This is a genomic window from Streptomyces callyspongiae (assembly GCF_047200695.1).
Lineage (GTDB): Bacteria > Actinomycetota > Actinomycetes > Streptomycetales > Streptomycetaceae > Streptomyces.
The window spans coordinates 230687-288357 of sequence record NZ_JBJZOM010000002.1 but is presented as its reverse complement, the minus strand read 5'-3'; the positions used below and the strand labels follow the sequence as shown (position 1 = coordinate 288357).

At 71.5% G+C, this 57671-nt stretch carries 44 protein-coding genes and 1 pseudogene (2 of these 45 running past the window's edge); 32 read left to right on the top strand and 13 right to left on the bottom strand.

Features of this window, described 5'->3' with window-relative positions; translation table 11 throughout:
- On the bottom strand, positions 1-1882 hold the 5' portion of the coding sequence (locus ACL06G_RS02965; protein ID WP_412785084.1) for an ATP-dependent helicase. The gene continues 2828 nt to the left of window position 1, outside the view; only the first 1882 of its 4710 coding nucleotides appear in the window; its start codon is at positions 1880-1882; its stop codon lies beyond the left edge, outside the window.
- 73 nt (positions 1883-1955) lie between these two features.
- On the opposite strand from ACL06G_RS02965, the gene ACL06G_RS02960 reads away from it, so the two are divergent.
- The 3 genes from ACL06G_RS02960 (at position 1956) to recX (ending at position 4106) form a co-directional block, all read left to right on the top strand.
- On the top strand, positions 1956-2150 hold the full coding sequence (locus tag ACL06G_RS02960) for a DUF3046 domain-containing protein (protein ID WP_412785083.1): 195 nt from the start codon (positions 1956-1958) through the stop codon (positions 2148-2150).
- Positions 2151-2351: 201 nt separating this feature from the next.
- On the top strand, positions 2352-3491 hold the full coding sequence (gene recA, locus ACL06G_RS02955; protein ID WP_412785082.1) for a recombinase RecA: 1140 nt from the start codon (positions 2352-2354) through the stop codon (positions 3489-3491).
- A gap of 3 nt (positions 3492-3494) precedes the next feature.
- Positions 3495-4106 carry a recombination regulator RecX gene (gene recX, locus ACL06G_RS02950; protein WP_412785081.1) on the top strand — a complete coding sequence of 204 codons (612 nt, stop codon included), beginning with the start codon at positions 3495-3497 and terminating at the stop codon, positions 4104-4106.
- A gap of 51 nt (positions 4107-4157) precedes the next feature.
- Here recX and ACL06G_RS02945 read toward each other — a convergent pair whose 3' ends face one another.
- Together ACL06G_RS02945 and ACL06G_RS02940 are read right to left on the bottom strand one after the other, a co-directional pair.
- Entirely contained in the window at positions 4158-5549 is a 1392-nt protein-coding gene (locus ACL06G_RS02945) for a sensor histidine kinase (protein ID WP_412785080.1), read from the bottom strand.
- 18 nt (positions 5550-5567) lie between these two features.
- Positions 5568-6287, bottom strand: coding sequence for a response regulator transcription factor (locus ACL06G_RS02940; protein WP_412785079.1), 720 nt, complete (start codon positions 6285-6287; stop codon positions 5568-5570).
- A 312-nt stretch (positions 6288-6599) separates the two neighbouring features.
- Here ACL06G_RS02940 and ACL06G_RS02935 point away from each other — a divergent pair, with 312 nt between their 5' ends.
- The 5 genes from ACL06G_RS02935 to ACL06G_RS02915 all read left to right on the top strand — a co-directional run bounded on the left by ACL06G_RS02935 (position 6600) and on the right by ACL06G_RS02915 (position 11638).
- Complete coding sequence (locus ACL06G_RS02935; RefSeq protein WP_412785078.1) at positions 6600-7391, top strand: amino acid ABC transporter ATP-binding protein; 792 nt, start codon at positions 6600-6602, stop codon at positions 7389-7391.
- Between the two features lie 71 nt (positions 7392-7462).
- A complete protein-coding gene (locus ACL06G_RS02930) occupies positions 7463-8284 on the top strand; it encodes a glutamate ABC transporter substrate-binding protein (protein ID WP_412785077.1) in 822 nt (273 codons plus the stop codon).
- Between the two features lie 76 nt (positions 8285-8360).
- Positions 8361-9029 carry an amino acid ABC transporter permease gene (locus ACL06G_RS02925; protein WP_412785076.1) on the top strand — a complete coding sequence of 223 codons (669 nt, stop codon included), beginning with the start codon at positions 8361-8363 and terminating at the stop codon, positions 9027-9029.
- On the top strand, positions 9026-9922 hold the full coding sequence (locus ACL06G_RS02920) for an amino acid ABC transporter permease (protein WP_412785075.1): 897 nt from the start codon (positions 9026-9028) through the stop codon (positions 9920-9922). The genes ACL06G_RS02925 and ACL06G_RS02920 overlap by 4 nt, the downstream gene beginning before the upstream one ends.
- A 150-nt stretch (positions 9923-10072) precedes the next feature.
- Positions 10073-11638, top strand: a complete 1566-nt coding sequence (locus ACL06G_RS02915; protein WP_412835339.1) for an FAD-dependent monooxygenase — start codon at positions 10073-10075, stop codon at positions 11636-11638.
- Here ACL06G_RS02915 and ACL06G_RS02910 read toward each other — a convergent pair.
- Positions 11635-14697 (bottom strand): alpha-mannosidase, encoded by a 3063-nt coding sequence (locus ACL06G_RS02910; RefSeq protein WP_412835338.1) that lies wholly within the window; start codon positions 14695-14697, stop codon positions 11635-11637. The two genes, ACL06G_RS02915 and ACL06G_RS02910, sit on opposite strands and share 4 nt — an antisense overlap.
- A 105-nt stretch (positions 14698-14802) precedes the next feature.
- Positions 14803-15804 carry a TAXI family TRAP transporter solute-binding subunit gene (locus tag ACL06G_RS02905; RefSeq protein ID WP_412785072.1) on the bottom strand — a complete coding sequence of 334 codons (1002 nt, stop codon included), beginning with the start codon at positions 15802-15804 and terminating at the stop codon, positions 14803-14805.
- Positions 15805-15896: 92 nt separating this feature from the next.
- Here ACL06G_RS02905 and miaB point away from each other — a divergent pair, with 92 nt between their 5' ends.
- Positions 15897-17381, top strand: a complete 1485-nt coding sequence (miaB, locus tag ACL06G_RS02900) for a tRNA (N6-isopentenyl adenosine(37)-C2)-methylthiotransferase MiaB (RefSeq protein WP_412785071.1) — start codon at positions 15897-15899, stop codon at positions 17379-17381.
- 64 nt (positions 17382-17445) lie between these two features.
- Positions 17446-18165, top strand: a complete 720-nt coding sequence (locus tag ACL06G_RS02895) for a class III extradiol dioxygenase subunit B-like domain-containing protein (protein ID WP_412785070.1) — start codon at positions 17446-17448, stop codon at positions 18163-18165.
- A gap of 108 nt (positions 18166-18273) precedes the next feature.
- Here ACL06G_RS02895 and ACL06G_RS02890 read toward each other — a convergent pair whose 3' ends face one another.
- The gene (locus tag ACL06G_RS02890) at positions 18274-18492 is read right to left on the bottom strand and encodes an antitoxin (RefSeq protein ID WP_412835337.1); all 219 of its coding nucleotides are present in this window, start codon (positions 18490-18492) and stop codon (positions 18274-18276) included.
- 193 nt (positions 18493-18685) lie between these two features.
- Here ACL06G_RS02890 and miaA point away from each other — a divergent pair, with 193 nt between their 5' ends.
- From miaA to hflX, 5 genes are all read left to right on the top strand, one after another.
- Positions 18686-19636, top strand: a complete 951-nt coding sequence (gene miaA / locus ACL06G_RS02885) for a tRNA (adenosine(37)-N6)-dimethylallyltransferase MiaA (RefSeq protein ID WP_412835336.1) — start codon at positions 18686-18688, stop codon at positions 19634-19636.
- A 105-nt stretch (positions 19637-19741) separates the two neighbouring features.
- On the top strand, positions 19742-20212 hold the full coding sequence (locus tag ACL06G_RS02880; RefSeq protein WP_412785103.1) for a hypothetical protein: 471 nt from the start codon (positions 19742-19744) through the stop codon (positions 20210-20212).
- Between the two features lie 37 nt (positions 20213-20249).
- On the top strand, positions 20250-21143 hold the full coding sequence (gene dapF, locus ACL06G_RS02875; protein ID WP_412835335.1) for a diaminopimelate epimerase: 894 nt from the start codon (positions 20250-20252) through the stop codon (positions 21141-21143).
- A gap of 156 nt (positions 21144-21299) precedes the next feature.
- On the top strand, positions 21300-23474 hold the full coding sequence (locus tag ACL06G_RS02870; protein ID WP_412785066.1) for a RelA/SpoT family protein: 2175 nt from the start codon (positions 21300-21302) through the stop codon (positions 23472-23474).
- Positions 23475-23623: 149 nt separating this feature from the next.
- Entirely contained in the window at positions 23624-25120 is a 1497-nt protein-coding gene (gene hflX, locus ACL06G_RS02865; protein ID WP_412835334.1) for a GTPase HflX, read from the top strand.
- Positions 25121-25199: 79 nt separating this feature from the next.
- Here hflX and ACL06G_RS02860 read toward each other — a convergent pair whose 3' ends face one another.
- On the bottom strand, positions 25200-26390 hold the full coding sequence (locus ACL06G_RS02860; RefSeq protein ID WP_412835333.1) for a trypsin-like serine peptidase: 1191 nt from the start codon (positions 26388-26390) through the stop codon (positions 25200-25202).
- Positions 26391-26644: 254 nt separating this feature from the next.
- On the opposite strand from ACL06G_RS02860, the gene ACL06G_RS02855 reads away from it, so the two are divergent.
- From ACL06G_RS02855 to ACL06G_RS02840, 4 genes are all read left to right on the top strand, one after another.
- The gene (locus ACL06G_RS02855) at positions 26645-28597 is read left to right on the top strand and encodes an IucA/IucC family protein (RefSeq protein ID WP_412835332.1); all 1953 of its coding nucleotides are present in this window, start codon (positions 26645-26647) and stop codon (positions 28595-28597) included.
- A gap of 22 nt (positions 28598-28619) precedes the next feature.
- Positions 28620-29465 (top strand): GNAT family N-acetyltransferase, encoded by an 846-nt coding sequence (locus tag ACL06G_RS02850; RefSeq protein ID WP_412785062.1) that lies wholly within the window; start codon positions 28620-28622, stop codon positions 29463-29465.
- Between the two features lie 62 nt (positions 29466-29527).
- Positions 29528-31300, top strand: coding sequence for an IucA/IucC family protein (locus ACL06G_RS02845; RefSeq protein ID WP_412835331.1), 1773 nt, complete (start codon positions 29528-29530; stop codon positions 31298-31300).
- A gap of 48 nt (positions 31301-31348) precedes the next feature.
- Positions 31349-33376: an ATP-dependent DNA helicase gene (locus tag ACL06G_RS02840; RefSeq protein ID WP_412835330.1), complete on the top strand. Its 2028-nt coding sequence runs from the start codon at positions 31349-31351 to the stop codon at positions 33374-33376.
- 73 nt (positions 33377-33449) lie between these two features.
- Here ACL06G_RS02840 and lexA read toward each other — a convergent pair.
- Positions 33450-34127: pseudogene (lexA, locus tag ACL06G_RS02835) on the bottom strand (transcriptional repressor LexA); the annotation flags it as partial.
- A 502-nt stretch (positions 34128-34629) separates the two neighbouring features.
- Between lexA and nrdR the strand changes: the two are divergent.
- From nrdR to ACL06G_RS02810, 5 genes are all read left to right on the top strand, one after another.
- Positions 34630-35142: a transcriptional regulator NrdR gene (nrdR, locus tag ACL06G_RS02830; RefSeq protein WP_412785102.1), complete on the top strand. Its 513-nt coding sequence runs from the start codon at positions 34630-34632 to the stop codon at positions 35140-35142.
- Positions 35143-35258: 116 nt separating this feature from the next.
- Complete coding sequence (locus ACL06G_RS02825; protein ID WP_412785058.1) at positions 35259-38078, top strand: vitamin B12-dependent ribonucleotide reductase; 2820 nt, start codon at positions 35259-35261, stop codon at positions 38076-38078.
- Between the two features lie 219 nt (positions 38079-38297).
- A complete protein-coding gene (locus tag ACL06G_RS02820; protein WP_412785057.1) occupies positions 38298-38906 on the top strand; it encodes a YdbC family protein in 609 nt (202 codons plus the stop codon).
- 185 nt (positions 38907-39091) lie between these two features.
- Positions 39092-39769 (top strand): ribonuclease HII, encoded by a 678-nt coding sequence (rnhB, locus tag ACL06G_RS02815; protein ID WP_412785056.1) that lies wholly within the window; start codon positions 39092-39094, stop codon positions 39767-39769.
- Between the two features lie 326 nt (positions 39770-40095).
- Positions 40096-40476 carry a hypothetical protein gene (locus tag ACL06G_RS02810; protein WP_412835328.1) on the top strand — a complete coding sequence of 127 codons (381 nt, stop codon included), beginning with the start codon at positions 40096-40098 and terminating at the stop codon, positions 40474-40476.
- A 3-nt stretch (positions 40477-40479) separates the two neighbouring features.
- Here ACL06G_RS02810 and ACL06G_RS02805 read toward each other — a convergent pair whose 3' ends face one another.
- Together ACL06G_RS02805 and ACL06G_RS02800 are read right to left on the bottom strand one after the other, a co-directional pair.
- Positions 40480-41010 carry a hypothetical protein gene (locus ACL06G_RS02805; RefSeq protein ID WP_412785054.1) on the bottom strand — a complete coding sequence of 177 codons (531 nt, stop codon included), beginning with the start codon at positions 41008-41010 and terminating at the stop codon, positions 40480-40482.
- Between the two features lie 116 nt (positions 41011-41126).
- Positions 41127-43313 carry a RecQ family ATP-dependent DNA helicase gene (locus ACL06G_RS02800; RefSeq protein WP_412835327.1) on the bottom strand — a complete coding sequence of 729 codons (2187 nt, stop codon included), beginning with the start codon at positions 43311-43313 and terminating at the stop codon, positions 41127-41129.
- A gap of 142 nt (positions 43314-43455) precedes the next feature.
- Between ACL06G_RS02800 and ACL06G_RS02795 the strand changes: the two genes are divergently transcribed.
- The 6 genes from ACL06G_RS02795 to ACL06G_RS02770 all read left to right on the top strand — a co-directional run bounded on the left by ACL06G_RS02795 (position 43456) and on the right by ACL06G_RS02770 (position 51437).
- Positions 43456-44709, top strand: a complete 1254-nt coding sequence (locus tag ACL06G_RS02795) for a DUF4192 domain-containing protein (protein WP_412785052.1) — start codon at positions 43456-43458, stop codon at positions 44707-44709.
- 48 nt (positions 44710-44757) lie between these two features.
- The gene (locus tag ACL06G_RS02790; protein WP_412785051.1) at positions 44758-45507 is read left to right on the top strand and encodes an NUDIX hydrolase; all 750 of its coding nucleotides are present in this window, start codon (positions 44758-44760) and stop codon (positions 45505-45507) included.
- 88 nt (positions 45508-45595) lie between these two features.
- Positions 45596-47455, top strand: a complete 1860-nt coding sequence (locus ACL06G_RS02785; RefSeq protein WP_412835326.1) for an ABC transporter ATP-binding protein — start codon at positions 45596-45598, stop codon at positions 47453-47455.
- A 172-nt stretch (positions 47456-47627) separates the two neighbouring features.
- Positions 47628-48584, top strand: coding sequence for a FadR/GntR family transcriptional regulator (locus tag ACL06G_RS02780; protein ID WP_412785049.1), 957 nt, complete (start codon positions 47628-47630; stop codon positions 48582-48584).
- A 287-nt stretch (positions 48585-48871) separates the two neighbouring features.
- The gene (locus ACL06G_RS02775; RefSeq protein WP_412835325.1) at positions 48872-50479 is read left to right on the top strand and encodes an RNA polymerase sigma factor; all 1608 of its coding nucleotides are present in this window, start codon (positions 48872-48874) and stop codon (positions 50477-50479) included.
- 184 nt (positions 50480-50663) lie between these two features.
- Positions 50664-51437 (top strand): S1 family peptidase, encoded by a 774-nt coding sequence (locus tag ACL06G_RS02770; RefSeq protein ID WP_412835349.1) that lies wholly within the window; start codon positions 50664-50666, stop codon positions 51435-51437.
- A gap of 123 nt (positions 51438-51560) precedes the next feature.
- Here ACL06G_RS02770 and ACL06G_RS02765 read toward each other — a convergent pair whose 3' ends face one another.
- The gene (locus tag ACL06G_RS02765) at positions 51561-51791 is read right to left on the bottom strand and encodes a DUF7455 domain-containing protein (protein WP_412785047.1); all 231 of its coding nucleotides are present in this window, start codon (positions 51789-51791) and stop codon (positions 51561-51563) included.
- Between the two features lie 435 nt (positions 51792-52226).
- Here ACL06G_RS02765 and ACL06G_RS02760 point away from each other — a divergent pair, with 435 nt between their 5' ends.
- A complete protein-coding gene (locus ACL06G_RS02760; protein ID WP_412785046.1) occupies positions 52227-54353 on the top strand; it encodes a DNA gyrase/topoisomerase IV subunit B in 2127 nt (708 codons plus the stop codon).
- A gap of 25 nt (positions 54354-54378) precedes the next feature.
- On the opposite strand, the gene ACL06G_RS02755 is transcribed toward ACL06G_RS02760, so the two are convergent.
- The gene (locus ACL06G_RS02755; RefSeq protein WP_412785045.1) at positions 54379-55326 is read right to left on the bottom strand and encodes a ferredoxin family protein; all 948 of its coding nucleotides are present in this window, start codon (positions 55324-55326) and stop codon (positions 54379-54381) included.
- 142 nt (positions 55327-55468) lie between these two features.
- On the opposite strand from ACL06G_RS02755, the gene ACL06G_RS02750 reads away from it, so the two are divergent.
- Positions 55469-56608 (top strand): CobW family GTP-binding protein, encoded by a 1140-nt coding sequence (locus tag ACL06G_RS02750; RefSeq protein ID WP_412835324.1) that lies wholly within the window; start codon positions 55469-55471, stop codon positions 56606-56608.
- Positions 56609-56653: 45 nt separating this feature from the next.
- Here the strand turns inward: ACL06G_RS02750 and ACL06G_RS02745 are convergent, their stop codons facing one another.
- Positions 56654-57671: the 3' end of a DNA gyrase/topoisomerase IV subunit A gene (locus ACL06G_RS02745; protein ID WP_412835323.1), read on the bottom strand. It continues 1436 nt past the right edge of the window; only the last 1018 of its 2454 coding nucleotides appear in the window; its start codon lies off the right edge, out of view; its stop codon occupies positions 56654-56656.

Genomic DNA, 57671 nt, shown 5'->3' with positions numbered 1-57671 from the left:
GGGCGCGCCCCAGTTCGAGAGGGCGCCCCAGCTGGTCGCCCTTCCAGAACGGCAGCCTGCCCGCCAGGCCGGGCGCCGGTGTGACCAGCACCCGGTCCCGTGTGATGTCCTCGATGCGCCACGAGGTGGTGCCCAGGGTGAAGACGTCCCCCACACGGGACTCGTAGACCATCTCCTCGTCCAGCTCACCGACGCGCCCGCCGCCCTTCCGCGGATCGGTCCCGGCGAGGAACACGCCGAACAGGCCCCGGTCCGGAATGGTGCCGCCCGAGGTGACCGCCAGCCGCTGCGCGCCCGGCCGCGCGGCGACCGTGCCGGCGACCCGGTCCCAGACCAGTCGCGGCCGCAGCTCGGCGAAGGCGTCGGAGGGGTACCGTCCCGCGAGCATGTCGAGTACCCCGGAGAAGGCGGACTCCGGCAGCGAGGAGAACGGTGCGGCCCTGCGGACCACCCCGAGCAGTTCGTCGACCTGCCAGGTGTCGACGGCGGTCATGGCCACGATCTGCTGGGCCAGGACGTCCAGCGGATTGGCCGGCACGCGCAGCGCCTCGATCGCTCCCTCGCGCATGCGTTCGGTCACCACCGCGGCCTGTACGAGGTCGCCCCGGTACTTCGGAAGGACGACGCCCGCCGAGACCGCGCCGACCTGGTGTCCGGCGCGGCCCACGCGTTGGAGGCCTGAGGCCACCGACGGCGGCGACTCGACCTGGATCACCAGGTCGACCGCGCCCATGTCGATGCCGAGTTCGAGGCTGGAGGTGGCGACGACCGCCGGCAGACGCCCTGTCTTGAGTTCCTCCTCCACCTCCGCCCGCTGCTCCTTGGACACGGAACCGTGGTGTGCGCGGGCGAGGATGGGCGGGGCGCCTCGGGCCGCACCGGCCTCGGCCATCAGCTCGGCGGGGGAGTGGTGCTCGGGCAGCGGCTCGCCGGTGGCGCGCTCGTAGGCGATCTCGTTCAGCCGGTTGCAGAGGCGTTCGGCGAGGCGACGCGAGTTGGCGAACACGATGGTCGAGTCGTGCGCCTGCACGAGGTCGGTGATCCGCTCCTCCACGGAGGGCCAGATCGACGGCTTCTCACCGCCGGTGCCGGGGGCGGAACCGTCGTGTACGGGTGATCCGCCGAGTTCCCCCATGTCCTCCACCGGCACGACGACCGAGAGGTCGAAGGCCTTCTCGGACGGTGGCTGCACCACGGTGGTGCGGCGCTGCGGGGAGAGGAAACGGGCGACCTCGTCCACGGGGCGCACGGTCGCGGAGAGGCCGATGCGCCGTGCCGGCCGGTCGAGCAGTTCGTCCAGCCGTTCCAGGGTGAGGGCGAGATGGGCGCCGCGCTTCGTCCCGGCCACGGCGTGCACCTCGTCCACGATCACGGTTTCCACACCGGACAGGGCGTCGCGGGCGGCCGAGGTGAGCATGAGGAACAGCGACTCGGGCGTCGTGATCAGGATGTCCGGCGGACGGCGTGCCAGCGCCCGGCGCTCCGCCGCCGGGGTGTCGCCGGACCGGATGGCCACGCGGACGTCGGGTTCGGGGAGGCCGAGCCGGGCCGACTCCTGCCGGATGCCGGTGAGCGGACTGCGCAGATTGCGTTCGACGTCGACCGCGAGGGCCTTGAGCGGGGACACGTACAGCACCCGGCAGCGCCTGAGGCGGTCCGCGGGAGGCGGCGCGGCCGTGAGGCGGTCGAGCGAGGCGAGGAACGCGGCGAGGGTCTTGCCCGAGCCGGTCGGTGCGACGACGAGGGCGTCGGACTCCTCGGCCAGGGCCCGCCACGCGCCCTCCTGCGCTGCCGTGGGCGCCCGGAACGCCCCCGCGAACCAGGCGCGCGTCGCGGGGGAGAACGTGTCCAGGGCGGAGGGGGCCGCTTTTCCCTGAGCCATGTCACCCATCGTGCACCCCGGGTAGGACAACGTCCCCGCCGAGCGCCGCCGAGCGGTGGAGGATACTTCCCGTATGCGGTTGACGGACTTCTGGCAGCGGATGGCGGACCACTTCGGTGATGCGTACGCCGATTCCTTCGCGCGCGACCACGTGATGTCGCCCCTCGGCGGGCGCACGGTGCACGAGGCGCTCGCGGCAGGGTGGAACGCGAAGGACGTGTGGCGGGTGGTGTGCCGCGAGATGGAGGTTCCGCCAGAGAAGAGGTGATCCCGGGCGGGGCGTGCCGCTCCGCCCGGTGCGTCCCCGTTTTCCACAGGCCGCGGGCCTCGCTTGACACAAAAATCGAACAGCCATTCTTATGGAGTGGCCGGTCCGCAGCGGGAGTGAGGTCGGGCCGACTGTCAGTGGCACGCGCTAGCGTCGTTGGACGTGAAGCGATCGACTCAAGCGAACAACCGGATGGCACCCATGGCTGGTACGGACCGCGACAAGGCGCTCGACGCCGCGCTCGCGCAGATTGAACGGCAATTCGGCAAGGGCGCCGTGATGCGCCTGGGCGAACGGCCGAACGAGCCCGTCGAGGTGATCCCGACCGGGTCGACCGCCCTCGATGTCGCCCTCGGCGTGGGCGGCTTGCCGCGCGGCCGGGTGGTGGAGGTGTACGGCCCGGAGTCCTCCGGCAAGACCACGCTCACGCTGCATGCGGTCGCCAACGCGCAGCGTTCCGGGGGCACGGTCGCGTTCGTGGACGCCGAGCACGCGCTCGACCCGGAGTACGCGAAGAAGCTCGGCGTGGACGTCGACTCGCTGATCCTGTCCCAGCCGGACAACGGCGAGCAGGCGCTCGAGATCACCGACATGCTGATCCGCTCCGGCGCCCTCGACCTCATCGTCGTCGACTCCGTCGCCGCGCTGGTGCCGCGCGCCGAGATCGAAGGCGAGATGGGCGACTCGCACGTCGGTCTCCAGGCCCGCCTGATGAGCCAGGCCCTGCGCAAGATCACCGGTGCGCTCAACCAGTCGAAGACCACCGCGATCTTCATCAACCAGCTGCGCGAGAAGGTCGGCGTGATGTTCGGCTCTCCCGAGACCACCACGGGCGGTCGCGCGCTCAAGTTCTACTCCTCGGTCCGGCTCGACATCCGTCGCATCGAGACGCTCAAGGACGGCACCGAACCGGTCGGCAACCGCACCCGGGTCAAGGTCGTCAAGAACAAGGTGGCCCCACCCTTCAAGCAGGCCGAGTTCGACATCCTGTACGGCGTGGGCATCAGCCGTGAGGGCGGTCTGATCGACATGGGCGTCGAACACGGCTTCATCCGCAAGTCCGGAGCCTGGTACACCTACGAGGGCGATCAGCTGGGCCAGGGCAAGGAGAACGCCCGGACCTTCCTGCGCGACAACCCCGACCTCGCCAACGAGATCGAGAAGAAGATCAAGGAAAAGCTCGGCATCGGCGTGCAGCCGCAGAGTGCTGCCGATGCCGCCGGCTCCGAGGGCGGGGCGGACGGCGCTGCCGCGGACGCCAGGACGGCTGCCGATGCCAAGACTCCTCCGGCACCTGCCGGCAAGGCCAAGACCGCCAAAGCCTCCACAGCCAAGAGCTAGGCGGTGACACGGCGCAGCCACTGGCCGGAGTCCGACAACGTCGACGGTCCCGCTCCGCCTCGTCCCGGAACGGGACGGTCGAGCACGGAGGCGGGAATGCCCGTGCGCGAGGACCCTGTCGAGCGCGCGCGAGCCATCTGCCTCCGGCTGCTCACGGGGACCCCACGCACCCGTCAGCAGCTGGCCGAGGCCCTGCGGAAGCGGGAGATCCCCGACGAGGCGGCGGAGCAGGTGCTCAGCAGGTTCGAGGAGGTCGGTCTCGTCGACGACGCCGCCTTCGCGGACGCCTGGGTCGAATCCCGGCACCACGGCAAGGGCCTGGCCCGCAGGGCCCTCGCCCGCGAGCTGCGGACCAAGGGCGTGGACGCCGCCACCGTGCAGGAGGCGGTCGACCGGCTCGACGGCGAGCAGGAGGAGGAGCGGGCCCGCGCGCTGATCGAGCGGCGTCTGCACGCGACCCGTGGCCTGGACCGCACGAGAAGGGTTCGCCGCCTGGCGGGGATGCTGGCGCGCAAGGGTTACCCGGAAGGACTCGCGCTGCGGGTGGTGCGGGAGGCCCTGGAGCGTGAGGGCGAGGACGGGGAAGCGCTGGAGGAGCAGTTCCCCGACATCTGACCGGGGCGGACCGGACGACGGCCCGGTCGGGAGACTGCTCTCCCGGCCGGCTCAGGTGCCCGGCTTGGTCCGGGGCACGGTGACCGTCACGCGCAGTCCGCGGGGCCGGTTCGGCGCGTAGCCGATGCGCGCATCGCCCGCGGCGAGGAGCGCTCGGGTGATGGACAGCCCCAGGCCGGAACCGGCGACGTTCTGGTGCCGGCTGCTGCGCCAGAAACGGTCTCCGATACGGCTGAACTCCTCCTCGGTCAGTCCCGGCCCTTCGTCGCAGACCTCCAGCCGTACGTGCGCGCCCGCCGCCGTCGTGCGCACCGTGACCGTGCCTCCCGGTGGTGAGAACTTCACCGCGTTGTCGACGACGGCGTCCAGCGCACTGGAGAGGGTGACCGGATCCGCCCACCCCGTCAGCGCCGCCGCCCCGTCCGCGCGGAGCGTCACCTCCGCCCGTTCCGCGGCCGGGCTCCAGGCGGCCACCCGTTCCGCGGCCAGTTCCGCCACGTCCGTCAGACGCAGATCGGCAGGGCTGTGTTCGGCAAGCGCCAGATCCAGCAGCCCGTCCAGCACCTGAGCCAGCCGCTTCCCCTCCGCCCTCACGGAGGCGAACTCCTCGTTGCCCTCCGGAAGCTCCAGTCCCAGCAGCTCGATGCGCAGCAACAGCGCGGCGAGCGGATTGCGGAGCTGGTGCGAGGCGTCCGCAACGAAGGCCCGCTGCTGCTCCAGCACGTCCTCCATGTGGTCGGCCATCTCGTTGAACGCCCCCGCCAGCCGCTGCAGCTCGGGGGGCCCACCGGCGGCGGCGACCCGGGACGTGAGCTTGCCGGTCGCGATCTCGTGCGTCGCCCGGTCGAGAACGCCCACCGGACGCAGCACCCACCGGGTGAGGGCCAGTGCCACCGCGACGGCGAGCAGCATCGCTGCGCCTTCTCCCACGGCGATCGGTATCCAGCCCTGCAGAATGCGGGAACGCAGCGGACCGGTGGGGGAGTCGACGTACACCACTGCCGTGACATCACCGTCCCGGACGACCGGTGAAGCCACGGCGATACGGGTGTCCTGCCAGGGCCAGACCTGTTCCGGATCGTGACTGCGCCGACCCGCGAGCGCCTCGCGGAACGCCTCGGCCCCGGGCCCGGACTGCGGCACCCGCCAGCCGCCCGGTGCGGTGGCCATGGCTTGCCCGTCGCGGTAGAAGACACCGGCCTTGATGCCGTAGAGCTCGTGGTAGCGCCGCAATTCCTTGCGCAGGATCGACAGACGTCCTCCCGCCGTCCGGTCCACCGCGACGAACTGGGCCAGGGACGCGAAGCGTGCCGTGTCGTCGATGCGGTCGACCACGACGCGCTGCTGCTCGGCGGCGGCCTGGCTGGCGGCGAGCGGGAAGCCGAGCGCCAGCAGCACGCCGGTGAACAGCACGATGAGGAGCGGCAGGAGACGGGCGCGCACGGGAGGCCGTTCGGTCCCTCAGCCGGCGGTCTCGGGGAGGACCAGCCGGTATCCGACGCCGCGCACCGTCTCGATCAGAGTGGGAAGCCCGAGCTTGGCGCGCAGCGAGGCGACGTGGACCTCCAGCGTCCGGCCGGTGCCCGCCCAGTTGGTGCGCCACACCTCGCTGATGATCTGCTCCCTGCGGAAGACGACGCCGGGCCGCTGCGCGAGCAGGGCCAGCAGATCGAACTCCTTGCGGGTGAGGGCCACCGCGGCGTCGTCCACGGTGACCCGCCTGGCCGCGGGGTCGACCCGGACGCGTCCCAGGCGCAGCGGCTCCTCCCCGGCCTGCGGCAGCGGTTCGGTGGCGGGCGGCTCCTCTCCCGCGCTGCGCCGGCTGACCGCGTGGATGCGTGCCAGCAGCTCACCGGTGTCGTAGGGCTTGACCACGTAGTCGTCCGCGCCCAGGTTGAGGCCGTGGATGCGGGACCGGACGTCCGCCCGGGCCGTGACCATGATCACCGGCGCGCTGGTGAGCCGGCGGATCCTCCCGCAGACCTCGAAACCGTCCTGGCCGGGCAGCCCGAGGTCCAGGAGGACCACGGAGAACGGCGACTCGCCCCCGTCCGCCGGGAGCAGTGCACCCAGCGCCTCCTCGCCGTCGTGCGCGTGCACCACCTCGAGACCGTGCCGTCCGAGGACTGCGGACAGGGCCGCGGCGACGTGGTTGTCGTCCTCGACGAGCAGCAGCCTCATCGTGTCCCTCTCGTGCTCGCTCCGGAGCCGTTCGGTGGCGGACGGTTTCCGTGGTCGTGGCCGGCAGGGCGAGGTGCACGCCCCGGCACTGCATCCACCCGGATTTCCGCAGGTGAGTCAAGGGGTGACCGGGGCGCCGGGGGGTTCTGTTATGCAGCCGGTACACGCGCGCTATGTGCCGCCCGGAGGGTTTCACGTGGAGTGTCCGGCATGAGGCGTATCGTGATGCTCAATTTCCGCTCAGATGTGGTGACGCCGGTGGCAGCGGCTCACTAAGGTCCTCGCAACCGACGAGGACGGAGCTACACGCCGATGAGCAATGTATCGGTGACCAAGGACGGAGACGCCGGACGACCGGAGTCGGCGCCGAGCGGCCTGGTCGTGCTGGACAACGTCAACAAGCACTTCGGTGCGCTGCACGTGCTTCAGGACATCGACCTGACCATCGAGCGCGGCGAGGTCGTCGTCGTCATCGGTCCGTCCGGATCCGGCAAGTCCACGCTGTGCCGCACCATCAACCGCCTGGAGACCGTCGACTCGGGTCGTATCGCCATCGACGGCAAGCCCCTCCCGGAGGAGGGCAAGGAGCTGGCGAAGCTGCGTGCCGACGTCGGCATGGTCTTCCAGTCCTTCAATCTCTTCGCGCACAAGACGGTGCTGGAGAACGTGACGCTGGGCCAGGTCAAGGTCCGCAGGACGGACAAGAAGTCCGCCGAGGAGAAGGCCCGGCAGCTGCTCGACAGGGTCGGCGTGGGAAACCAGGCGGACAAGTACCCGGCGCAGCTCTCCGGCGGCCAGCAGCAGCGCGTGGCGATCGCCCGGGCACTCGCCATGGACCCGAAGGTCATGCTCTTCGACGAGCCGACCTCCGCGCTCGACCCCGAGATGATCAACGAGGTCCTCGAGGTCATGCAGCAGCTCGCCCGTGACGGGATGACCATGGTCGTCGTCACGCACGAGATGGGCTTCGCGCGATCCGCGGCGAACCGGGTGGTCTTCATGGCCGACGGCCGGATCGTCGAGGAGGCCACCCCCGACCAGTTCTTCAGCAATCCGCGCAGCGAGCGCGCCAAGGACTTCCTGTCGAAGATCCTGCACCACTGAGGTACTGCGCGGAGGTTCCGGCCTCCGCACAGCTCACGCACCGCCACCACGAGAACCGAGGGATGTCCACCATGACTCTCCGCAAGACCAGCATCGCGGCCGTTGCGGCCGCCCTCGCCCTGACCGCGACCGCCTGCGGCGGCAGCGACAGCGGCGACGACGGCATCACGATCGGTATCAAGGTCGACCAGCCCGGCCTCGGCCTGCAGACCCCGGACGGCGGCTACGCCGGGTTCGACGTCGAGGTGGCCACGTACGTGGCCAAGGAACTCGGCTACAAGGAGAGCGACATCACCTGGAAGGAGGCTCCCAGCGGCGACCGGGAGAACCTCATCGCCAACGGTGACGTCGACCTGATCGCGGCCACCTACTCCATCACCCCGGAGCGCAAGGAGCGGGTCTCCTTCGCCGGTCCGTACCTGATGGCGCACCAGGACCTTCTCGTCCGCAAGGACTACAACGAGATCAAGAAGACCTCGGATCTGAACGACAGCAAGCTCAAGCTCTGCTCGGTCACCGGCTCCACCTCGGCCGCCAACGTGCGGAAGGACTTCGCGCCGAAGGCCGACCTCAACGAGTACGGCACCTACTCCCAGTGCCTGACGGGCCTGGAGAACGGGAACGTGGACGCCCTCACGACGGACGACAGCATCCTGGCCGGCTATGCCGCGCAGAAGGAGCAGCAGGGCAAGTTCAAGCTTGTCGGCCTCAACCTGAGCGACGAGCCCTACGGCATCGGCCTCAAGAAGGGCGACACCGAGATGCAGAAGAAGGTCAACGACGCCCTGAAGAAGATGGTCGACGACGGCTCCTGGAAGAAGTTCGCCGAGAAGTACTTCGGCCCGGCCGGCTACGAGTACGGCGAGGCGCCCGAGATCACCGAAGGCAGCTGAGAAGGCAGCGGCAGGCGGGGCGCCGTCCTGACACGGACGGCGCCCCGCGTCCGCTACGGCGAGAGCGCGGGAGAACGTGTTCGACTTTCTGAATGACTACGACGTCGTGGGGGCGTTCTGGGTCACGGTCCAGCTGACCCTCTATTCGGCGATAGGTTCCTTGGTCTGGGGAACGCTCCTCGCGGCGATGCGGGTGAGTCCGGTTCCCATGATGCGCGGCTTCAGCACGGTCTACATCAACACCGTGCGGAACATCCCGCTCACCCTGATCATCGTGGCCACCTCGCTGGCGCTCTACCAGACGCTCGGCATCGAGCTCGGCGGCGGCACCTCCAAGGAGGTCAGCTTCAAGCTGGCCGTCCTGGGCCTCGTCGCCTACCACGCGTGCTTCGTCTGCGAGTCCCTGCGCTCCGGCATCAACACGGTTCCGGTGGGGCAGGCGGAGGCGGCCCGTGCACTGGGCCTGAAGTTCAGCCAGGTGCTGTCCGTGATCGTCCTGCCGCAGGCGTTCCGTTCGGTGGTGGCGCCGCTGGCCAACGTACTGATCGCACTGACCAAGAACACCACGGTCGCTTCGGCGATCGGCGTCGCCGAAGCGGCGTACGTGATGAAGAACATGATCGAGTTCAACCCGGACGTGCTGTTCCTCGTCTTCGCCATCTTCGCCTTCGGGTTCGTCGTCCTGACCCTTCCGGCCGGCATGCTGCTCGGCTGGGTGAGCAAGCGTGTGGCGGTGAAACGATGAGCAACCTCTCCGTTCTCTACGACGCGCCGGGCCCCAGGGCCAAGAGGCGCAACGTCCTCTACACCGTGGTGTTCCTCGCGGTGTCCGCCCTGGTGGCCTGGTGGGTGATCGACACCCTGGCCGCCAAGAACCAGCTGACCGAGGCCAAGTGGGGTCCGTTCGTCACCGACTCCCGGGTGTGGACCACCTACATCCTTCCCGGCCTCGGCAACACCCTCAAGGCCGCCGCGCTCTCCATCGTGATCGCACTGCCGCTGGGCGGACTGCTCGGTATCGCCCGCCTCTCCGACCACGCGTGGGTCAGCAGGCCCGCCGGCGTCGTCGTGGAGTTCTTCCGCTCGGTACCGGTGCTGCTGATGATGGTGTTCGCCAATCAGGCCTACGCCTTCTACACCGACATCGACTCCGAGGTCCGCCCGCTCTTCTCCGTCGTCACCGGACTCGTGCTCTACAACGGGTCGGTCATCGCCGAAATCGTGCGCGCCGGCATCCTGTCGCTTCCCGGCGGCCAGACGGACGCGGCAAAGGCGATCGGCATGCGCAAGGGCCAGCTGATGGTCTTCGTGCTGCTGCCGCAGGCCGTCACCGCCATGCTGCCGGCACTCGTCAGCCAGCTCGTGGTGATCGTGAAGGACACCGCGCTGGGTGGCGCGATCCTCGGGTTCTCGGACCTGATGAATCAGACCAGCACCATCTCGGCGAACTACGGTGCCAACACCATCGCCACCTTCACGGTCGTCGCGCTGATCTTCATCGCGGTCAACCTGGCCCTGACCTGGTGCGCCGGCCGGATCGAGGCCCGCATCCGGCAGGGCAAGCGCTCCGGCGGCACCGTCGTGCACGGCGGCGCGGCGGAGGACATGGAGTACGAGGAGCCGGGCTCCACCCGGTGACGGCTCCCGCCCGACCGCAGTCGTGATCCACTGCCCGCCCCTCCGCTTGACGACGGGGCGGGCAGTGGGTTGCATACCTGAGGTGATCGTGCACCGGGCTCCGTCAGCGTCAACTCCCCTCCTCCCGTCAGACCGTGAGGGCCGGGTGCTGTGGATCCGGTGATCGTCGTCGGTGCGGGACCCGTGGGACTCGCACTGGCACTGGCACTTGCCCGCCGCGACGTCCCCTCCGTCGTGCTCGACGCGGGAGAGGGGGACGTGCTGCGCCGCGCGGCACGCACCTGCGCGCTGCGCCCCGACACCGCCGCGACACTGCCCCCGGTGGAGGCCGCACGATGGCGGGTGTGGCGCACCGAGCGTCGGAGGCAGTGTCTGGAGAGGGTCGAACTCGACGACGAGGCCGCCCCGTTCCACCTCGAGCAGCATCGTCTTCAGACGGCTCTGCAGGCAGCGCTCGCACACGAGAAGGTGGTCGCCCTCGAGCGCGGCAGCCACGTCGACGCCGTGGAGCAGGACGCCACGGGGGTCGCGGTGCGCACCCGGGGACCGCGCGGAACCTGGTGGCGCGGAAGTTACGTCGTCGGCTGCGACGGAGCGCGCTCCACCCTGCGGAAGCTGCTCGGCATCGGATTCCCGGGGCGGACCTCCGTGGAGCGGCACGCCGTGGCCACGGTGCGCACCCGGCTCCCCTGGCCGGACGAGGCCCTGCTCCACCGCGAACCCGCAGGCGCACGGGAGGAGGTGACGGCGCGCCCGCTTCCCGACGGCGCGTGGCGCCTGGACTGGCTCCTCCCTCCTCGAGGAGATTTGGTCACGCCGGACGAGATGCTGGGACGCGTCAAGGACACGCTCGCCCGGTGGCACGACGGCTCGTCCGTGGGTGCTGCGCCGGCCTACGAACTGCTCGACACCGGCGTGCACACCGCCCACCAGCGGCTCGCCCGCCGCTGGCGCGTGGAGCGGGCCTTCCTCGCCGGCGACGCCGCACACCTGGTGGGCGCCCTCGGTGTCCAGGCCGTGGACGAGGGACTCCGCGACGCCGCCAATCTCGCCTGGAAGCTGAGCCTCGCCTGGCACCACGGCGCCCGCAACGACACCGCGGACGACAGCCTGCTCGACAGCTACCAGGCCGAGCGTCGTGCCGCCGTCGGCGCGCGGCTCCGTTCGGTCGACCAGGCACTGCCCTTCGTCCGCCGCTCAGGCGGTGTGCGGACGTTGCTGCCCGGCGGCGCGGCCGGTCCGCTGGGGCTTCTGACGGACGGCCACCTCGGCCGCGGGACGCTCGGTGGGCCTCCGGAGTACCGGCGGTCGCCTCTCGTCCCGCCCGGTCGCGCCTCCTCCGGGGCACGGACGCCGCCGGGCGGGCCGGCGACCGACGTGCCCGTCACCCTGCTGGACGGCACCCGCTGCCGCCTGCGGGAGCGGCTGTGCGGCCGGGGAGGAGACCTGATGGTGCTGCTGGTCGCTCCCGGCACCGGCGTGTGGGACAGCCGCCACTGGCTGCGCGCCGGCCTGATGCCCGAACTCGCGGCGGTGGTGGAGGCCTTGCCGCTGCGGGCGGAGCTGGCCGTCACGGAGGCGTACCCGGGCGCCGCTGCCCACACCGCGCTGGTGATCCGTCCCGACGGGCACCTGGTCGGCGCCTTCCCCGGGGCGCGCACCGATCTGCTGCGCGGCTGCGTGGACGCGGTGCGGGGTATGGCCGCCGCGCGCTAGGAGCTCTGTCCCGTGAGGTCCGGCGTGAGCCGGAGGGTGAGGATCTGGAAGGGGCGCAGGGCCACGTCGACGGTCCCGTCGTGCAGCGCGGCGTCCACGACCGCCCCGGTCGGGTCCAGGGGGCGTTCCAGCAGATCGGTCTCCGCACATCCGCGCACCGCGACGCCGATGCCGAGCCGGGTGCGTGCCCGCGCGCCGAGCGCCTCGTAGAGGCGGAGCACGAGATCGCCGCTGCGGTCCTCGGCCAGCTTCACCGTTTCGACCACGACCTGCTCGCCCTCGACGTCGACCAGCGGGGCGCTCTCCCGCCCCGAGCCCGGGACGACGCGTTCGGGCAGATTGATGCCGTGGCCCTCCCGTACCGCGTCGAGAATGCCGGCTCCGGGGAGCAGCGCGTACCGCATCCGGTGGCGGCCCTGATCGGTCTCGGGATCGGGGTAGCGGGGCGCCCGCAGGAGGGAGAGCCGCACCGTCGTCGTCCGCCCGCCGTCCTCGCGCACCGTGCGGGTCACGTCGTGGCCGTAGGTGGAGTCGTTGACCAGGGCGACGCCCCACAGCGGCTCCGCCACGTGGAGCCACCGGTGCGCGCAGATCTCGAACCTCGCCGCGTCCCACGAGGTGTTGGTGTGGGTGGGACGGAGGACGTGTCCGAACTGCGTCTCCGCCGCGGAGTGGTCGGCCTTGATGTCCAGAGGGAAGGCGGCCTTGAGGAAGGTCTCGGACTCGTGCCAGTCGACCTCGGTGTCGATGTCCAGGCGCCGCTCCCCGGCCCGCAGCGTCAGCTCCTGCTCCACCGACGATCCGGTGCCGAAATGCCGGACGACGCGGACGGTGGCTGCGCGCCCGTCCGGGGCGACGGCGAGCGCCAGCTCGTCGGTGCCGGTGAGGTCGGTGACGTTGTTCCGGTAGTAGGCGTCGACGTCCCACGCGTCCCACGCCGTGGGGAAGTCGGGGTGGAGCTGCAGCAGGTTCGCCGGGCTCCCCGGCGCCACCGCGTCGCGGAGCCCGGCCCGGTGGTCGGCGGCGGAGACGACCAGTCCGCGCCCGTCGATCTCGATCCGCAACTCCCCGTTGTCCATCACCCAGCCGCCGCCCGGGCGGTCCTGCGTGGTCACGGGGCCGCCGTGCTGCACCGGCGGAGCCGCGCCCGCGCCGGGGACTCCGTTCCGCGTGTGCGGGGCGCCGTTGAAGACGACTTCCGCACTGCCCTGCCCCGCGAGCGACCGTTGTGCCCCGCCGATCAGCTCCTCCAGCTCGTCCCCCACCCGCGCATAGGTCTCCCGCGCCTCGCGGTGCACCCAGGCGATCGAGGAGCCCGGCAGGATGTCGTGGAACTGGTGCAGCAGGACGGTCCGCCAGATCCGCTCCAGCGACCGGTACGGGTAGGCGAAGCCCGGAACCCGCAGTGCTGCCGTGGCGCACCACAGCTCCGCCTCCCGCAGCAGCGACTCGCTGCGCCGGTTGCCCTGCTTGGTCCCCGCCTGCGAGGTGTAGGTGCCGCGGTGGAGCTCGAGGTACAGCTCGCCCGCCCAGACGGGGGCGTGGGGGTACTCCTCCTGCGCCTTCTCGAAGAAGGCCGAGGGCGGTTCGATCGTCACCCGGGGGGAACCTTCCAGGTCCGCCAGCCGCGCTGCGCGGCCCAGCATCTCCCGGGTGGGACCGCCGCCTCCGTCGCCCCAGCCGAACGGCACGAGCGACCGGCTTCCGCTGCCCTTCTCGCGGTAGTTGCGTGCCGCGTGTGCCAACTCGCGGGCACTGAGGTCGCTGTTGTAGGTGTCGACCGGAGGGAAGTGGGTGAAGACGCGGCTGCCGTCGATGCCCTCCCAGCGGAAGGTGTGGTGGGGGAACGGGTTCGTCCTGTTCCAGGAGATCTTCTGCGTCAGGAACCATCGGCAGCCCGCGAGTTTCACGATCTGCGGCATGGCAGCGGTGTAGCCGAAGGAGTCCGGCAGCCAGACCTCCTCGGTCTCCACGCCGAACTCCTCCAGGAAGAAGCGCTTGCCGTGGACGAACTGACGCACCATCGCCTCGCCGCCGACCATGTTGGTGTCCGACTCCACCCACATTCCGCCCACGGGACGGAACCGCCCCTCGGCGACCTTCTCCTTGACCCGCGCGTACAGTTCCGGACGGTGCTCCTTGAGCCAGGCGTACTGCTGGGCCTGGGACATGGCGAAGACGAACTCCGGGTGCTCGTCCATGAGAGCGACGGTGTTCGACACCGTCCGTGCCACCTTCCTGACCGTCTCCCGCAGCGGCCACAGCCAGGCCGAGTCGATGTGCGCGTGCCCGACCGCGCTGATGCGGTGCGCCGACGACCGGGCCGGGGAGGCGAGCACGTCGCGAAGCCGGTCACGGCCCCGTTCCGCCGTGCCCGGCACGTCGGCGAGGTCGACCGCGTCGAGCGCCTGTCCGAGGGCCAGCAGCAGTTCCCAGCGCCTGGCGTCCTCCACCGGCAGCTCGTGCATCAGTCCGCCGGCCACCTCGAGGTCCCGCACCAGCTCCCACACCTCGGGCCGGAGGACCGCGAGGTCCATGCGCCGGAGCCGGTACTGCGGCGCCTTCGCCGCGGTGAGCCGGTCGCCGTCGCGGGTGGGAGTCCGCGGCGTGACCAGAATCGGGTTGGATGCCGCCTCCACGAGGAACTCCACCCGTTCCCCGCCGCCTGCGGGAGCGGCGACCGGCGCCCAGGCGTTGCGAGGGCTGAGCCCCTTCACCGCAGTGCCGTCCGCCCGGTGCACCAGGCCCTCGCACTGGAATCCGGGCATGTTCCGGTCGAAGCCGAGGTCGAGCAGGGCCTCCACGGTGAGCCCGGCCCACTCCTGCGGAACCGTTCCGGTGACGCGGAACCACGTGGTGCCCCAGACGGGCCCCCAGCGCTCGCCCACGGCGGCCGGACGGAAGGGCGCTCGCAGCCCCTCCGCCACCGGCACCGGTTCCCCCGGGACGTCCCAGCGCTCCACGGTGAGCGGGACCGCCGGGCCGTGGACCGCCGGCCGGATCCGCTCCTCCAGCACGCGGCGGAGTCGGGCTTCGACGGTGCTGCGTTCGTCGTGCATGGCGGCGGACTCCTCACGTGGACGTCACGGAGCCGGGCGACGGCCCCACGCCATCCGTACCCGGCAGATGCACGAGGCGGAACCCCGCGGGTCCGCGAAGCGCCGTCAGGGCTTGACGGCGCGGTAGTAGCGGCGTGCCCCGGTGTGCAGCGGCAGCGGGTCGGTGTAGATGGCGGTGCGCAGGTCGACCTTCTGGGCCGCGTGCACCACGCTCCCGATCTGATCGCGGCTCCTGATCAGCGACCGGGTCAGCGCCTCGGTGACCGCCGCGTCGGCCCGCTCGGTGGTCACCAGCAGGTTCGCCACCGCGACCGTGTCGACCGGCACGCCCTGCTGGACGCTCGGGTAGGCGTCGCCCGGCATCACGGCAGCCCGGTAGTAGCGCGTGTCCGGTTCCAGCCGCTGCAGTGCGGGCACCAGATCTCCCAGCGGCACCAGCCGGATCCTGAAGCGGGCTGCGAGGTTCTCCACCGCCTGCGTGGGCAGTCCACCGGACCAGAAGAAGGCGTCCAGTTCGCCCCGCTCGAGCATGCCGGGCATCTCGTCGATCCCGGCCGGCACCGCTTCGAGGTCGTTCTCCCGGTCCAGACCCGCCGCTTCGAGGAGCCGGCCCGCGACGAGGCTGACCCCCGAGCGCTCCTCGCCCAGCCCGACCCGCAGGCCTTCCAGATCGGTGGCGCCGCGGACGGGGGAGTTGGCCGGGACGATCAGCTGCATGTAGTCGTCGTACAGCCGGGCGACCGCCCGGAGCCCGGCGGATCCCGGGCGCTGTTCCGCCAGTTCCGCGGCCACGGCATCGGCCTGGGCGATGGTGAAGTCCGCTTTCCCGGACAGCAGCATGTCGAGGTTCTGCACCGATCCCTGGCTGGGTGCCAGCCGCACGGCGAGCTCCGGATCGTCGCGGGCCAGCCGCTCCTTCAGCAGCGTTCCGTACTGCTGGTACACCCCGGTGGGCACCCCGGTGGCGAAGGTGATTGTGCCGCCCGGGCGTGCCGTGCCGCCCGGTGTCAGCAGCCACGCGGCCAGGCCGACGACGACGAGGAGAGCGGCGAAGCCGCCCAGGGCGCGGCCGCCCGGCCTGAACCGCGTGAGAGTGTCGCCGACCATGCGGCCGCATCCTGCCAGGCCGCCCCGTGCGTGCGGGAGGCCCCGGCGGGAGGAGGTGCGTCACAGCGGACGGCGTACCCTGGTCGACTGAGATGACTGCGAAGACTTACGAGCTGCGGACGTTCGGCTGCCAGATGAACGTCCACGACAGCGAGCGGATGGCGGGACTGCTGGAGGACGCCGGGTACGTCCGTGCGCGCGCGGATGCGGACGGCGCGGACGTCGTGGTGTTCAACACCTGTGCGGTGCGGGAGAACGCCGACAACCGGCTCTACGGCAACCTGGGCCAGCTCGCGCCGAAGAAAGCCGCCCGGCCCGGCATGCAGATCGCTGTCGGCGGCTGCCTCGCCCAGAAGGACCGCGACACCATCGTGCGGCGCGCTCCGTGGGTCGACGTGGTCTTCGGCACCCACAACGTCGGCAAGCTGCCGGTGCTGCTCGACCGGGCACGGATCGAGCAGGAGGCCCAGGTCGAGATCGCCGAGTCGCTGGAGTCCTTCCCTTCGACGCTGCCGACCCGTAGGGAGAGCCCGTACGCCGCCTGGGTCTCGGTCTCCGTGGGCTGCAACAACACCTGCACCTTCTGCATCGTGCCCCAGCTGCGCGGCAAGGAGAAGGACCGGCGCCCGGGGGACATCCTGGCGGAGGTGGAGGCTCTCGTGTCGGAGGGCGTCAGCGAGATCACCCTCCTCGGCCAGAACGTCAATGCCTACGGCAGCGACATCGGCGACCGGGAGGCGTTCAGCAAGCTTCTCAGGGCCTGCGGCCGGATCGACGGCCTGGAACGCGTGCGCTTCACCTCACCGCATCCGCGCGACTTCACCGACGACGTGATCGCCGCCATGGCCGGGACGCCGAACGTGATGCCCCAGCTGCACATGCCCCTGCAGTCCGGCTCGTCCCGCGTGCTGAAGGCGATGCGCCGCAGCTACCGTCAGGAGCGTTTCCTCGGGATCATCGAGAAGGTGCGGGCCGCGATGCCCGACGCGGCGATCTCCACCGACATCATCGTCGGCTTCCCCGGCGAGACCGAGGAGGACTTCCGGGAGACGCTGCACGTGGTGCGCGAGTCGCGCTTCGCCCAGGCCTTCACCTTCCAGTACAGCAAGCGCCCCGGCACGCCCGCCGCCGAGATGGACGGCCAGGTGCCCAAGGCCGTGGTCCAGGAGCGGTACGAGCGGCTGGTCGCCCTGCAGGAGGAGATCTCCTGGGAGGAGAACCGGAAGCAGGTCGGGCGGACGCTCGAGGTCATGGTCGCCGAGGGCGAGGGACGCAAGGACGGCGAGACCCGGCGGTTGTCCGGGCGGGCGCGGGACAACCGGCTGGTGCACTTCGCGCGTCCCGAGGAGGCCGTGCGCCCCGGGGACGTCGTGGAGGTCGAGGTCAGTTACGCCGCTCCCCACCACCTGCTCGCCGAGGGCCCGGCGAAGGCCGTCCGCCGCACGCGCGCGGGCGACGCGTGGGAGCGCCGCCATGCCGAGCCGGAGCCGCAGCAACCGGGCGTGATGCTCGGTCTGCCCACGGTCGGCGCCCCGCCTTCCGGGCCCGAGCCCGCCGGCGGGTGCACGGCCTGCTGAGAGGCGCTCCGCCGTGCCCCTGTGCGGCCTGCCTGCGCCGCTGTCCGCCCCGTAAGCTGCCGACATGCTTGTCGCCTCAGCAGTCTGCCCCTGTCCGCCTCTCCTGGTTCCGCAGGTGGCCTCGGGGGCTGCTCCCGAGATGGACGCCGCGCGCACGGCCTGCTACGACGCCCTGGCGCTGCTGGCCGCGTCGCGTCCGGACCGGCTGGTCGTCGTCGGGGCCGCACAGGCTTCGTCCCGGGGCGTCTACCCGCAGGGGTCGACGGGCTCGTTCCGCGGCTTCGGTGTCGATCTGGAGGTGACCCTCGGTACGGCCGACGGGCAGCGGGACGGCGACGCACCGCGGCTGCCGCATTCGCTCGCGGTGGGAGCCTGGCTCCTCGCCAGGACCGGCTGGAACGCCGCCCCCGTGGAGGGACTGGCGGTGGAGGAGCTGCTGGACCGCGACCGCTGCGCCTCGACGGGTCGGGGAATCGCCGCCTCCGCCTCCCGGGTGGCGCTGCTGGCGCTGGGGGACGGCACGGCCTGCCGGACGCTCAAGGCGCCCGGGTACTTCGACCCGCGTGCCGCGGCGTTCGACGCGGACGCCGCCCGGGCGCTGGGCGCCGCTGACGTGGGGGCGCTGCTGGAGCTCGACCCCGACCTCGCGCACGAGCTCCGGGCGGCCGGGCGCTCCGTGTGGCAGGTGCTGGCGGGTGCCGCCGAGGGAGCGGACCTCGGCGGGCGGCTGTTCTACGACGACGCCCCGTACGGGGTCGGCTACCTCGTCGCCGGCTGGTCCTGAACCGCGCGGCAGCGGCGGACCTTCCCGACCGAGTCGGGAGGCGCGGACCGTTCCGCCTCCCTGCGGATCCGGCCGCGCCCCGCCGTCCGCCGCATCGGCGGGGCCGTGTCAGGCGGCCGCACCGCCGCCGCGGCCCCCACCGCCCGCGCCGCCCTCGTCGGTCCAGCGGTCCGTCTGCTCCTGACCCTTCTCGGTGCCGGTGTCGATCGTGTCGCTGTGCTTGCCGCCGGTCCGCTCGTCCAGCTTGTCCCCGGACTTCTCCGCGCCCCGGTGCGTCTTCTCGCCGTGCTGGCCGAGCATGCCCCTGACCTTGTCCATGAAGCTCATGGCGGCCGCCTTTCGTCGTGACTGGTGTCTGTCGGATGTTGCTGAGGAACCGGGATAAACCGCCCACAATCAACCCTCCGTCATGCGAGTCCGCCTGACAACTCGCACAGCCGTGGTGCGGACGTCCGCGGTGCAGATGCCGTGGAGCGGCGGTCCCGATCCCCCGGGGCAGGACGTTTGCGAGACTGGGTCCGTGACAGCCCCATCTGCGCTCCGCGCCCCGTCGTACGAGGTCGTCGCCGTTGTCGGCGCCACCGCCGCCGGCAAGTCCGATCTCGCCGTCGAGCTGGCCCGCACTCTGGGCGGCGAGGTCGTGAACGCGGACTCCATGCAGCTCTACCGCGGCATGGACATCGGTACCGCGAAGCTGGCCGAGGAGGAGCGGCGCGGCGTGCCCCACCACCTCCTCGACATCTGGGACGTCACCGCCGCCGCGAGCGTGGCCGAGTACCAGCGGCTGGCGCGTGCCGAGATCGACCGGTTGCTCGCGGAGGGGCGTGTGCCGGTCCTCGTCGGCGGGTCGGGGCTCTACGTGCGCAGCGCCATCGACGTCATGGACTTCCCCGGCACAGACCCGGCTGTGCGGGCACGGCTGGAGGGCGAGCTGGAGACGCGCGGGTCCGGGGTCCTCCACGCCCGTCTGGCCGAGACCGATCCGGCCGCGGCACGGGCCATCCTTCCCAGTAACGGGCGGCGCGTGGTGCGGGCCCTGGAGGTCATCGAGATCACCGGGCGGCCCTTCACCGCCCATCTGCCGCGGCGCGAGTCCGTCTACGACACGCTGCAGATCGGGGTCGGGGTTCCCCGTCCCGAGCTCGACGAGCGCATCGCGCGCAGAGTCGACCGCATGTGGGAGTCCGGACTCGTGGAGGAGGTCGGCGCGCTCGAGCGGGTGGGCCTGCGGCGGGGACGCACCGCTTCCCGCGCGCTCGGTTACCAGCAGGTCCTCACCGCCCTCGCCGGCGGGTGCACGCTGGAGGAGGCGCGGAGCGAGACCGTACGGGCCACCAAGCGCTTCGCGCGGCGCCAGGACTCCTGGTTCCGCCGTGATCCGCGGGTGCACTGGCTCAGCGGCGCCGCCGAGGACCGCGGCCGGCTCAGCGCTCGCGCGCTCGGCCTCCTCGAACGACCGGTCACAGCCTGATCACGTCATGGCATCGGGACGCTCCAGGGGCGTGGGAGTGCCCTTCCGGCGTGCCATCATCGACCATCGTTCGAGTTGTTCAGCAGGAGTGGAGGGCGCGTGGCGATGGCGTCGGCCGGCCCTCGAGACAACGAAGAGTCAGCGGTGGAGTACGGAACGTACGTGGATTACTCCTCGGCTCCGGTGGAGCCGGACCGGAGGCTGGACGAGGACGTACCGGTCCAGGATCCTCCCGTCGAGCCGCACGAGTTGCGGCCGCAGCGGAGGCTGCGGGTGTGGCAGCTCGCGCCGGTCGTGGTCCTGGGGGCGCTCGGCTCGCTGATGTTCGCCTTCCCGCTGGCCTTCGAGCCGGGAGGTCGCTCCGGAGCGGTCGTCGCGATGCTCGGCCTGCTGATCTGCTGCTGCGCGGCCGGCTGGGGTGTGATGGCCGCACGTCGCGTCGGCCACGTGTGGCCCGGGCTGCCCGCACCCGGCTCCCGGCGCCGCGCCGACTGGCGTGTGATCGCCGCCTACGCGGGAGGCCTGGGCGCTGTCGCCGCTCTCGCACTCTGGCGGGTCGCCTGGCTCGCGGGCTGACCCGGGAGCGCCGGCGGCCTCCCGATACGATCGAGGCGTGAGCACTGCGCAGGGCGTGCCGTTCCTCAAGGGGCACGGCACCGAGAACGACTTCGTGATTCTCCCCGACCCGGACGGCACCCTGGAGCTGACCGCCTCCGCCGTGCGGCGGCTCTGCGACCGCCGCGCCGGAATCGGTGCCGACGGAGTGCTGCGCGTGGTGCGGTCGGCCGCCCATCCCGAGGCGTGGGAGAGGGCGGGCGATGCCCCGTGGTTCATGGACTACCGCAACGGCGACGGCTCGGTCGCCGAGATGTGCGGCAACGGTGTGCGGGTGTTCGCCCGTTACCTGAACCGGGCCGGGCTCGTCCCGGCCGGAGATCTCGCGGTGGCCACGCGGGCGGGGGTGCGGCGCGTGCACCTTGCCGCCGGCACCTCGCCGGGGGCCGAGGGCGGAGCGGGGCCGGTCACGGTCCGCATGGGGCGTGCCACGCTCTCCGGCGAGCCGGTCACGGTCGCCGTCGGCGCACGGAGCTGGCAGGCCAGGAACGTGAACACGTGCAATCCGCACGCCGTCGTGTTCGTCGACGATCTCGCGCACGCCGGCCCCCTCACCGCGCCGCCGGCGGTGACCCCCGAGCACGCGTACCCGGACGGCACGAACGTCGAGTTCGTCGTCGACCGGGGCGAGCGGCACGTCGCCCTCCGGGTCCACGAACGGGGTTCGGGAGAGACGCGGTCCTGCGGCACCGGAGCCTGCGCGGTCATGGTCGCCGCCGCCCGCCGCGACGGACACGATCCGGCCGCCGACGGCACCCCGGTGACGTATACGGTGGACGTTCCCGGAGGGCGCCTGGTGATCACCGAACGCCCTGACGGGGAGATCGAGATGGCCGGTCCGGCGGTCATCCTGGCGGAGGGCGTGCTCGACGCCGACTGGTTCGCGGCCTGACGGGCACAACCGTTCCCCGACCGGCGTCGGCCGAATGCAAACGTCGCTCGAACGGGTGATCCCGGTCACTGCTGGCGAGAGGCGGTCAGCGGCGCGTGATGGGCTCGGTAGAGTCGCACTCCGGGAGAGACCGGGGTCCACGAGCGGGAGGTGGCCATGGACGCGGTGCGCAGCCTTCGGAAGCTGGGCCGTGCCGCCCTCCTGAGGCCGGCCGCCAGGGGGTCCCTCCCGCACGCCATCGAGCATGTCGCCCAGGTCCACCGTGCGCACCACCCCGGAGCAGACCTCGATGTTCTGCGCCGCGCCTACGTCCTCGCCGAATCCTCCCACCGGGGACAGGTCCGCAAGAGCGGCGAGCCCTACATCACGCACCCGTTGGCCGTCACCCTGATCCTCGCTCAACTCGGTGCCGAGACCACCACCCTGACGGCATCCCTGCTGCACGACACGGTCGAGGACACCGAGGTGACGCTGAGCCAGGTCCGTGCCTCCTTCGGGGCGGAGGTGGCACATCTCGTCGACGGCGTCACCAAGTTGGAGAAGGTCGAGTACGGTGCCGCCGCCGAGCCGGAGACCTTCCGCAAGATGCTCGTCGCCACCGGCAGCGACGTGCGCGTCATGTCGATCAAACTGGCGGACCGCCTGCACAACATGCGGACCCTGGGCGTGATGCGCCCCGAGAAGCAGGCGCGGATCGCCCGCGTCACCCGGGACGTGCTGGTGCCGCTCGCCGAACGCCTCGGCGTCCAGGCACTCAAGCGCGAGCTCGAGGACATGGTCTTCGCCGTGCTGCATCCCGAGGACCACCGCAGAGCCCAGGAGCTGGTGCGCGAGTACGCGGCGCAGCCGGATCCGCTCACCGAGATCGCGGAATCCGTTCGGGCGGTCCTGCGGGAGGCCGCGGTGGACGCCCAGGTGCTCATCCGGCCCCGCCATCTGCTGTCCGTGCACCGGCTGAGCCTCAAGCGCGGGGCCCTGAGCCCGTGCGACTTCGGGCGCCTGCTGCTGCTCGTCGACGATGACGCCGAGTGCTACGCGGCGCTGGGGGAACTGCACACCTGCTTCGTGCCGGTCATGTCGGAGTTCAAGGACTTCATCGCGGTGCCGAAGTTCAACCTGTACCAGTCGCTGCACACCGCCTTCGCCGACTCCCGGGGGAGGGTGGCCGAGGTCCTGGTCCGCAGCCACCGGATGCACCGGGTCGCCGAGGCGGGCGTCATCGCGCTCGGGGACCCGCACGTCGCCGGCTCCGGGACCGCCGACGACGCCCACGCACCCGACCGGGAGGATCCGACCCGTCCGGGATGGCTCTCCCGCCTCCTCCAATGGCAGAGCCGCGCGGCCGATCCCGACACCTTCTGGACCGAGCTGCGCGACGAGTTGGCGGAGGACCAGGAGATCATCGTCTACCCGGGCGGGGACGCGGCGGTCGCGGCGCTTCCTCTGCCGGCCGGCGCGTCCTGCATCGACGCCGCATACGTCCTCCACGGTGAGGCGGCGCACCGCTGCATCGGCGCCCGGGTCAACGGCCGCCTGGCCGCCCTGAGCACGGTCCTGCGGGACGGCGACACGGTGCAGCTCTTCCTCGCCCCGCAAGCAGCTTCCGCGGGTGCGGCCCACGCCCCGGACCGGGAATGGCTCGCGCACGCGCGCACCCCCGCTGCGCGCATCGCCATCCGCCAGTGGCTCGCGGGCCACCCCGAGGAGCCGCCCGCAGTCCCACGGCCCACCGCGATCACCACTCCCGGTCGACCGGACCGTCCTGCCGCTGCCGTGCCCGACCGTGCTGCCCCCGCACGACCGGAACGGCCCGGCGCGTCCCCGCCCGCCGGCGTCCCGGCCGCCCAGCGCGCCCGGGGGCGGCATCTCGCGGAGAGTCCCGCCGTGCTCACCGGGCGGCCCGGAGTGCCGGTCCGGCTCGCCCGCTGCTGCACTCCGGTGCCGCCCGACGCCGTGACCGGTTTCCCCGTGCGGGGCGGCGCCGTCGCGGTCCATCGGGAGACCTGCCACACCGTGGTCCGTATGGCCGCGGCAGGGCGGCACGCGGTCCCCGTCCGCTGGGACGAGCAGGCCGCCGGATGCCGTGTGACGCTCCTTGCGGAGGCGTTCGGGCATCCCCGGCTGCTGGCGGATCTCACCGAGGCGATCGCCGCGCAGGGCGCCGCCGTGGTCTTCGCCGAGGTGGAGCCGCCGTGCGAGCAGCGGGTCCGCCACACCTACACGCTGCAGCTGCCCGATGCGGCGGGTCTCGCGGCGCTCATGCGCGCCATGCGGAGGGTTGCGGGCGTGTACGACGTGTCGCGTGCGGTGAAGCACCTTCCTGCCCGCTGAGCGGGCGACAATCCGGGTGACGTCCCGGATCTCGCGTGTCACCATCGACAACGGCGGCACACGGTCACCCGCTTTCCGGGGAATCATTCCCGAGCGGCACGCGTTGCACCGACCGAGCGGCCTCTCCATTCCTCCGACGTAAGGATCCAATGACCTCTCCCTCTTCCCTTCCCGAATCGGGCCGGCGCCTCTCGGAGCCGGGCCGCCTGGCCGACGCCCTGATGGAAGAGGACGTCGCTCCGGGCGACGGTGTGGACTCCGCACGTGACGGCGAGCAGTACGACCGGGAGGAGCGTGCGGCGCTGCGGCGCGTCGTCGGGCTCTCCACGGAGCTCGAGGACGTCACCGAGGTCGAGTACCGGCAGCTCCGCCTGGAGCGCGTGGTCCTCGTCGGCGTGTGGACCTCCGGCACCGCGCAGGACGCGGACAATTCGCTCGCGGAGCTCGCGGCCCTGGCCGAGACCGCCGGCGCACAGGTGCTGGAGGGTGTCGTGCAGCGCCGGGCGAAGCCCGATCCGGCCACCTACATCGGCTCCGGCAAAGCGCTGGAGCTGCGGGACATCGTGCTGGAGACCGGCGCCGACACCGTCGTCTGCGACGGTGAACTCAGCCCCGGGCAGCTCATCCACCTCGAGGACGTGGTGAAGGTCAAGGTGGTCGACCGCACCGCCCTGATCCTCGACATCTTCGCCCAGCACGCCAAATCCCGCGAGGGCAAGGCCCAGGTGGCGCTGGCACAGATGCAGTACATGCTTCCCCGGCTGCGCGGCTGGGGCCAGTCGCTGTCCCGTCAGATGGGCGGTGGCGGTTCGGGGTCCGCCGGGGGCGGTATGGCCACCCGCGGTCCCGGTGAGACCAAGATCGAAACGGACCGTCGGCGGATCCGCGAGAAGATGGCGAAGATGCGCCGGGAGATCGCGGAGATGAAGACCAGCCGTGAGGTGCAGCGGCAGGACCGCAGGCGTCACAAGGTGCCGTCGGTGGCCATCGCGGGCTACACCAACGCAGGCAAGTCCTCACTGCTCAACCGGCTCACCGGAGCGGGAGTCCTGGTGGAGAACGCTCTGTTCGCCACGCTGGACCCGACCGTGCGGCGGGCCGAGACCCCCAGCGGCAGGTTGTACACCCTGGCGGACACGGTCGGCTTCGTCCGGCACCTTCCGCACCACCTGGTCGAGGCGTTCCGCTCGACCATGGAGGAGGTCGGCGACTCCGACCTCCTCCTGCACGTGGTGGACGGATCCCACCCCGCCCCCGAGGAGCAGCTCGCCTCGGTCCGCGAGGTGCTGCGCGAGGTCGGCGCGGTGGACGTCCCGGAGATCGTGATCGTGAACAAGGCGGATGCCGCCGACCCGCTGGTGCTGCAGCGGCTGCTGCGGCAGGAGAAGCGCTCCCTCGCCGTCTCGGCCCGTACCGGGATGGGCATCGAGGAACTGCATGCGCTCATCGACGAGTTGCTGCCCAGGCCGGCGGTCGGACTCGAAGTGCTCGTGCCGTACACGCACGGTGCCCTCGTTGCCCGCACCTACGCGGAGGGCGAGGTGCTGTCCGAGGCGCACACTGAGGAGGGCACGCTGCTCACGGTGCGGGTCCACGAGGAACTCGCAGCCGAACTGCGCGCCGCCGAGCCCGCCGCACGGGTCTGACGGCGGCAGTCACCGCACGGCGAAGGCCGCCCCCGCCGAGGAGCGGGGGCGGCCTTCGCCGTGAAACGTTCCGTGGGGCTCAGCCGGTGCGGGACACCGTGTCGAAGACCGCCTTCGCCTCCTCGCCCAGGCGCGGTCCCGCGAGCCAGCCGTGCGTGATGGGGCCGATCGAGGTGACCGACAGCAGGGTCCTGCCGTCCGCGCCGAGCCAACCGCCGCCGGACGAGCCGCCGGTCATCGTGCACCCGATCCGGTACATCGTCGGCTGATTCGCGTCGAGCGTCAGACGCCCCGGGGCGTCGGTGCAGCGGAACATGCGCTCGCCCTTGAACGGAGGGGCCGCCGGGTAGCCGTTCGCGGTCAGCGTGTCGATCCCGTCCACGCCGGGAGTGCCGAAGTCGACCCGGACGGCGCCCCCGACCGTCTCCTGCAGCGTCGTGCCGCTCTTGTCCTCGGGCTGCACCTTCAGCACGGCGAAGTCCTGCGGTGCCCCCTTGCCGCCGGTGTGCGCGCCGTTCTCGATCCAGAAGTCGGTGGTCCGGGCCTGCTTGGCCCACCAGATTCCGTGCGGGGCGACGGCGTTCTTCTCCGCGTCCGCCAGTTCGGAAGGCTTCAGACCGGCGTCGTTGAAGTGCGGGACGAAGACCACGTTGCGGTACCAGCCCCCGGTGGAACCGGCGTGGACGCAGTGTCCCGCGGTGGCCACCAGGTTCGAGCGCCCGGGGTTCTCCGGGTCCTTCACGACCGTTCCGGAGCACACCATGGATCCCTTGGGCGTCTCCATGAACACCTTGCCGACCGGCGGCGCGTTCTCGGTGTAGGGCAGCGGCACCGCCTCCGCCTCCACCGGGGCCGGCTCAGGATCGGTCACCCCCTCGTCGATCTCCGACTCGTCGACGTCACGGTCGTTCTCCCGGGCACCTCCCATCCGGTCCGGGTCCCAGTGGTCCTCGATGATCGGATTGATGAAGTCCCGGGCCTCCCGCAGCCAGTCGTCCCGGTCCCAGTCCTTCCAGGCGCCGTCCCGCCACTTGTCCAGGTCCTTCAGCGCCGCCGGCAGCTTCTCGGGCAGCTTGTCCGGCAGGCCGAGTTCGTCGCGCAGCTCGTCGAAGTCCTTCACCGGCTGCCGTTCGCCCGACGCGCTCGGCTTCGCGTCCGTGCCCGACTCGTCGGGCGCGCACCCGGTCGCGGCCGTCGCCAGCGCGGCCATCGCGGTGACCGCTCCGAGAGCCGGCCGGAATCGGTGTGCGCGGATGCCTCTGCTCGGCATGCGTGAATCCCCCCATGGTGTTCGTCCAACCGAAGTGACATGAACTCGCCGCAGTGCGGCGGCCCCCCACTATGCCCGGTCGTGCGGGGGATGCCGCTTCCAGGGTCCCCGGTTCCGCGCGAACCCCACACGTGATGCGCACGAGAGGGGGAGAACTGCCGAACGACCGTGATCCGCGGCCCTCCGCCTCGTTGAGCGCCACGGGAGCAGTGGTTCGCCCGGCGCGGGCCGACACGACAGCACGGGAGGCAGCAGTGAACGCGAGCTCCGCACACGGGCCGGTCCCCTCGCCCGGGGGGAGCCCCACCGGCTCCTGTCTCGCCGGGACCGAACGTCCCGAGGTGCCGCGGCAGGCGGCGGCGTCCTCCGGTGACGGCGACCGCCCGATGCGCCCGGAGGGAACGCCCGCAGTCGGCGATCCGCTCGAGCAGTCCGATTCCGCGGCAGCGGCGGACGCGGCCGCTGCGGAGGGGCTGCTGCGCTGCTGGGTGCGGGAGAACAACGTTCGGCAACCGCCCGATGGCGTACTGAGGATCGCCCTCGACGCCACCGGGGTCACGCTGTGCGTGCCCGTGCTCCACTGGTCGATGACGGGATGGCACCGCTTCGGCAGCGTCCGGCTCGACGGCGCGGCCGGAGACGAACCCGTCGACGCGGTCCTCCTCGCCTCGCTGTTCGGGCGGGAGGCCTCCCACCTGAGCGGCGGGCGCACCGGCGGCGGGGAGGGCGCGGCACTGGTGGCCCGGGTCGCCGACTCGGTGCGACGCAGCGCCGACTTCCTCGCGGCCCGGCGGGCCGCACCCGGCCCTTCGGCCGAAGGCGACCTCTTCCTGGAAGCGGAGCAGTCCCTCCTCCTCGGTCATCCGGTGCACCCCACACCCAAGAGCCGCGAGGGCCTGTCCGACGCGGAGGCACAGGCCTACTCCCCGGAGCTCCGCGGGTCCTTCCCCCTGCACTGGCTGGCGGTCGACCCGGCGGTTCTCGCCTCGGACTCGGCCTGGTACGACAGCACGGCGACCGCTGCCGGCCGCGGGGGAGTCCCGGTCCCGGCGGCGACCCTGGCCGCGCGACTGGCCGGTGAGCAGGTGGCTGCCGCTCTCCCCGAAAGCTTCGTGCCCCTCCCGCTGCACCCCTGGCAGGCCCGCGAGATCCGGCACCGGCCGCAGACCCAGCGTCTGCTGGACGCCGGGCTGCTCCGCGATCTGGGGCAGGCGGGCGACGCCTGGCACCCGACGTCCTCGGTGCGGACCGTCCACCGCCCGGGAGCGGAGGCGATGCTGAAGCTGTCGCTCGGTCTGCGGATCACCAATTCCCGCAGGGAGAACCTGCGCAAGGAGCTCCTGCGCGGCGTCGAGATCCAACGTCTGCTGCGCACCGGGCTGTCCGCGCGCTGGCGGGCCGCCCACCCCGGCTTCGACATCGTCCGCGACCCTGCGTGGCTGGGCGTGGACGATCCCTCGGGCGGACCGGTCCCCGGACTGGACACCGTCATCCGTCACAACCCCTTCGGCCCGGAGGACGACGCCGTCTGCATTGCGGCGCTCACCTCGCCCCGGCCGTGGCCCGGGCTGCCGCGGGAACGGCTGCTCCCGCGACTCGCCGTTGCCGTGGAAGCGCTGGCGCGGTCGACGCACCGCCCCGTCGCCGCCGTGGCCACCGAATGGTTCCTCCGCTACCTCGACCGGGTGGTGCGTCCGATTCTCTGGCTCGACGCCCACGCCGGCATCGCCCTGGAGGCGCACCAGCAGAACACCCTGGTGCTGCTGGACAGTCACGGATGGCCGTGCGGCGGCCGCTACCGGGACAACCAGGGCTACTACTTCCGGACATCCCGGCGGGAGGAGATCCAACGGCGGCTGCCGGGCGCCGGTGCCGCCAGCGACTCCTTCGTCGCCGACGACGTCACCGACGAGCGTTTCGCGTACTACCTCGGCATCAACAACGTCCTGGGACTCATCGGCGCCTTCGGAGCGCAGGGGCTCGTCGGAGAACCCCTGCTGCTCGCCGCATTCCGGCAGTTCCTGCAGACGGAGGCGTCCGGTCCGGGAGGAGCACCGGTCTCGCCCCTTCCCGAGCGCCTGCTCTCCGAACCGACACTGCGCTGCAAGGCGAACCTCCTCACGCGTCTGCACGGCATGGACGAACTCGTCGGGCCGGTGGACACCCAGTCCGTCTACGTCACCGTCGACAACCCGCTCGCGCCCTGAACCCCGGGCTCCGGAGGCACTGATGGAACTCCCCGTCCCGCCCTCGTCCCGGGGCTCCGTGCGCAGCGCCCCCCGCGGTCGGGACGGCGTCCGGGCCCTTCCCGGGAAGACGGCTGCGCCGGACGGCCGGCACCACGGGGCAGGAGCCGACGGACCCACCGCCCCGGCGGGGCCCGACGAGACGGACACCGTGGACCTCGACCTTTCCGGGCAGGCCGGTGCGTTCCTCGACGGGGCGGGTGCCTGCGCTCCTCCGACCGGTCGGCCGGAGAACCTGCCGCTCCACGGCGACCGGCGACACGGCCCGTCCGGCTCGGAGCTTCTCGACGGCATCGGCGACTGGCCGTCCGCGGCGACTCCGAGCGGCATCCTCCAACTGGTTCCCGTCCGACTCGAAAGGGACCTGCCGCTCGTCTCCGGCTGGATGAACGACCCGGCGGTCGCCGAGTTCTGGGAGCTCTCCGGGCCTGTCGGTACCACCGCCGCGCACCTGCGCGGTCAGCTCGACGGCGACGGCCGGAGCGTCCCCTGCCTGGGCGTGCTCGACGGCGTTCCCATGAGCTACTGGGAGATCTACCGCGCGGACCTGGACCCACTGGCCCGCTCCTACCCGGCCCGGCCCCACGACACCGGAATCCACCTGCTCCTCGGCGGTGCCGCCGACCGGGGGCGCGGGCTGGGCACCCGGCTGCTGCGGGCCGTGACCGGCCTCGTCCTCGCGAACCGTCCGGACTGCCGACGCGTCGTCGCCGAGCCCGACCTCCGCAACATCCCCTCCGTGGCCGCCTTCCTGGGAGCCGGCTACCGCTTCTCCGCCGAGGTGGATTTGCCCGGCAAGCGCGCCGCGCTCATGGTCCACGACCGCTGAGCCTCCGTGCCGCCACCCGCCGCCTCAGACCCCGACCGCCATCCGACAAGGGAGACGCCCCGGTGCCCCAGCACCCCTCCGCCCTCCGGGTTCCGCCCGGCCTCGACCAGGACACCTGGGAACAGGCCGAACAGCGGCTGCTGACCAAGATGCTCGCCGAGTTCGCCTACGAGGAGATCCTCCGCCCCCGGCTCGAGCCGGACGGCACCTACCACCTCGCCGTCACGCACGACCTCACCCTCCGCTTCCGGGCCCGCCGGGGTGCCTACGGACACTGGAGGATCGACCCGGACAGCATCACCCCCCGGGTGAGCCCCCTCGACTTTGTCGCCCTCGCCAACCGACGGCTCCTCGGCCTCGGCGGGGACACCACCGGACACCTGCTCCGCGAACTGACCGCCACCCTCACGGCCGACGCACGCCTGGCCGCTGAAGCGCTCAGCGCACCGGAACTCGCCGAGCTCGGATACGCGCAGTTGGAGGGCCACCAGACGGGGCACCCCTGGCTGGTCGCGAACAAGGGGCGGCTCGGTTTCTCCGCCGCCGACGCCGCGAACTGGTCGCCGGAGAACCGCACCCCGCGCCGTCTGCCCTGGATCGCCGTGCACCGGTCACTGGCGCAGTACCGCGGCGTGGCGTCGCTCGCCGACCCGGCGCAGCTCTACTCCCGTGAGCTCGGGCCGGCGACCCGCGGACGTTTCGACGCCATCCTGGAGGCGCAGGGACTCCGGTCGGAGGATCATCTGCTGCTGCCGGTGCACCCCTGGCAGTGGGACGAGACCATCGCTCCGCTGTTCGCCCGCGAGATCGCGCGGCGCACCCTCGTGCCGCTGGAAGCGGACGACGACGTGCGGCTGCCGCAGCAGTCCGTGCGCACCTTCCTCAACGTCAGCAGCCCCGAACGGCACACCGTCAAACTACCGCTGTCCGTGCTCAACACGCTCGTGTGGCGCGGCCTTCCCACGGAGCGCACGCTCGCCGCCCCGGCCGTCACCGCCTGGGTGCAGTCCCTGCGTAACGAGGACCCCTTCCTGCGTGACGAGTGCGGGGTCGTCCTGCTCGGGGAGGTCGCTTCGGTGGCCGTGCCGCACCCGGTCTACGACACGCTGCCGCGCGTGCCGTACCAGTACCGCGAGCTGCTCGGCTGCATCTGGCGCGAGCCCCTGGAGCCGCAGCTCGACTCCGGTGAACGCGCCCGGACCCTGGCCGCGCTGCTGCACACCGACCCGGAAGGCCGCTCCTTCACCGCCGAACTCGTCGCCCGTTCCGGGCTGTCCGCCTCCGTCTGGCTGCGGCACCTGTTCGCGGCGCTCCTGCCGTCCCTGCTCCACTTCCTCTACCGGTACGGCACCGTGTTCTCCCCGCACGGCGAGAACGCCATCGTGATCTTCGACTGCGACGACGTGCCGGTGCGGCTGGCCGTGAAGGACTTCGTGGACGACGTCAACGTCAGCGCCCTGCCGCTGCCCGAGCACGAAACGATGCCGGACGACGTACGCGGCGTGCTGCTGACCGAGGAGCCCTCCTTCCTCCCGCAGTTCATCCACGCCGGCCTCTTCGTCGGGGTGTTCCGCCACCTTGCTCCGCTGTGCGAGGAGCAGCTCGGTGTCGCGGAGGAGGCGTTCTGGTCCCTGGTGCGGGAGGAGGTGCGGAGGTACCACCGCCGCTTCCCGCGTCTGAAGGAGCGCTTCGAGACCTTCGACCTCCTGACTCCGCACATCGACCGCCTGTGCCTGAACCGGAACCGGCTGCATGCGGACGGCTACCGCGACCGGGACGAGCGCCCCCACGCCGCGGTGCACGGCACCGTGCCGAATCCGCTCCACGGACCGTGACCGGGCGCGCCTCCGACTGTCGGAGCGGCCGCGTAGGCTGTGAGGTCTATGAGCAAGCCTGACCTCACCGAGCTGCTGCATGCCGCTGTCGAAGCCGTCGGGGGCACGGAGCGCCCCGGTCAGGTGCAGATGGCACAGGCCGTGGCCGACGCCGTCACCGAGGGGAGCCACCTGCTCGTCCAGGCCGGCACGGGCACGGGGAAGTCGCTCGGCTACCTCGTGCCGGTGCTCGCCCAGGGCGACCGTGCCGTGATCGCGACGGCCACCCTCGCGCTGCAGCGCCAACTCGTCGAGCGGGACCTTCCGCGCACCGTGGAAGCGCTGCACCCGAGTCTGCGCCGCCGCCCGGAGTTCGCGATGCTCAAGGGGCGTTCGAACTACCTCTGCCTCCACCGGCTCCACGAGGGGGTGCCGCAGGACGAGGAGGAGGGACTCTTCGACCCGTTCGAATCCGCCGCCCCCACCAGCAAGCTCGGCCAGGATCTGCTGCGGCTGCGCGACTGGTCCGACGAGACCGGGACCGGCGACCGGGACGACCTCAGTCCCGGGGTGTCCGACCGCGCCTGGTCCCAGGTGTCCGTGTCCGCCCGCGAGTGTCTGGGCGCGACCCGCTGCCCCTACGGGGAGGAGTGCTTCGCGGAGGCGGCCCGTGAGCGGGCCAGGCTCGCGGAGGTCGTGGTCACCAACCACGCCCTGCTGGCGATCGACGCGATCGAGGGCGCCCCCGTCCTGCCGAGCCACGATGTGCTGGTGGTGGACGAGGCGCACGAACTGGTCTCCCGCGTCACCGGGGTTGCCACCGGCGAGTTGACCCCCGGCAGTGTCGCGCGAGCCGTGCGCCGAACGTCACGGCTGGTCGACGAGAAGGCGGCCGACCGTCTCCGGAGCGCCTCGGAGACGTTCGAGCGGTTGATGGAACTGATGCTGCCCGGCCGGCTGGAGGAGGTTCCGGAGGATCTCGGCTACGCCCTGGCCACGCTGCGGGACGCCGCGCGGCTGTGTCTCACGGCACTGGGCGAGACGCGGGACCGCTCGGTGCAGGACGAGGACGCGGTGCGGAAGCAGGCGCGTGCCTCGATGGAGAACGTGCACGATGTCGCCGAGCGCCTGGCCCTGGCGTCGCCGTACGACGTCCTGTGGTGCGAGCGGCACGACCGGTGGGGGGCCTCGCTGAAGGTGGCGCCGCTGTCCGTCTCGGGGATGCTCCGCGAGAAGTTGTTCGCGGACCGCTCGGTGGTGCTCACCTCGGCCACCCTGAAACTGGGCGGCGACTTCGACGGCGTCGGGGCGTCGCTGGGACTCGCTCCCGAGGGGCGTCGGGCGCTCCGGGCACAGCAGGCGCAGGAGAGCGAGGAGGAGCGGGCCGAGGGCGACTCCGAGGAGGAGGAGGCGCCGCGCTGGAGCGGCCTGGACGTGGGTTCCCCGTTCGACTACCGCAAGCAGGGCATTCTCTACGTCGCGCGGCACCTCTCGCCACCGGGGCGCGAGCCCTCCCGGAGCGACATGCTCGAAGAACTGTCGGACCTGGTCCAGGCCGCGGGCGGCAGAACTCTCGGCCTCTTCTCCTCCATGCGGGCCGCACAGACGGCTGCCGAGGACCTGCGGGGGCGCCTGGACCTGCCGATCCTGCTGCAGGGCGAGGACACCCTGGGCGAACTCATCCGCAGCTTCGCCGAGGATGCGCGGACCTGCCTGTTCGGTACGCTCTCCCTCTGGCAGGGTGTCGACGTGCCCGGCGTGAACTGCCAACTGGTGGTGATGGACCGCATCCCGTTCCCGCGTCCCGACGATCCGTTGATGAGCGCCCGCCAGAAGGCGGTGGAGGACGGCGGCGGCAACGGCTTCATGGCCGTGGCCGCCCATCACGCCGCCCTGCTGATGGCGCAGGGCGCCGGTCGACTGGTCCGTGCGGCGGGGGACCGTGGTGTGGTCGCGGTGCTGGATCCGCGCCTGGAGCGGGCCCGCTACGGAGGGTTCCTGCGGGCGTCCATGCCCGACTTCTGGTACACCACGGACCGCAATCAGGTGCGCCGTTCCCTGGCGGCTATCGATCGGGCAGCCGGCGCGGAGGCGTGAGGGTGAGGGCCGCACGGCGAAGCCCCGGGGCCGCGGAAAGGACCTCGGGGCTCCGACAGGGAGGGCGCGCGCCTCAGACTCGGCGCAGCACGGCCACGACCTTGCCGAGGATGGTCGCCTCGTCCCCGGGGATGGGCTGGTAGGAGGCGTTGTGGGGGAGGAGCCAGACATGGCCGTCCTCGCGCTTGAACCGCTTCACGGTCGCCTCGCCGTCCAGCATCGCGGCAACGATGTCGCCGTTCTCCGCGACCGGTTGACGGCGCACAGTGACCCAGTCCCCGTCGCAGATCGCGGCATCGACCATCGAGTCGCCGATCACCTTGAGTACGAACAGCTCGCCGTCACCGACGAGTTGGCGCGGCAGCGGGAAGACGTCCTCCACCGATTCCTCGGCGAGGATCGGGCCGCCGGCCGCGATGCGCCCGACGAGCGGGACGTAGGAGGCCGAGGGCTTGCCGGAGGTGTCCGCGGTGTGGTTGCTCGGAGTGTCGGAGCCGCGGACCTCGTACGCGCGGGGGCGGTGCGGATCCCGTCGCAGGAAGCCCTTGCGTTCGAGCGCCATCAGCTGATGCGCCACGGAGGACGTGCTGGACAGGCCTACTGCCTCGCCGATCTCCCGCATGGACGGCGGGTATCCGCGGCGCTGCACCGAGTCGCGGATCACCTCGATGACGCGGCGCTGCCGATCGGTGAGCCCGGAGCTGTCCGCCCGAATGCCGGGCGGGCGGCCCGGGAGCCGGGCGGGCGGCGCGTCGTCCGGTGCACTGCCCGTCGCTCCCGGTGCTTCCGGTGTGCGCACCGCGCCGTCCTCGACGGCGATCGTCGCGCTGTTTGCGGTGGTCATGGCGGCCCCTCTCGTGCGGTTCTCCCTGTGGCTCAACGGTAGTTGGTTTCGAAAGGTTGCGCCAAACACACGTTCGAGTGAAATATCCGAATACAGCTTTCGTGATCATGGGCGCGCATGTATAAGCGCTTACCCGACTGTGGTTCCGGCGGTCCCCGCCGTGCGTCGACGGAGCCCGGACGCGTACGCTCGTCGCCGTCGCGCAGCCCGACACGCGTGTCGGAAGGGTTGTCGTCCAGCCACCAGATCTAGTGGTTAGATGGATCCTAGCCACCCACAAGTTGTGGTCCCCCGGGGTCTTGTCCTTCGGGTGTGGACTATGCTGGTGGCATACCTCGAAGGGCTCCGGCGAGCCCTGTCCGGGGCGGTCCAGTCATGCACGGTGAGAGTCGAAGGGTGGGGAGAGACGATGCACTGCCCCTTCTGCCGCCACTCCGACAGCCGTGTGGTCGACAGTCGCACGACGGACGACGGCACCGCGATCCGGCGCCGCCGGCAGTGTCCCGACTGCGGGCGCAGGTTCACCACGGTGGAGAACGCGTCGCTGATGGTGATCAAGCGCAGCGGGGTCACCGAGCCGTTCAGTCGCGACAAGGTGATCGCCGGTGTCCGCAAGGCGTGCCAGGGGCGTCCCGTCACCGAGGACGCCCTCGCCCAGCTCGGCCAGCGGGTCGAGGAGGCGGTCAGAGCGACCGGAAGCGCGGAGCTGTCCACGCACGACGTGGGCCTCGCCATACTGGGTCCCCTCCAGGACCTGGACCTTGTCGCCTATCTGCGATTCGCGTCCGTCTACCGGGCTTTTGAGTCGCTCGAGGACTTCGAGGCCGCCATCGCGGAACTCCGTGATGCCGGGCCACCCGCCGAGGGGCTCGGGGACGGTGGGGACCGGGAGGTTCCCGCGCCCGCTGCCGCCGCCGACTGAGCGACTCGGCGCCATACCTGACCGGACGACCCGCGGGCCTCCGGTCGCAGTTCAGCAGTCGCGTTCCGGGAGTATCCGGGGCGCATGGGGGCGTTATGCCCGTACAGGGAGGCGGAATGACAGAGACGGCGAGCGGCCCGGCACGCGGTTCACGCGGCAGGGGCGGCAGGGCGAACAAGGGACTGCGCATCGAGCGCATCCACACCACTCCCGGAGTGCACCCGTACGACGAGGTCACCTGGGAGCGCCGAGACGTCGTCATGACCAACTGGCGCGACGGCTCGGTGAACTTCGAGCAGCGGGGCGTCGAGTTCCCCGAGTTCTGGTCGGTGAACGCGGCCAACATCGTGACCAGCAAGTACTTCCGTGGCGCGGTGGGCTCGGAGCAGCGCGAGAGCAGCCTCAAGCAGCTGATCGACCGCGTGGTGCAGGCCTACCGGGCGGCGGGTGAGGAGAACGGCTACTTCGCGTCCCCCGCCGACGCGGAGATCTTCGAGCACGAGCTCGCCTACGCGGTGCTCCACCAGATCTTCGCCTTCAACTCCCCTGTGTGGTTCAACGTCGGCACGAAGCAGCCGCAGCAGGTCAGTGCGTGCTTCATCCTCTCGGTCGACGACTCCATGGAGTCGATCCTCGACTGGTACAAGGAAGAGGGGATGATCTTCAAGGGCGGTTCCGGCGCCGGGCTCAACCTGTCCCGCATCCGCTCCTCCAAGGAACTGCTCTCCTCCGGCGGCAACGCCTCCGGACCGGTCTCCTTCATGCGCGGCGCCGACGCATCCGCCGGCACGATCAAGTCGGGGGGTGCGACGCGCCGGGCGGCCAAGATGGTGGTCCTCGACGTCGACCACCCCGATGTCGAGGCCTTCATCGAGACCAAGGTGAAGGAGGAGGAGAAGATCCGCGCGCTGCGCGACGCGGGCTTCGACATGGACCTCGGAGGCGATGACATCACCTCCGTCCAGTACCAGAACGCGAACAACTCGGTCCGCGTGACCGACGAGTTCATGAAGGCGGTCGAGGCCGGCGCCGAGTTCCCGCTGCGTGCCCGGATGACGGGTGACCTCGTCGAAAAGGTGGACGCCAGGGCGCTGTTCCACAAGATGGCCGAGGCCGCGCACGTGTGCGCCGACCCCGGCATCCAGTACGACGACACGATCAACCACTGGCACACCTCGCCGGAGAGCGGGCGCATCACCGCGTCCAACCCCTGCAGCGAGTACATGCACCTGGACAATTCCTCGTGCAACCTGGCCTCGCTCAACCTGATGAAGTTCCTCAAGGACGACGACGCCGGCAACCAGTCCTTCGAGGCGGAGCGTTTCGCCAAGGTCGTCGAACTCGTCGTCACGGCGATGGACATCTCGATCTGCTTCGCCGACTTCCCCACCGAGAAGATCGGCGAGACCACCCGCGCGTTCCGTCAGCTGGGTATCGGATACGCCAACCTCGGTGCCCTGCTGATGGCCACCGGCCACGCCTACGACAGCGACGGCGGACGGGCGCTCGCCGGATCCATCACCTCGTTGATGACCGGCACCTCCTACCGGCGCAGCGCCGAACTGGCCGCGGCGGTGGGGGCCTACGAGGGCTACGCCCGCAACGCCGAGGCCCACAAGCGCGTCATGAAGCAGCACGCCGAGGCCAACGACGCCGCCAAGCGGATGGACGACCTGGACACTCCGGTCTGGGCCGCTGCCACGGAGGCCTGGCAGGACGTGGTGCGTCTGGGTAAGAAGAACGGCTACCGCAACGCCCAGGCGTCCGTGCTCGCACCGACCGGCACCATCGGCCTGATGATGGACTGCGACACCACCGGGGTCGAGCCCGACCTCGCACTGGTCAAGTTCAAGAAGCTGGTCGGCGGCGGCTCCATGCAGATCGTCAACAACACGGTGCCGAAGGCGCTCAAGCGTCTGGGCTACCAGCCCGAGCAGGTCGAGGCGATCGTCGAGCACATCGCCGAGCACGGCAACGTCGTGGACGCGCCGGGGCTGCGGCCCGCCCACTACGAGGTCTTCGACTGCGCCATGGGCGAGCGGTCCATCTCCCCGATGGGCCACGTGCGGATGATGGCGGCAGCGCAGCCCTTCCTCTCCGGGGCGATCTCCAAGACCGTGAACATGCCGGCGTCCAGCACCGTCGAGGACGTCGAGGAGATCTACCTCCAGGGCTGGCGCCTGGGCACGAAGGCGCTCGCCGTGTACGTCGAGAACAGCAAGGTCGGTCAGCCGCTCTCCGCCAAGCAGAAGGAGGAGAAGGCCACGGAGGAGGACAAGGCCGCGGTGGTCGAGTACCGCCCGGTGCGCAACCGCCTGCCCAAGGGCCGCCCCGGCATTACGACCAGCTTCACGGTCGGGGGCGCCGAGGGCTACATGACGGCCAATTCCTACCCGGACGACGGCCTCGGCGAGGTCTTCCTGAAGATGTCCAAGCAGGGCTCGACCCTTGCGGGCATGATGGACGCCTTCTCCATCGCCGTCTCGGTCGGCCTCCAGTACGGCGTGCCGCTGGAGACCTACGTCTCGAAGTTCACCAACATGCGCTTCGAGCCGGCGGGCATGACCGACGACCAGGACGTGCGCATGGCGCAGTCGATCGTCGACTACATCTTCCGCCGCCTGGCGCTGGACTTCCTGCCGTTCGAGACGCGTTCGGCCCTCGGCATCCACTCGGCTGAGGAGCGCCAGCGGCACCTGGACACCGGGAGCTACGAGGCGGGGGACGCCGAACCCGACGCCCCGGCGCAGCCCGCTCCGGAACAGCCGACCACGCCGGCCCGGCCGAGGGAGGCCCACAACTCCACAGAACTGGTGGAGATGCAGCTCGGTCTGAACGCCGACGCGCCGCTGTGCTTCTCCTGCGGCACCAAGATGCGGCGTGCCGGGAGCTGCTACCTCTGCGAGGGCTGCGGTTCCACCAGCGGCTGCAGCTGACACCGGGCGGGAACCGCGTCCGACGCGGTTCCCGGGTGTCTTCTGCTCTGCGCCGCCGCTTCCGGGTGGGGGTGCCGACCATCGGTCGGCACCCCCACTCGTTCCGCGTCCCGGTCACCGGAACGAGCTGTCGTTCGGCGGGGCGCGCGTCCCGGGCGCGCGCTCCCTCGGTGTGCCGCAGTGCCTGGATCCTCACCCGCTTGGCCGTACGATGGCGCGGTGCTGGTCAAGTGGATGCGCTGCACCGTCGTCGATCGCCGGGGATTCGAGCGGGGGCAGCGGAAATGGGCAGGGCTTCTCGGCGAGCCGGGTTTTCGCGGCCAGGGCGGCGGCTGGAGCAGGGCCCGTGCCGGTGTCGCCCACCTCTTCGGGTTCTGGGAGAACCGGGCCTTCTACGACTCCTTCATGGCCCGGTCGCACGATCGTCTGCATGCCTCGCAGGTCGGCACCTACAAGGACATGCGGGCCCGGCTCTTCGAGTACCGCTTCGACGTGAAGACCGGCTTCCGGCCCGTCTTCGCCGACGCCGACCTGTTGCGGGTCGCACACTGCCGGGTGCGCCGCGACAGAGTGGAGCACTTCACGCTCATGCAGGAGAAGGTGTGGAATCCGGCGATGGCGGGTTCCCCGGGCATGTTGCGCGGCCTGTTCGCCCAGGCCGATCCGGAGGACGAGTTCCTCACCCTCTCCATGTGGAACTCCGCGGCCGAGCACGGCAAGTACCGCACCGAGCGCGTGGAACGCCTGGCGCTGCGGACGCAGATCGGCGCGGACGTGACCGCGATCGCCGGCGACGTCATCGACCTCGAACCGTCCTGGACGGTGTGAACCGCGCCCGACCCGCGCCACCGGCTTCGCCGATCCGGGGGCGCGGATGCCTCCTTGTGCCCGGCCCGGCGGCGGGACGACAATGCTGACAGAGAGGGTCGGCCCACTCGGCCGCCGGACGGTCCGCGGCGAGGTCCGGGTGCGGCGCACCGCCGGTGGAGCGAGCCGATACGCTGACCACTGCCATGCCCTACGAACCGCCCACACACCGCGTCGAGCGCTCGCTGCGCGCCACGACGGGCGCCAAGGTCGTCGCAGGCGTCGACGAGGTCGGCCGGGGCGCATGGGCCGGTCCGGTCACGGTCTGCGCCGCCGTCACCGGCCTGCGGCGCCCTCCGGAAGGACTGACCGACTCCAAACTGCTCACCCCGCGGCGCCGCACCGAACTCGCTGCCGAACTGGAGTCCTGGACCACGGCCCACAGCCTGGGCCACGCCTCCCCCGAGGAGATCGACCGGCAGGGCATGACCGCCGCACTGCGGATCGCCGCCCTGCGGGCACTGGACGGGCTGCCCGTCCGTCCGGACGCAGTGATCCTCGACGGCAAGCACGACTACCTCGGTCCCCCGTGGCGCGTCCGCACCGTCATCAAGGGGGACCTGTCCTGTGTCGCGGTCGCCGCGGCGTCCGTGCTCGCAAAGGTGCGCAGGGACCTTCTGATGGCAGAACTCGGACGCGAACACCAGGATTTCGCCTTCGCCGACAACGCCGGCTACCCGTCCCCGGTGCATCGGGCCGCGTTGGAGGAGCAGGGGCCCACGCCCCACCACAGGACGTCCTGGGCTTTCATGGACGGACTGCCCCGATGGCGGCACCTCAAGCGTGGCCGGATGGAACCGGCGGAGCAGGTCGGCCTGTTCTGAGAAGGGGCACGCCCCCGCCGCGACCTGCCGTCCCCGGGTTTGATAGACAACACCTCATGCCTCACTCCCCTGAGGAGCCACAGATTCACGAGAGTGCCCCCGGCCGCCGCGGCGGCGCGGGAACCACCCGGACTCCGCAGGCTTCCCGATCCGCAGCTCCGCTTCCCGGCCCACGCCCCTCCCCACGTCCCGCTCCGCCCCGCGCCGACCGGAACGACCGGCCCCGGCGCGGCCGGCCCCACGCCAACCGGGGAGCCGGTTCGGCTCCGTCCCAGCCTCCGGTGCCACCACCGGGCAAGGCTGCCCCCTCCGCGCCTTCCGCCTCCGTGACTGCCGAGATCCGGCTCGTCGCGGCCACCGAGTCCACCGCTGTGGAAGCCGCCGACGCGACGGTGGACCGGCTGCTCGACGACGGCCGGGAGCCAGGAGCCGTGCTGGTCCTCGCCACGGGCGAGGCGCACCCCTGGGCGGAACACGAACTCTCCTTCGGCGAGGATGCCTACTGGCGTCAGCTGAGCGCGGGCGACGACGTGTTCTGCGCCCACGCCACTGCCGTCGCCCGTCTGGACCGCCGGGCGGTCGTCGTCCTCGCCGTCAATGGCGGCACGGACACCGACGTCGCCCGGGCTCTGCCCGCGGCGCTGGAGAAAGCAGCGGACGAGCTCGTGGTCTGCGGGGACCCGCAGCGGCTCGGCCGCCTGCTCTGAACGTCACCCCGCCTCCCCGGTCGGTTCGGGCGAGCGGGGGCGGCGTCCGCTCCGCTCCTCGCCGAGCACCCGCCAACCGGCCGACGTGAGCACGATGTAGGCCCCGCAGCGGAGGCCGTGCAGGGTGCAGGCGTCCCGGAGCCCCCACATCCAGGCACCGTCGACCTCGCACCACTCCGTGCCGCCGCTGCGGCAGAAGAGCAGCGCCGCCGTACGCACCGGTGTACGGCGGCGCAGGTCGTGCGGCACGATCCTCCGGAATCGGTCCAGCAGGTGGTTGCGGAATTCCCAGCCGTCGGGCTGCTCGCTGCTGTGGGCGAACGACGCACTCGCGACGAGTCGTTCGTCCGGTCCGAACACCGCCACCACCGCGGTGTCACGGGTGGGTGTGTGCCGCTCGTGCAGACCTCTGACCACGTCACGCGGGTCGCGCAACAGCGGTATGGCCGCGTCGGCCCACTCGGTGGGTTGCAGGGTGCGGCTCAGACGCGAGGCCGGATCCGTCGACGGCGGCGGAGTGAATCCCGAAATCACGATCCCCCCTCTCTCGGATGCGGCCGCGCCCGGCTCGCGGACACCGACGAGGAGAGACGGCCGTTCCGATTCTCGTCCGCGGACCGGTGCACGGCAATGGGTGGGCCACGGAAGGATCAGCCCTGCACTGCGAGGACCAGCGGGAGCACTCCCGCCGCTCCCGCTCGGCGGAGCATGCGGGCGGTCATCGCGAGTGTCCATCCCGTCTCCGTGAAGTCGTCGACGAGGAGAACCGGGCCCTCGATCTCCGTAAGTGCCGAAGCCAGATCAGGCGGCAGGCACAGGGCCCCGTCCAACGAGCGCAGGCGTTGCGCGCTGTTGCTGCCAGGAGCCTTCCGGCCCGTCTCCGCCTCCTCGGTGTACGCCACCGTCCCCAGCAGCGGCATCCTGCCGATCTCCGCGATGCGGGCTCCCAACGATGCGACCAGCTGAGGCCGTTCGCGGGAGGCCATGACCACCACTCCGCGCGGCCGGGCGAGCGGGCCCTCCGCTCCCGTCCCCCAGCCCTCGGGGCCGCGCGCCCAGTCCGCGAGGACCGTGACCACGGCGTCCAGCACGTCCGACGGAACAGGGCCGTCCTCCGTGCCCGCCGCCAGCAGCGGACGCAGCCGGTTGCCCCAGCCGATGTCCGACAGGCGTCCCAGGGCACGCCCCGGCGCCGCCTGCTCCGCCGACGGTATGCGCCCCTTGAGGTCCATCCCGACGGCGGCCATACCGGTGGGCCACATGCGCCGCGGCTCGACGCGCACGCCCGGCCGCCCCAGTGCCGTGCGGGCCCTCTCCAGGGCCTGTGCCGACACCTCAGGATCGAAGCGGGGCTCGCCGACGCAGTTGTCGCAGCGTCCGCAGGGCGTTGCCTCCGCGTCGTCGAGCTGCCGGCGGAGGAATTCCATGCGGCAGCCGGTCGTCGTGGCGTACGTCCGCATCGCCTGCTGCTCGGCCTCCCGCTGGCGCGCCACCCAGGCGTACCGATCGGTGTCGTAGGCCCAGGGGGCTCCGGTGGCCTCCCAACCGCCCTTGACCCGTCGCACCGCCCCGTCGACGTCCAGCACCTTGAGCATGATCTCGAGGCGGGAGCGCCGGAGGTCGACCAGCGGTTCGAGTGCGGGGAGTGACAGCGGCCGCTCGGCGGCCGCCAGTACCTCGAGCGTCCTGCGCACCTGCTCCTCCGGCGGGAAGGCCAGCGAAGCGAAGTAACGCCAGATGGCCTCGTCCTCCCTGCCGGGGAGGAGCAGCACTTCCGCGTGGCGCACGCCGCGGCCGGCGCGTCCCACCTGCTGGTAGTAGGCGATGGGGGACGACGGAGAGCCGAGGTGGACCACGAAGCCGAGGTCGGGCTTGTCGAAGCCCATGCCGAGGGCGGAGGTGGCGACCAGGGCCTTGACACGGTTGCCGAGCAGGTCCTCCTCCGCCGTCTCGCGGTCGGCGTTCTCGGTGCGCCCGGTGTAGGAGGCCACCGTGTGACCGCACTCGCGCAGGTGCGCGGCGACCTCCTCCGCGGCCGCGACGGTGAGGGTGTAGATGATCCCGGAACCCGGCAGTTCGCCGAGGCGCTCGGAGAGCCATGCCATGCGGTGAGCGGCATCCGGCAGGTGGAGCACGCTCAGGCTCAGGCTCTCCCGGTCGAGCGGGCCGCGCAGCACCAGGGCGGATCCGTCGCCGTCTCCGGCATGCTGCTCACCCGTGCCCAGCTGCTCGGCGACGTCGGCCGTGACACGGGAGTTGGCGGTCGCGGTCGTCGCCAGGACCGGCACGCCGTCGGGCAGTTCGGCGAGCAGCGTGCGCAGTCTCCGGTAGTCGGGCCGGAAATCGTGGCCCCAGTCGGAGATGCAGTGCGCCTCGTCCACCACGAGGAGGCCCGTCGTGGCTGCCAGCCGGGGCAGGACGTGGTCGCGGAAGTCGGGGTTGTTCAGCCGTTCCGGGCTGACCAGGAGGACGTCGACGCCTCCCGCGGCGACTTCCTGCTGGACCGTCTGCCACTCCTCGGGGTTCGCGGAGTTGATGGTCCGCGCACGGATTCCCGCCCGCTCCGCGGCGGCGATCTGGTTGCGCATGAGGGCCAGGAGCGGGGACACGATCACGGTTGCCCCGCCGCCGCGGCGCCTCAGCAGCGCGGTCGCCACGAAGTACACGGCGGACTTGCCCCAGCCGGTGCGCTGCACCACCAGCGCGCGTCGGCGGTGTGCGACGAGTGCCTCGACGGCACGCCACTGATCGTCGCGGAGCCGGGCGCCGCCCCCTTCGTCGCCGACGAGTCTGGCGAGGATCTTGTCGGCGGCCGTCCGCAGGTCCGTGTCGCTCATGGCGTCCATGCAATCCCATGGGACCGGCAGGACGCGAACGCCGCCTGTGGACAACACCCCGCACATGCGACGATCACATGATCGTCGGCGCCTGTGGACAACGCCGAGCAGCGACTGCCCCGGGCAGGGCACAGTCGGCGGCATGACTCAGCACAGCGGGGGATCCGCACCCGACAGTCCGCCCACCGACCCCGTCGCCCAGGTCTCGCTCCGCGGTCCGGCCCAGCTGGCGGACGCACTGCCGTACCTGCTCGGCTTCCAGCCCGACGATTCCGTCGTGGTGGTGGCCGTACACGGAGAGGAGAGCCGCTTCGGGGCGCGTATCCGGCTCGCACTCCCCGAGGAGGCCGGCGACTGGCCCCTCGTCGCCCGCGAACTCGCCCGGTGTCTGCAGGAGGGCTCGGCGGCCCGCGGGGCCCGGCCGGACGGAGCGGTGGTGTACCTGTGCCGGGAGCCCGCAGCCGGGGAGACGGGCCGTGCCGTGGCGGACCGGCTCCGCCCTCTCGCCCAGCTGCTGCGCACCTCGTGCGGCGAGCGGGAGATGGCCGTGTACGAGGCGCTGTGCCTCTCGGACGGCAGGTATTTCTCGTACTGCTGCCCTGACCCGGGGTGCTGTCCGCCCGAGGGAGTGGTCCTGGAGACCGGCGGTACTTCGCCCATGGCTGCCGCTGCCGTGTACGCGGGAGTGCGGGTGCGGGGATCGCTGAAGGAGATGGAGGCGCGGCTCGCTCCCGTGGGTCCTCCGCTGCGCGACGCTCAGGAGCGGGCTCTCGACGAGGCGGCGGCCGAGCTCGTGCCCCGCATGCTGACGCCCTCGGGGCGCACCGCCGTCCGGGCGCGGACCATCGTCATGGCCCGTCGGCTCGTCGGCCGGTTCCGGGCCGCGACTCCGGAGGCGGCCACGTCGGCCTCCGAGGCGGATGCCCACGACGATGCGCTGCTGACGGAGCAGGAGGCGGCGACGCTCATCCTCGGGCTTCAGGACCGTGGCACCCGCGATCAGGCCGCGGAGTGGATGGAGGGCCGTGAGGCGCAAGCCGTACTGCGCCTCTGGCGTGCGCTGGCACGGCGGTGCACCGGTGCCTTCGTTGAGCATGCGCCCGCTCCGCTCTCTCTCGCGGGGTGGGTCGCCTGGTCCACGGGCGATCAGCCTGCCGCCCGGGTGGCCTTCGTCCGGGCGCTGGAGGTGGATCCGGAGTACCTCTTCGCGCAGCTTCTCCACCGTGCCTGCAACGAGGGGTTGGGCCCGGAGCCCCTGCGGCGCTGCATGCGCCAGGAACGTGCTTCGCGCCGGCGCGGCAAGCGGCAACGCTGCCGCCCCCGAGCCGGACGCTCCCGCACCACCGGGCACCGCGACCGCAGGCGCCGGGCAGCCCGGAGGCCCGTACGTCCATGAGGTTGTGCAACGCCTCATTTTCGTCAGGGAGACGACTAAGATCACGGCATGCCCTATGACCCGTCGGCCTTCCCACCCTTCGCAGTCACCGTCGACCTGGTCGTTCTCACGGTCCGACGTCATGCCCTGTGCGCGTTGGCCGTGCGTCGGGGGGAACCCCCGTTCCAGGGCTGCTGGGCGCTGCCGGGCGGATTCGTCCGTGCGGACGAGGATCTCACCGCGGCGGCGGCCCGCGAGCTCAACGAGGAGACGGGGCTCCGGGCCGACGAGCCGGAGGACCGCACCTCCGAGGCGCATCTGGAACAACTCGCGACCTACGGGGCCCCGGGGCGGGATCCGCGCATGCGCGTGGTCAGCGTCGCCCACCTCGTCCTCGCCCCGGACCTGCCTTCGCCGACGCCGGGCGGCGATGCCGACAGCGTGCACTGGGCTCCGGTGGACGCCCTGCTCGGTGGCATTCCACCCGGCGGCGAGGAGGCGTTCGAGCCGTTGGCCTTCGACCACGGCAGGATTCTCGCGGACGGTGTGGAACGGGCCCGCTCGAAGATCGAGTACAGCTCGCTCGCCACCGCCTTCTGCCCACCGGAGTTCACGGTCGGGGAACTGCGGCGGGTCTACGAGGCGGTCTGGGGGGTCGTTCTCGATCCGCGGAACTTCCACCGCAAGGTCACGGGCACCCCCGGCTTCCTGGTGCCGACGGGCGGGACGACGTCCCGTCAGGGCGGCCGTCCCGCACAGTTGTTCCGAGCCGGCGGGGCCACCCTTCTCAACCCCCCGATGCTGCGACCGGACGTCTGAGGCCGACTCCCCGCGTCACTACCGACAAAACGGTCATATCGTCGTTATCTTGCTGGGGTGCGTCCTACAGATGCCCTGCGGAGCAGTGATGATTGAGGCGATCGGGCTCACCAGTCTCCCTTCCCGCGGGATGCGGCCCGCGGTCGACGACCTGACCTTCGAGGCACGTCCGGGGCGGGTCACCGCCCTTCTGGGCCCGCCCGGTGCGGGGAAGTCGACCGTGCTGCGCCTCCTGCTCCAGATCGAGGCCGGCCGTGGCGTGGCGCTCTTCGACGGGCGGCCGCTGCACCGTATGCCCTGCCCGGCGCAAGAGGTCGGAGTCCTGCTCGGGGACGTGCCCGGCCATCCCGCCCGGACGGCCCGCGGGCACCTCAGGATGCTTGCGGCCGCCGTCGGGGTCCCTTCCGAACGGGCCGACGACCTCCTCGAGGTCGTCGGACTGGGCACACTCGCGACGGAGCCCGTCGGCTCCTTCTCCCTCGGCATGGACCGCCGCCTGGGTATGGCGGCGGCACTGCTCGGTGATCCGCACACGCTGGTCCTGGACGAGCCCGCCCAGGGGCTGTCCCCCCGGGACGCCGGATGGCTCCACCGGCTTCTCCGCGGGTTCGCCGCCCAGGGCGGCGCCGTCCTCACCACCCTTCGCGAACCGGGTGAAGCCGTGCGCCTCGCCGACCGCGTCGTCAGCCTTCACGAGGGGCGCCTCCTCGCCGATCAGGACGCTGCGGACTTCGCCCGCACCCGCCTCCGCCCCCGTGTCGCCGTGGCCTCGCCGCACGCCGAGCGTCTTGCCGTGCTGCTGCGGCAGGAGGCGCGTTCGGCTCCCCCCGGCGACAGCTTCAGCCCGCCGGGGAGGTCCGTCGGCTCCGCGGAGCCCGCGGAGCCCGCGGAGCCGATGGAGGTGGTGGCCGAGTCGGGCACGCGCCTCGCCGTCTACGGCAGCACCTGTGCCGCGGTGGGGGAGACCGCCTACCGGAACGGCATCCTGGTCCACCGGCTCGCCGAGGAGACGGGAGCCGGGGAACCTCCGGGGCAAGCGCCCCCCGCGCAGTCCTCGCCGGTACCCGGGCAGAGCTCCGGGAGCCGGACGACCCCTTCCGCAGGGACCGCCCGGAAGGAGCGGGGTCCGCGCCTCCACGCCGTCGGACGGCCCGGACCGGTGGCGCCCGTGCGCTACGAGATCCGTCGCCTGACCGGTGTCCGTACTCCCTGGTGCATCGCGGGCTGCGCACTGGCCCTGGCGCTGGTGGGCAGCATCGGCCTGGCCCTGGTCGGCCCCGACCGGCTGCGCGACGACGCCCTGCTGCGGTCCCTGGCGGGATGGCCCGTGTCGCTCCTGTTCCCCCTGCCACCGGCGGCGGCCGCCGCCGGGCTGCTGGGAGCCCTCGCCTACGGGCAGGAGTTCCGGTACCCGGCCCTGGCCCCCGCGCACACCGCCGTTCCGCGCAAGCTGGGGCTCCTCCTCGCCAAGGGGCTGGTGTCCGCGGCCGTTTCGGTCCTGCTGTGCCTTGCCACCTTCGCTCTGAACGCGGCAACGGTGCTGCTGCTCTTCGGAGCGGACGCGTTCGGCCCGAACCCCGGGGTGCGGGGACCGGCGGAGGCCCTGGCCGGGTGCGCCGTGCTCGCCGTCGGCTGCGGCTGGGCCGGATTGCTCGCGGCGGGTGCGGCGCGGTCCACCTCGGTCGGACTCGCCGCCGTGCTGGCCGTACCCCTCGTGGTCGTCCCGCTCGCGCGGCACCTGTTTCCCGGCGCCGACGGAACCGTGCTCGAAGGGCTCAGCGACCGAGTGGAGCACGCGCTGCTCGCCCCGTGGCCCTCCGGCGCCGACGGATGGGTGCCGGTGGCCGTCCGGCTGGTGTCGCAGCCCGTCGGCCAGGCGCTGGCCATGTCCTTGTGTGTGCTGCTCGCCGCCTACGCGCTTCTCGGGCTCCGCGGCCGGACTCGTTGAGCCCGGGCGTGCTTCGCCGGGGGTGAGCCGTGCTGCTGCCGGTCGCGCGGCCCCCTCCGGAGAGTGGCGCGGGGCGACTCCGGTTCGGCCGAATGATCGAACGCGACACTGGTAAGCCTCTTTCCATCCGACAAGACGTCAATGGGGCGAACAGCAGTGATCACCCTTTCGTGTGCTTTTCACCAAAGCCCTCAAGGCGTCGGTGGAGCCCGCCGACAAAGGGTGCGTGACTACCCTTGCGCACACCACGATGACCTCTGCTCCTCCGGGCGGCTCCGGCCTGGCCGGACCGGGGGAGCCGGACCGCTACGCGTACGCCGAGTCCTCCGGGGCGGCACGCGCCACCACCGCTCCCGTCTGGGAGAAGACCGAGGCCGACATCTCCCGTGTGGGCCGACGCGCCGCCGGAAGCCGCGGGCGGGGACTGCACGGCCAACTCGTTCAGCAGCTGGGCCAGATGATCGTTTCCGGCGATCTCGGGGCGGACCGTCCGCTGGTCCCCGAGGAGATCGGGCAGCGGTTCGAGGTCTCCCGGACCGTCGTCCGGGAGTCGCTCCGCGTGCTGGAGGCCAAGGGGCTCGTGAGTGCCCGGCCGAACGTGGGCACCCGCGTCCGTCCCGTGAGCGACTGGAACCTGCTCGACCCGGACATCATCGAGTGGCGCGCGTTCGGGCCCCAGCGGGAAGACCAGCGGCAGGAACTGAGCGAACTGCGGGCCTCCATCGAACCGCTGGCCGCCCGCCTGGCTGCCGAACGCAGCCGTGAGGAGGTGCACCAGCGGCTCGGGGAGATGGTGGAGATCATGCGCCAGGCCCTCGCGCAGGGCGACTCGCTGACGTTCTCGCGGGCCGACGCCGAGTTCCACGGAGTGCTGCTGCAGTCCGGCGGCAACCGCATGATCGAGCACCTCGCCGGAATCGTGTCCTCCGCGCTGCAGGTCTCCGGGGGGCCTTCCTCCGGCTGCATGCGTCCCGGCGACGGCGTCGTGTCCCACCACCAGCAGGTGGCCGAGGCGGTCACCGCGGGGGACGGTGCCGCGGCGGAGGCGGCGATGCGGCGGCTGCTTGCCGGGCACGCCGATGCGGGACCGGGTTCGGACCACGTCGTTCCCGCACCACGCGAGCACTGAGAGGCCGCCGGGGCCGTTCCACCGTGCAGATGCGGCAGCGTCGCCGGAACCCGGCGGCGCTGCCGCATCTGCACCACGGTTCGGCCGGGGACGGCGACGGGCGCACGATGTGACTCGCGCCACGCACGACGGGCGTAACACTCGCCGCCGCCGCGCGATGAGTCAAGAGGTGGCAGCCGAAACAAGGAAGGGGCCCGCGTCCACGCGTCGGCCCTCCCCGGCTCACCCCGCGCCGTCGGTGCATCCGGCCGACGGTACGCCGTTTCCATCGTTCCGAGAGGTTGTTCGTGTCGGCCAGCACATCCCGTACGCTCCCCGCGGAGATCGCCGAGTCCGAGTCCGTGTTGGCACTCATCGAGCGGGGAAAGGCTGAGGGGCAGATCGCCGGCGATGACGTCCGTCGGGCCTTCGAGGCTGACCAGATCCCGCCGACCCAGTGGAAGAACGTCCTGCGCAGCCTCAACCAGATCCTGGACGAGGAGGGTGTGACACTGATGGTGAGTGCCGCCGAAGCGCCGAAGCGCACCCGCAAGAGCGTGGCGGCCAAGGCGCCCGCCAAGAAGACCGCGACCACATCGGTCCGCAAGGCGGCTTCTCCCAAGAAGGCTGCCAAGACCGCCGCGAAGAAGACGGCCGTCGCTCCGAGCGAGCCCGCCGACACCCCCGAAACCGTGCCGGCGGAACCCGCGGCCGAAGCCGCTCCCGCGAAGAAGGCCGCGGCCAAGAAGACCGCGGCAAAGAAGGCTCCTGCCAAGAAGGCCGCGGCCAAGAAGGCTCCTGCCAAGAAGACGGCCGTGAAGAAGTCGGTCGTCGACGAGTTGCTGGAGGCCCCGGACCCGGAGGTCGAGGAGCCGGCGCCGGTCAAGGCGGCCAAGGGGGTCCCCCAGGACGGCCCGGCGGTCGAGACGAAGAACGAGAACGAGGGCTTCGTGCTGTCCGACGAGGACGAGGACGACGCCCCGGCGCAGCAGGTCGCAGCGGCCGGTGCCACCGCGGACCCGGTCAAGGACTACCTCAAGCAGATCGGCAAGGTGCCGCTCCTGAACGCCGAGCAGGAGGTCGAACTCGCGAAGCGGATCGAGGCCGGCCTCTTCGGCGAGGACAAGCTGGCGTCCGAGGAGAAGATCGCTCCCAAGCTGCGGCGCGAGCTGGAGATCATCGCGGAGGACGGCCGACGCGCCAAGAACCACCTCCTGGAGGCCAACCTCCGCCTGGTCGTCTCGCTCGCGAAGCGCTACACCGGTCGCGGCATGCTGTTCCTGGACCTCATCCAGGAGGGCAATCTCGGCCTGATCCGCGCGGTGGAGAAGTTCGACTACACCAAGGGCTACAAGTTCTCCACCTACGCGACGTGGTGGATCCGCCAGGCCATCACCCGCGCCATGGCCGACCAGGCGCGCACGATCCGCATTCCGGTGCACATGGTGGAGGTCATCAACAAGCTGGCACGCGTCCAACGCCAGATGCTCCAGGACCTCGGCCGCGAACCCACGCCGGAGGAGCTGGCCAAGGAACTCGACATGACGCCCGAGAAGGTCGTCGAGGTCCAGAAGTACGGTCGCGAGCCCATTTCGCTGCACACACCGCTCGGTGAGGACGGCGACAGCGAGTTCGGTGATCTCATCGAGGACTCCGAGGCCGTCGTCCCCGCGGACGCGGTCAGCTTCACCCTTCTGCAGGAACAGCTGCACTCCGTCCTCGACACCCTGAGCGAGCGGGAGGCCGGCGTGGTCTCGATGCGCTTCGGGCTCACGGACGGCCAGCCGAAGACGCTCGACGAGATCGGCAAGGTCTACGGCGTCACCCGTGAGCGGATCCGGCAGATCGAGTCCAAGACGATGTCGAAGCTGCGCCATCCGTCCCGTTCCCAGGTCCTGCGGGACTACCTGGACTGATCCACCGCGCGCTGCCCGGCCCACGGTCCGGCGTCCCCGTCCGCCGGGGGCGCCGGACCGTTGCTGTTGCTCCGGATGCGGACGGTCCGACCACGGTCGACCCTGGGTGGTCATACGCCCCCGACCTCCAGGAGGCCGCGTGCGACACCGCGCCCTGATCGCTCTCATATGCCTGTTCCTGCCGATGTCCTGCGCCGAGGCGGCGGCGTCCTTGCCCCGGAAGGACGGCAGCGTCGTCGGAGGGAGAACGGCGCAGGTGCGGGACCACTCGTGGGCGGTCGCCCTCGCCAGTCGGGAGCGCTTCGGCAGCGCCCGGTCGGGACAGTTCTGCGGGGGTGCGGTGGTGGCGCGGCGTACGGTTCTCACCGCCGCCCACTGCCTCAGCAGCCAAGTGCTGGGGGTGAGTCGGCAACGGGTGACGGATCTGACGGTGATATCCGGCCGTGAGGATCTGACGCGGGGAGAGGGACGGGAGACGTCCGTGGCGCGGGTCTGGATCAATCCTGGCCATGACCCGAGGACGCACACCGGGGACGTCGCCGTGCTGACCCTGGCCGAACCTCTTCCCGGAGGGGCTCTCGTGCCGGCCGGCGCCGGGGACCGCGCCTACGGGCCAGGGACGGAGGCCGAAGTGTACGGCTGGGGGGACACCCGCGGCGACGGGAGTTACGCGAACCGCCTGCACGCCGCGCCGGTGCGGGTGCTCCCGGACGAGGAGTGCGCGAGGGCCTACCCGGGTGACGGTACCGGGGCCTACCGGGCGGCCACGATGCTGTGCGCGGGTCTGCCGGAAGGGGGGAGCGACGCCTGTCAGGGCGACAGCGGCGGGCCGCTGGTCGCCCGGGGACGCCTGGTCGGGCTGGTGTCCTGGGGGACCGGCTGCGGCGAGCGGGGGAGTCCCGGTGTCTACACCCGGATCTCCGCGGTGCTGCCGCTCCTGCGTGCGCACCTGGAGTGACTTCTGCTGCGGTCCCACGAGCGGACGGGCGGCTCCCCGGTGGACCGGGGAACCGCCCGTCGTGTCCGGCCCCGAGGGCCGGGAGAGCTCGTCAGTCGGGTACGTGTCGCCCGAAGCAGGCCGTCAGCGCTCGTTGTCGTCCGCTGTGGCGGGAGTAGCGGTGAGCTTCTCCGTCTCGTCCTGTATCTCCGCGGCGATCTTCTTCAGTTCCGGCTCGAACTTGCGCCCGTGGTGTGCGCAGAACAGCAGCTCTCCGCCACTGATGAGCACCACGCGCAGGTATGCCTGAGCGTTGCAACGGTCGCAGCGGTCGGCGGCCGTCAGCGGGGTCGCGGGGGTCAGAACAGTAGTCACGTCGCCTCTTCTCTAGCTCGACGAGCTGTCGTACCAGGGTCAACATCCAACCAGTCCGGATTCGTTCCCGCTCCGGACTTTCCTGCGGAGAGTTTCTCTCTCCGCGTACGGCCGGACACTGCCGGTTGGCGGCGAATGAGCCGTGGTGCGTCGGTTGCTGAAGGTGCTCGGACGGTGCCGAGGTCGTAGTGGTCGGTGTCGGTGCTGTGGATCGCTCTTCGCGATGCGAACGCTTCGTGTCAGAGGACGTGCCCGGAGCCTAAACGGTTCATGCCTGGAAGGGAACGTGATGTACGCGTCACACGAACGAGTTATCGAACAGGCATGCGAAGCGGCGTTAGCATGGACGCCCTGCACAACGGCTCTGCCTGGCCTCGGTACCCTCTTGCCGGGCATCACCACCACATCAGCAGAATTCAGCGAGGAGCGAACCGCGTGACCGCCGAGACGTCAGCGCCGTCTTCCACCGCCCTGCTCCCAGCAGCGGACCGGGACGGTGGATCCAACTACACCGCGCGGCACCTGCTCGTCCTCGAGGGACTCGAGGCCGTACGCAAGCGTCCGGGTATGTACATCGGCTCCACCGACAGCCGGGGTCTGATGCACTGCCTCTGGGAGATCATCGACAACTCCGTCGACGAGGCACTCGGCGGTCACTGCGACCGCATCGAGGTGATCCTCCACGACGACGGCTCCGTGGAGGTCCGGGACAACGGTCGCGGCATCCCCGTGGACGTCGAGCCCAAGACCAAACTCTCGGGCGTCGAGGTGGTGATGACCAAGCTGCATGCCGGCGGCAAGTTCGGAGGCGGCTCCTACGCGGCCTCCGGCGGCCTGCACGGCGTCGGCGCCTCCGTGGTGAACGCGCTCTCCTCGCGCCTCGACATCGAGGTCGACCGGAACAGCCGCACCCACTCGATCAGTTTCCGCCGTGGAGTGCCCGGAATCTTCACGGAATCGGGTCCGGACGCGCCGTTCGATCCGGCGCCCGGCCTGCTCAAGGGGAAGAAGGTTCCCAAGACACGAACCGGTACCCGCGTGCGGTTCTGGGCGGACCGCCAGATCTTCCTCAAGGACGCCCGCCTCTCCCTGGAGACGCTGCAGGCACGTGCCCGCCAGACGGCCTTCCTCGTACCCGGTCTCACCCTCGTGCTCCGCGACGAGCGCGGACCGGACGGCCAGGAGGCCACCGAGGAGGTCTTCCACTACGACGGCGGCATCAGCGAGTTCTGCGAGTACCTGGCCCAGGACCGCCCCGTCTGCGACGTCCTCCGCCTCCGCGGCGAAGGGAGCTTCAAGGAGACCGTGCCCGTTCTGGACGACCGCGGCCACATGATCCCCACCGAGGTGAAGCGGGATCTCGGCGTCGACATCGCGCTCCGCTGGGGCACGGGGTACGACACCACCGTCAAGTCGTTCGTGAACATCATCGCCACGCCCAAGGGCGGCACCCACGTCTCCGGCTTCGAGCGTTCCGTCACGCGCACCGTGAACGAGGCCCTGCGGAGCGCCAAGCTGCTCCGCGTCGCCGAGGACGACGTCGTCAAGGACGACGCCATGGAGGGGCTCACGGCGGTGGTCACCGTGCGGCTCGCCGAGCCGCAGTTCGAGGGGCAGACCAAGGAGGTGCTGGGCACCTCCGCCGCCTCCCGGATCGTCGGGCAGGTGGTGGCCCAGGAGCTGAAGGCGTTCCTCACCTCCACCAAGCGCGACGCCAAGCAGCAGGCCCGCGCCGTCATGGACAAGATCGTCGCGGCGGCGCGCACCCGGATCGCCGCACGGCAGCACAAGGAGGCGCAGCGCCGCAAGACCGCGCTGGAGTCCTCCTCCCTGCCCGCCAAGCTCGCCGACTGCCGCAGCGACGACGAGGACCGCTCGGAGCTGTTCATCGTCGAGGGCGACTCCGCCCTGGGCACCGCGAAGCTGGCCAGGAACTCCGAATTCCAGGCGCTGCTCCCGATCCGGGGCAAGATCCTCAACGTCCAGAAGTCGTCGGTCTCCGACATGCTCAAGAACGCCGAGTGCGGTGCGATCATCCAGGTCATAGGAGCCGGGTCCGGACGGACCTTCGACATCGACCAGGCACGCTACGGCAAGGTGATCTTCCTTGCGGACGCCGACGTCGACGGCGCACACATCCGCTGCCTCCTGCTGACGCTCTTCCAGCGGTACATGCGCCCCATGGTCGAGCAGGGACGGGTCTTCTCGGCGGTGCCGCCCCTGCACCGCGTCGAGCTGATCAACCCCCGCAAGGGGCAGGAGAAGTACCTGTACACCTACTCCGACAGCGAACTGCGGCAGACCCTGCTGGACCTGGAGCGCCGGAAGGTCCGGTACAAGGACTCCATCCAGCGCTACAAGGGTCTGGGCGAGATGGACGCCGACCAGCTGGCCGAGACCACCATGGACCCGCGTCACCGGACGCTGCGGCGCATCAACATCCAAGACCTCGAGGCCGCCGAGGAGACCTTCAGCCTGCTCATGGGCAACGAGGTCGCGCCGCGGCGGGATTTCATCACCACCTCCGCGGCCACGCTGGACCGGTCCCGCATCGACGTCTGACGGGCGCGGGGCCCGCCCGCGCTGCTCAGACGCCGGGGGTGTGCACGGCTCCGGGGACCTCGACGGCAGCGACGGACTCCACGTGCATTCGATCGGGCAGTCCGGGGGCGCCCCCGCAGCTTGCGGGGGCCTCCCGGTCCGCGTCCGGTACGGCGGTCACCCGCACGTGCCAGCGCCGACCGTCGGCGTGCCCCACGGTGACCGACCACCGGCCCGTACCGGCCGCCTCGCAGGCGAGCACGTCCACGGCGTCCGCTGCCCGCTCCCCGGCCAGTTCCCGTACGGCGAGGTCCGCCGCCTGACCGGGCCGCTCCCACGCCGAGCGGCCCCGGCAGTCCTCGAGGGCCACCCACCCGTCACGTGCGGCCTCGATCACCGCCTTCGCGGTGTGGGCCGCGCACCGGCCGTACGCGTAGCCGTGGGGCAGCACCAGCATGGTGGGGGCGAACCGGTGTCCGCCCAGGTGGGTGACCTCCCAGACGTCGGCGTCGGTGGAGGCGGCCAGTTCCGCGGCGAGCGGCCTGCCGCGCACCGCGCAGCACCGGTCGCGCCTGCCGTTCGTGCACACCAGCGCGAGCGGAGCACCGCGATGCTCCTGCCACTCCGGACCGGCGCCGCCGGCATCCCCCTGGCCGAGGGCAGCGAAGTCGAGGCGGTCGAGCTCCGACGGAGCCGTCCGTGCCGCCAGAACCCACGACCTGCCCGGCACGGTGTGGGCGAGGAACATTCTGCGCGCCCCGGAGTCTCCCGCGTCCGGATGGGGTCCGGGGCGGCGGATCAGAGCGACGCGCGCCCCGTGCTCGGTCGCCGACTCGTCCAGCCGCCTGCCCAGTTCCGGGTCCAGGTGGCTCGCGGTGAGGGCTTTGGCGCCCCACGGTCCCGGTTGTTCGACGAGGAGCCACGTACGGGCCGTGGCGGCGGTTGCGGCGAGGGGCTCGCCCCGAGTCAGGGATTCCGTGGCGCACGTTCTCACGCGGCCGAGCCTAACGCCGCCCCCGCCGCGCCGCTCCCCCGACCTGCTGCCGTCCACGTCGGCAGTGCGCCTCGGCTACGATCGGTCGCCGTCCCGTACCCCGTCGCGACAGCGTCGCGTCCCGTCGTGCTGGAGGTCTGCCGTGACGACCCGCCGGATTCCGGTCGTCGTGCTGGCCGGGTTCCTCGGATCCGGAAAGACCACGTTGCTGAACCACCTGCTGCGTACCAGCGGCGGCACCCGCATCGGTGCCGTGGTCAACGACTTCGGCAGTATCGAGATCGACGCCATGACCGTGGCCGGCCAGGTGGACTCGATGGTCTCGCTCGGTGACGGGTGCCTGTGCTGCGCGGTGGACACCGAGGATCTGGACGAGGTCCTGGACGTCCTCGCGCGGCCGTCGACGCGCATGGACGTCATCGTCGTGGAGGCGAGCGGGCTGGCCGAGCCGGAGACCGTGATCCGGATGATCCTCGCGAGCCGCAACCCGCACATCGTGTACGGGGGCCTGGTGGAGGTGGTGGACGCCGCTGAGCACCGGGCGACGCGGGAGCGGCACCCCGAACTGGACCGTCACCTGCGGGCCGCCGATCTGGTGGTGCTCAACAAGACCGATCGTGCCGGGGTGCACGAACTCGAGGAACTGGCGGAGCGCCTGAGACGCCTGAGCCCCGCCGCACCGGTGGTCCGTGCCGCCCACGGTCGCATCGACCCCGAGCTGCTGTTCGACCGGGTCGAGCGGGAGCGCCCCGCCGTAGAACAGCTCTCCTTCGACATGCTGCTCCGGGAGGGCCCGCACGGCAGCGAGGACGACGACGGGTGCGGACACGTCCATTCCGGCTACGACAGCGTGGAGTTCACCTCCCGGGATCCGCTGGAGCCGGGACGGTTGCTGGAGTTCCTGGACCAGCGTCCCGTCGGCATCTACCGCATCAAGGGGTTCGTCGACTTCGGGGCGGTGGACCCGGTGCACCGGTATGCGGTGCACGCCGTCGGCCGGTTCCTGCGCTTCACTCCGGTCGGGCGGGCGTCCGCGGGGGCGCCGGGCACGCAACTGGTGCTCATCGGCTCCGGGGTGGACGGGGACGCACTCCGAGCGGGCCTCTCGGCGTGCGTGACGCACGGGGGCGGGACCACGACCGCCGACCGGCACGCGCTGTGGGGGATCCTGCGGTACGTCGACGATTCCGCGGCGGGGGAACCGGAGCAGCCCGGCGTCGGCGACGCCGACGGCGCGGACGAGTGGGACGGTCTCGACGAGGACGAACTGGCCCGCCCCTGAACGACCGTTCAGGGGCGGGCCAGTACGGGGCGTGCGGTGCCGGCGCTACACCGGTCCGCAGAGTGCCGACACCTCCGAGGCCGGCGGCACCCCGGAGCCGTCGCGCCGCGGATCGAGCTCCGGCAGTTCCGCGGGCTCACCGTTCCGTGTGGCCGCCCGGGCGGGCGCCGCCACGACCCAGGCGGACGTCAGTCTGTCCTCGCCCTTCAGGAAGCGCTGGCACCGCACGCCGCCGGTCGCCCTTCCCTTCCGCGGGAACTGGTCGAACGGTGTCAGTTTGGTCGAGGTGGCTCCCTCGTCGAGGGTTTCGCCCGAGCCCGCGACGGTGAGGACCACGGCGTCCGTGGCAGGGTCCACGGCACCGAACGACACGACCCGTGCTCCCTCGCCGAGTTTGATTCCCGCCATGCCGCCTGCGGCACGGCCCTGCGGGCGCACCTGCCCGGCCGGGTAGCGCAGTAGCTGCGCCTCGCTGGAGACGAACACCAGATCCTCCTCGCCGGTGCGCAGTTCCGCGCCTCCCACGATCCGGTCGTCCTCCTTGAGGGTGATGACCTCGAGTTCCTCCTTGTGTGCCGGATAGTCCGGCACCACCCGCTTGACCACGCCGTGCGCCGTGCCGAGCGCGAGCCCGGGGGACGACTCGTCCAAGGTGGTCAGGCAGATCAGTGACTCGTCGGGTTCCAGCGTCAGGAACTCGGAGAGTTGCGCGCCGCCTGCCAGGTTCGGGGTGCCGCCGGTGCTCGGGAGCTGCGGCAGGTCGACCACGGTGAGCCGCAGCAGACGGCCGGTGGAGGTCACCGCGCCCACCTCGCCGCGCGTGGTCGCCGGTACCGCGGACACGATCACGTCGTGCTTGGCGCGCGCGGTCTGCGTTCCGGGGGCGACGCCGCCGTCGCCGTTCTCGGTGCGTGCCAGCAGACCGGTGGAGGAGAGCAGCACCCGGCACGGGTCGTCCGCGACCTCCAGCGGCATCGCGGCGGCGGGTGCGTCCGCGGACTCGAGCAGCTCGGTGCGCCGCTTGGTGCCGTGCTTCTTCGCCACCGCCGCCAGTTCCGAGGAG

What these genes read in the sequence shown, in the direction of transcription:
- ACL06G_RS02960 (WP_412785083.1), top strand. Translation starts at nt 1,956, where the DNA reads ATGCGGTTGACGGACTTCTGGCAGCGGATGGCGGACCACTTCGGTGAT.
- recA (WP_412785082.1), top strand. Translation starts at nt 2,352, where the DNA reads ATGGCTGGTACGGACCGCGACAAGGCGCTCGACGCCGCGCTCGCGCAG.
- ACL06G_RS02940 (WP_412785079.1), bottom strand. Translation starts at nt 6,287, where the DNA reads ATGAGGCTGCTGCTCGTCGAGGACGACAACCACGTCGCCGCGGCCCTG.
- ACL06G_RS02935 (WP_412785078.1), top strand. Translation starts at nt 6,600, where the DNA reads ATGAGCAATGTATCGGTGACCAAGGACGGAGACGCCGGACGACCGGAG.
- ACL06G_RS02930 (WP_412785077.1), top strand. Translation starts at nt 7,463, where the DNA reads ATGACTCTCCGCAAGACCAGCATCGCGGCCGTTGCGGCCGCCCTCGCC.
- ACL06G_RS02920 (WP_412785075.1), top strand. Translation starts at nt 9,026, where the DNA reads ATGAGCAACCTCTCCGTTCTCTACGACGCGCCGGGCCCCAGGGCCAAG.
- ACL06G_RS02910 (WP_412835338.1), bottom strand. Translation starts at nt 14,697, where the DNA reads ATGCACGACGAACGCAGCACCGTCGAAGCCCGACTCCGCCGCGTGCTG.
- ACL06G_RS02905 (WP_412785072.1), bottom strand. Translation starts at nt 15,804, where the DNA reads ATGGTCGGCGACACTCTCACGCGGTTCAGGCCGGGCGGCCGCGCCCTG.
- miaB (WP_412785071.1), top strand. Translation starts at nt 15,897, where the DNA reads ATGACTGCGAAGACTTACGAGCTGCGGACGTTCGGCTGCCAGATGAAC.
- ACL06G_RS02895 (WP_412785070.1), top strand. Translation starts at nt 17,446, where the DNA reads ATGCTTGTCGCCTCAGCAGTCTGCCCCTGTCCGCCTCTCCTGGTTCCG.
- ACL06G_RS02890 (WP_412835337.1), bottom strand. Translation starts at nt 18,492, where the DNA reads ATGAGCTTCATGGACAAGGTCAGGGGCATGCTCGGCCAGCACGGCGAG.
- ACL06G_RS02880 (WP_412785103.1), top strand. Translation starts at nt 19,742, where the DNA reads ATGGCGTCGGCCGGCCCTCGAGACAACGAAGAGTCAGCGGTGGAGTAC.
- ACL06G_RS02870 (WP_412785066.1), top strand. Translation starts at nt 21,300, where the DNA reads ATGGACGCGGTGCGCAGCCTTCGGAAGCTGGGCCGTGCCGCCCTCCTG.
- hflX (WP_412835334.1), top strand. Translation starts at nt 23,624, where the DNA reads ATGACCTCTCCCTCTTCCCTTCCCGAATCGGGCCGGCGCCTCTCGGAG.
- ACL06G_RS02860 (WP_412835333.1), bottom strand. Translation starts at nt 26,390, where the DNA reads ATGCCGAGCAGAGGCATCCGCGCACACCGATTCCGGCCGGCTCTCGGA.
- ACL06G_RS02850 (WP_412785062.1), top strand. Translation starts at nt 28,620, where the DNA reads ATGGAACTCCCCGTCCCGCCCTCGTCCCGGGGCTCCGTGCGCAGCGCC.
- ACL06G_RS02840 (WP_412835330.1), top strand. Translation starts at nt 31,349, where the DNA reads ATGAGCAAGCCTGACCTCACCGAGCTGCTGCATGCCGCTGTCGAAGCC.
- nrdR (WP_412785102.1), top strand. Translation starts at nt 34,630, where the DNA reads ATGCACTGCCCCTTCTGCCGCCACTCCGACAGCCGTGTGGTCGACAGT.
- ACL06G_RS02825 (WP_412785058.1), top strand. Translation starts at nt 35,259, where the DNA reads ATGACAGAGACGGCGAGCGGCCCGGCACGCGGTTCACGCGGCAGGGGC.
- rnhB (WP_412785056.1), top strand. Translation starts at nt 39,092, where the DNA reads ATGCCCTACGAACCGCCCACACACCGCGTCGAGCGCTCGCTGCGCGCC.
- ACL06G_RS02800 (WP_412835327.1), bottom strand. Translation starts at nt 43,313, where the DNA reads ATGAGCGACACGGACCTGCGGACGGCCGCCGACAAGATCCTCGCCAGA.
- ACL06G_RS02795 (WP_412785052.1), top strand. Translation starts at nt 43,456, where the DNA reads ATGACTCAGCACAGCGGGGGATCCGCACCCGACAGTCCGCCCACCGAC.
- ACL06G_RS02790 (WP_412785051.1), top strand. Translation starts at nt 44,758, where the DNA reads ATGCCCTATGACCCGTCGGCCTTCCCACCCTTCGCAGTCACCGTCGAC.
- ACL06G_RS02785 (WP_412835326.1), top strand. Translation starts at nt 45,596, where the DNA reads ATGATTGAGGCGATCGGGCTCACCAGTCTCCCTTCCCGCGGGATGCGG.
- ACL06G_RS02770 (WP_412835349.1), top strand. Translation starts at nt 50,664, where the DNA reads ATGTCCTGCGCCGAGGCGGCGGCGTCCTTGCCCCGGAAGGACGGCAGC.